Here is a 56,051-nt window from a genome sequence, read left to right as displayed (position 1 = left end):
GGGCCTTGAGGATCTGGCCGTATCCCGAACAACCTTTGACTGGGGCGTTAAGGTAAAAGGTGATGAGAAGCATGTAGTCTACGTATGGATCGATGCGCTTACCAACTACATTACAGCTCTCGGCTATGGCTCGGAAGACCGCAGCCTGTATGATAAGTTCTGGCCTGCGGATGTGCATATCGTCGGTAAGGAAATTGTCCGTTTCCATACGATTTACTGGCCGATCATTCTGATGGCGCTGGGTGAGCCGCTGCCGAAAAAGGTGTTCGCCCATGGCTGGCTGCTGATGAAGGACGGTAAAATGTCCAAGTCCAAAGGCAATGTCGTTGATCCGGTTACCTTAATTGACCGCTATGGTCTGGACGCCCTGCGTTATTATCTGCTGCGCGAGGTTCCCTTCGGATCAGACGGAACCTTCACGCCGGAGAGCTTCGTGGACCGCATCAACTATGATCTGGCCAACGATCTCGGCAATCTGCTGAACCGGACCGGGGCAATGGTTGAGAAATATTTCGGCGGGGAGCTCCCGGCTTATGCAGGCCAGGTGACGGCATTTGACGGAGAACTTGAAGCAGTTGTACAGAGCACCTATGTCAAAGTAGAAGAAGCGATGGAGAAAATGGAATTCTCCGTAGCCCTGACCGCAATTGGCGCGCTGATCAGCCGTACGAACAAATATATTGACGAAACGCAGCCGTGGGTGCTGGCTAAGGATGAGAGCAGAACCGGTGAGCTGGCTTCGGTGATGAGACATCTGGTCGAAGGACTGCGCACCGCGTCCATCCTGCTGCAGCCGTTCCTGACCGGTGCTCCGGCGAAGATCTGGGAGCAGCTGGGCATTCAGCCGGGCGAGCTGACCACTTGGGAGAGCGGCAAATCATTCGGCCTGATTCCAGCGGGAACCCGGCTTGCGAAGGGCGACCCGATCTTCCCGCGCCTGGATGTGGCGCAGGAGGTGGCGTACATCGCCGAAGCGATGGGAGCCGGCAAGCCGGCAGAAGCAGCTGCTGAAGCTGCGCCTGCAGGGGCTGCTGTGACCCCGGATGCGGCTGCTGAGGGTCCGGAGGAAGAGGAGCATAAGGAAGAAATCGGCATCGACGATTTCGCCAAAGCGGAGCTGCGCGTAGCCCAGGTAATCGCCGCCGAGCCGGTGAAGAAGGCGGACAAGCTGCTGAAGCTGCAGCTCGATCTTGGATACGAACAACGCCAGGTCGTATCCGGCATTGCCAAGTTCTACACACCGGAAGAGCTGGTGGGACGCAAGGTGATCTGCATCGTGAACCTGAAGCCGGTGAAGCTGCGCGGTGAGCTGTCGCAGGGGATGATCCTGGCAGCCTCCAAGGGCGACCAGCTGACGATCGCCACCGTGCCGGACAGCATGCCGAACGGAGCTATTGTGAAATAAGACAAGCTGCATAGTTGAATGATCTGAACGATCCCCGTGTGCCTAATGCAGCGGGGATTGTTTTAGTGTAAATATAGGTATACAGAGTAATAGGTATTGACCCTAAGTATAAGCGGGTTCAGTCCAACTATGGCGAGGCTGGCTGGAAGATCAGAGTTGACTTATCGTAACGATTACTATTATAATTCTCATAGTAAATTTTACGATTTAAGGGGTCGATAGAGAAATGTTATATAGAAGCTTGCACAAAGGGTTTTTGCTCGTTGTTACCTTACTGCTGCTAATGATGCTTGCCGCATGCGGACCTAAGAGCAGCGGAAGTATTGTCGAGGGAAAAGTGAATGTCATTACTACTTTTTATCCTATATATGAATTTGCCAGTGAAATCGGCGGGGAAGATATCAATGCGATCAATCTGCTTCCGGTGGGGGTAGAGCCGCATGACTGGACACCGCGCAGCCAGGATATTATTAATACCTCCAAGGCACAGCTGTTCCTCTATAACGGAGCAGGACTGGAGGGCTGGGTGCCCAATTTCCTCAAGAGCCTCGACAGTGACAGTGAAGCCAAGGCTGTAGAAGTCAGCCGTGGGGTTGATCTGATTATGACCGATGAGGAAGACGGTCATGATCATGGTAATGAGGAAGAGGGGGCAGAGCACAACGATAGCCTGCACACGGACCCGCATACCTGGGTAAGTCCGAAATCGGCGCTGGTGATGGCGAAGAATATTAAGGACAGCCTGCAATCTGTAGATCCCGAGCATTCAGCGGGTTATGAGGAGCGTTACCAGAAGCTTACCGATCGTCTGAGTGCCCTCGACAGCAGGTTTACGGAAGAACTGGGCAAGCTGCCTAATAAGGAGATCGTAGTCTCCCATCAGGCTTTTTCGTATCTGGCGCGTGATTATGGTCTGTCACAGCACGCCATTATGGGGCTGTCACCGGATGCCGAGCCGCGGGGACAGGATCTGCTGGATCTGGCGGCGTTGGTCAAAGAAGAGGGTATCCGTTACATTTTCTTCGAAGAGCTCGTATCCGATAAGCTGGCCAAAACACTCGCTAGTGAAACCGGCGTGTCCACTATGGTGCTGAATCCGGTAGAGGGACTGACTGAAGCCCAGGATAAGAATGGCGACAACTATTTCACGCTAATGGAGAAAAATTTGCAAAATCTCATTCTGGCTTTACAATAATAAGGAAAGTATAAGTGAAAGGCGGTGCCTCACATGCAACCGGTATCCCTGGACTGCCATCAGCATATGATCGAAATACAGGATTTGTCCTTCTCCTACGGGGAACAGAAGGTAATCTCTAACTTGAATTATACAGTGAAAGAACGTGATTTCCTCGGCATCATCGGTTCTAACGGAGCCGGCAAGACTACGCTGCTCAAGATGATTGTCGGTCTGCTGCCTGCTACCAGCGGGGAGATCAAATTATTCGGCCAGCCGGTCCGGAAGTTCAAGGACTGGGAACGGATCGGTTATGTTCCGCAGAAGAATGCCTTCAATCCGCTGTTCCCGGCTACTGTGCGCGAGGTAGTATTATCAGGGCTGTACAACAACAAGAATCTGATCCGCCGCGTGTCCAAAGCCCAGCACCGCCAGTGTGAGGATGCGCTTGAAGTGATGCGGATTCAGGATATCGCGGAGAAAAGAGTCGGGCAGCTATCCGGCGGCCAGCAGCAGCGTGTCTTCTTGGCCCGCGCGCTGATCAACCATCCGGATCTGCTGATCCTTGATGAGCCTACCGTCGGTATTGATGCCGAGACGCAGGCCGGATTCTTCGACCTGATCATGCATATGCATGCCCATCACCATATGACTTTCCTGATGGTATCGCATGACATTGACATGATTAAGAACTATCTCGGCAACGAGCCGGTGCAGAAGAACGGCAAGATTAATTTCTATTGCCGCCATTCTCATGATGTTCAGGACTGCGTTGTTGATAATCTGCAGCATACACTCTCTTGAAAAAAGGGGACGCAGAGGTGTTCAGACATTCTGGAAAGTCAGCTTCTCATGCATCCTAAAAATAGCTGTATTTCGTACAGTTATTATTAGGTTGTAGGCGCGGATTTAAGCTATAACTGTATTTCGTACACTTATATTTGCGGAAAACAGGCGAAAAGCCGCTTACCACTCGTTATAATTATATGAAATACACTTATTTTCCTGATTTGGTTCTAAATTCGACAAATAGTTGTACAAAGTACATTTAAACGGTTTGATTACTACGACAAGGTTCTGAAGCCCAGTCTTAGTTGTACCCTGGGTCGTCCATTGTACAACATAGGCCGGCCTTCGCTTTGCTCTTATCTTTTGAACTTGATTTTGACTTTAATGCGTAGTTAAATCCCACCAAATGTTAAGCGTATCCCGCAGGGAGGAAAAGCGGTCCTGCCTCAACGTCCCTAAGAAGCGAAAGTCTGCCGTCCCACGCCAATTGCACTTAAACGGGTGTCCAGAGGGCAGAGCCCTTGGGGCCCTCCCTTGGAAGGGAGGGTTTGGGTGGGATCGAAAAGGTTTTGATCGAAAAGGTTTTGATCGAAAAGGTTTTGATCGAAAAGGTTTTGATCGAAAAGGTCTGGATCCAAAGGTTTTGATCTAAATGTTTCGATCTAAAGTTTCACTCGAAAAGGTTTGATCATAAAAGGAGAAAAAATATCTTGGAAATATTATTTAGTGACTTTTTCCAGCGGGCGCTGGCCGGCGGCCTGATGATTGGGATTACCGCACCGCTGATAGGCGTGTTTCTGGTGCTGCGGCGCCTGTCAATGATCGGAGATACGCTGGCGCATGTTACGATCGCCGGGGTGGCGCTAGGCTTCCTGACCGGCTTTTACCCGCTCGGGGCGGGGCTGATCTTCGCCGTAGTGGCCTCGTTTGCCATTGAGAAGCTGCGCAAGGCTTATAAAAGCTACGCCGAGCTGTCCATTGCCATCATCATGTCGGGCGGGGTGGCGCTGGCTTCGCTTTTTTTCACCCTGGGCAAAGGCTATAATGCGGATGTGATGAGTTACCTGTTCGGCAGCATTTATACGCTGAATAACACCGATCTGATTGTGGTTGGAATCGTAACCATTGCGGTTGTGGTTGTAGTATCGCTGTTCTTCAAAGAGTTCTTCCTGCTCAGCTTTGAGGAGGATGCAGCCAGTGTCAGCGGACTGCCGGTGAAGCTGCTTAATATGCTGATTACCGTATTGACCGCGCTTGTAATCAGTACGGCGATTAAGATTGTCGGCTCGCTGCTGGTATCTGCGCTGCTGACCATTCCTGTGGCGATCAGCCTGCTGCTGTCACGCAGCTTCAAGTCTTCGGTCATTCTGTCCGTGATCATTGCCGAGATCGCCGTAGTCGGCGGACTAGTCATTGCAGGTGTGTGGAATCTGGCTCCGGGAGCCACGATTGTCCTGCTGCTGATTGCACTGCTGACATTAACACTAATCGGCAAAAAAGGTCTGCCGGCCTAGACACTTAAGCTCTAACAGGCCTCCACTACATATGCTTATAAATACAGCCTACGTAAAGTGAACCCGAATAGGGAAGGAGAGAAGCGCCCAGTGTCCAACCTGAATGCAGGAATCGCTTTTGCCGCCGGAGTGGCGTCATTCATTTCGCCTTGCTGTCTGCCGCTCTACCCTTCTTATCTATCGTATATTACCGGATTATCAGTGCAGGAGCTGAAGAGCGGAAGCAACAGCAAAGAGGTCCGTTTCCGGACCCTCTCGCATACGCTGGCCTTTATACTGGGCTTTTCGGCTGTTTTCTATACCCTTGGTTTCGGCGCCGGACTGTTTGGAGAATTCTTCAACGGCCAGCGGGATCTGATCCGCCAGTTGTCGGCTATTCTGATTATTGTGATGGGGCTGTTTCTGCTCGGTATCTTTCAGCCGCAGTTTCTGCTCCGGGAGCGCAAGCTGGAGCTGAAATGGAAGCCTGCCGGGTACTTGGGTTCGTTTATCTTTGGCATTGGCTTCTCAGCGGGCTGGTCACCATGCATCGGTCCCATTTTGACAGCGATTATCGCCCTGTCCGCCAGTGATCCGGGAACCTGGTTTACGATGATTACGGCGTACAGTATCGGGTTTGCGCTGCCGTTCTTCGGACTCGCTTTTTTCCTGGGCGGCGCGCGGAAGATTCTGAAATACTCCAATCTGCTGATGAAGCTGGGCGGCGGACTGATGGTGTTTATGGGGATTCTGCTGTTCACCGACCAGATGTTCCGGATTACGATATGGCTGCAGGGGGTCACGCCGGGCTGGCTGATTTTTTAAGCCTGCTTTTAAGTGAAATAATCAATAGCCGCTTCGGGAAAATGTTCAAAAATCCGCTCTGTGATGAATTCGCGCAGGGCGGTTTGCTGTTCATCGGGATAGACATATTTGTTCTGTCCCCACTTGCCCCATTTCTTTTTGCGCTTCTCGATATCCATCTCCAGCTTTGATTTCGGATAACGTTTCTCGATCACGGTCTTGGCTGTCTTGGTGAAGCGGTGCTGGATCATCTCAAAGGTCAGCCCTTTGCCTATCCCAGGCGGCAGCGTACGGGCCAGCTTCTCCAGCAGCTCCGCATAGCCTTCTTCCCAGCCGTCATGCCAGATAATTGGAGCGATGATGAAGCCCAGCGGATAACCGGCACGGGCAATCTGACCGGCAGCCTCAATCCGCTCCTCGAAACGCGAGGTGGCCGGCTCAAAGTTCTTGATAACATAATCGGCATTCACGCTGAAGCGTACGCGGGTATGCCCGTTATGCTTCAGGCCAAGCAATGGCTCGACATGCTGATACTTCGTCACGAAACGCAGCCTTCCCAGCGGCTCTTCAGCCATGAATTCAATCAGCTCGGTAAGCGATCCGGTGATATGCTCCAGACCCAGGGGGTCTGAGGTACAGGCTGCTTCGAAGGTGGTGATCTCCGGGGCACGTTCGCTGATATATTTCTTGGCCGCGTCGATGATGTCCCCTGTGTTTACGTATACGCGGATGTAAGGCTTAGAACCCAAGGTGGTTTGAAGATAGCAATAATGGCAGTGGCCCATGCAGCCGGTAGCAATCGGAATCGCGTAATCGGCAGACGGCTTCGACTGGTCAAAAGTCAGCGTTTTGCGGAGACCGACGACGAGTGTTCTTTTGGCGATTTTGTACTGCTCGACCTCAGTTTCGCCGGGCAGATTGGTAATCCGGTTATGTGATGTCGTCATTCGGAAGGGGATGTTCCGGGCCTTGACCCATTCCATAATCCGCTCCCCTTTGGGGTAATTTAAAGCATCCGGTTCAAAAAAAACCAGCTCCGGAATGAACAAGCCCGTCGGCTTCCGCGTTCTTTTGGCAGGAGGGCGTTCAGGGGTTACAACGTTCATGAATTCACGCTCCTTATAGATGAGGATACCGTTATTGTGCCGTTAAGCGGGCGATTGAAATCATGGTAAACATCGCTAAGCGGAGAAGCAGCAGACGTGTAGGACTTGCCAAGCAGCGGCAGAAACATGTATCATTGTTAGAGCAAGGCCCGGCCCCATCGCCACGCTCATTATAGAAAAGAGGTAAAGTTAATGCCAACACCCAGCATGGAGGATTATTTGGAGCGCATATACAAGCTCATCGACGAGAAGGGTTATGCGCGGGTCTCGGATATTGCTGAGGGACTGGAAGTACACCCCTCCTCTGTGACCAAGATGATCCAAAAACTGGATAAGGACGAATATCTCATCTATGAGAAATATCGTGGGCTTGTCCTAACAAGCAAAGGGAAAAAAGTGGGAAAACGTCTTGTGGACCGCCATCAGCTGCTGGAGGAATTCCTCGGGATAATTGGGGTTCAGCAAGAACATATTTATAAGGATGTTGAAGGCATTGAGCATCATTTGAGCTGGGATTCCATCACCCGGATCGAAACGCTGGTGGAGTATTTCCGCCGGGATGAAGCACGTCTGCAGACCTTATACGATATTCACCATGAAATGGCCAGCGATTCATAATGTGGCTTTTTTTGTTTGATTAGCGCAACCTTTCCAGTTTTTTTACGTCAAAACGGATACCGTTCCTTTTTCACCTAAGGAAGGACTCCGTTTACCAAAGAAACGGCCTTCTCCCTGTTCCGAGGACGAGAAGGCCGTTTCTTTGTTATATAACTACAACACCTGGGAGGAATTATGAATTACCGTAAATGGATAGTAGGATTGCTGGTGGTTATGCTATGTCTGCCTGTGTGGACAACAGCTGCGCGCGCTGCTTCGGTGCAGATTTCGATTGAATTGGATGGAGAGAGCTTAAGTACGGATGTTCCTCCTTATATTACACGGACGAATGTAACTATGGTCCCTGTCGGGGTTGTCAGTAAGGGACTAGGTGCCGGTGTGGTCTGGGATCAGGCCAGTAAGACTGCTACAATCAGCAAGGGGAATACTGTGCTGAAGCTGACCAGCGGCAGCAAGAGCGCAATCGTTAACGATGCCTCAGTCAGTCTGGATACCTCTGTACAGATTACACAGGGCCGGGTGATGGTGCCGCTGCGGTTCGTCAGCGAGCAGCTCGGGCTGCAGGTGGTCTGGAATCAGGCTACGAAGCATATTGCCTTATATTCAAATATAGAAATTGGCGGGCCGTCTACACCTTCAACACCGTCTGTTCCGGCAGTGTCCACACCATCCGTACCAACGCCCGTAGTGCCAACACCGACAGTGCCTACGCCAACCGTACCTTCAATTCCCGGGGCCAAGACTGGAAAGGCGATGAAGGGAGCGTGGGTGTCTACTGTATTTAATCTGGACTGGCCGTCCACGGCTTCGGCCGGCAATGCCGACAAGCAAAAGAAAGAGTTCGACAGCATGCTGGACAAGCTCCAGGCTGCCGGTTTCAATAGTGTATTCGTTCAGGTCAGACCCTCAGGAGATGCTCTATATCCTTCGCAGATTGTTCCCTGGTCCAAGGTGCTGAGCGGTACCCAGGGGAAAGAACCCGGCTATGATCCGCTTCAGTATATGGTTAGCAGCGCTCATTCACGCGGCATGCAGTTCCATGCCTGGTTCAATCCGTTCCGGGCAACTACAGATGATAAGACCACCGGGCTTGCCGCCAACCATGTCGCCAAGCTGCATCCCGAGTGGATCGTCAAAGCTGACAGTAAGCTGTACATAAATCCGGGCATTCCGGAAGCACGGCAGCATATCATTGACACCGTGATGGAAGTGGTCAGAGGGTATGACATCGACGGTGTGCATCTGGATGATTATTTCTATCCCTCTAACGTAACTTTTGCTGATGACACGGCATTCAAGACTTACAATTCTCAGGCGATCGCCACCAAGGGAGACTGGCGCCGGGATAATATCAATCAGTTCATCCGTCAGCTGGGAGCAGAGATTCATGCAGTGAAGCCGGCGGTTTCGTTCGGCGTCAGCCCGTTTGGCGTATGGCGTAATAAAAAGGCGGACAGCACCGGCTCGGATACTACGGCAGGAGTGTCTGCGTATGATGATATGTATGCGGATGTGCGCACATGGATTAAGAGCGGCTGGGTCGACTATGTGGCTCCGCAGGTATACTGGAGTCTCTCTTTCAGTGCCGCCCGTTATGACAAGCTGGTCGACTGGTGGGTGAACGAGGTCGCTGGCACGGGCGTCAAGCTGTATATCGGCCTGGCTTCGTACAAAGTAGGGGATACCAAACAAACCGCGGAATGGCAGAGCGGAGATCAGATTATCAATCAGCTGAAATATAATGAGAAATACGACGAGGTTTCCGGCAGTATTCTGTTCCGGGCCAATGATATTGTGGTCCGTGATCCGTTTGGCCTGGCCAGCCTGCTCAGCTTTTATTTCAAATCATAGTCAGTCATGAATATTCCCCCGTGCTCATAGATAAGCAATAAGATCTATGGAACGGGGGACTCTTATGTATGGAGATTAACGCAGTTTTTGAAGGCGGAGGAGTGAAAGGGATTGCGCTCGCAGGTGCGGTGGAGGCGACCGAGCGGGCAGGACGGACCTTCAGGAGAGTAGCCGGAACCTCTTCAGGCTCGATTATTGCTTCGCTGCTGGCCGCCGGTTATAACGGAGAGGCGATGAGCCGGATCATCAGGGAGACGCCCTTCACATCCTTTCTGAAGCGCGGAGCGCTGTATAACACGGCGGTAGTAGGGCCGGCAATCCGTGTTCTGATCAAGAAAGGTCTGTACTCGGGCCAGGCCCTCGAATCCTGGATCCGCGGCATTCTGCTGGAGAAGGGGGTAGTGACATTCAGTGATCTGCCGCGCGGCAGGCTGACAGTCATTGCTTCAGATATTACTAACGGGAGGATCGTCGTCCTGCCGGATGATCTGGAGCTCTACGGGATTTCACCAGATTCCTTTGAAGTAGCCAAAGCTGTGAGGATGAGCTGCAGCATTCCCTACTTCTTCGATCCGGTGATGCTGCGGCTGAACGGAGAGGCAGCCCGGAGAAAGTCTTTTGCCGAGCAGTTTGTGTATATGGTGGACGGGGGGATGCTCAGCAATTTTCCGCTGTGGCTGTTTGATGAGAAGAAGGATGGATTCCAGTCCCCAGAGCGCCGTACGCCCACAGTGGGCTACCAGTTGATCGGTAAGACACAGCCGCAGCCACACCGCATCACCGGGCCGTTCAGCATGCTTCAGGCTATGGTAGGGACGATGCTCTCGGCCCATGATGAACGTTATATTGAGACAGATAAATTCGTACGTACCGTCAAAATTCCCACACTGGGCATTTCCACCACCCAATTTCATATCTCCCCGGAGCAGAGTGATGCAATCTATGCTGCAGGACTGGCTGCCGGAGCGGATTTCTTCAAAAATTGGCGGCCACCTCATAGTACACGCCCATATATTCACCCTAATCAGCTTACTGGCCCTAAACTATAACCCAAAAAGGCATCCCGCACGTCGTAATGGCTACGTGGAGATGCCTTTTTGTTACTTGAATTCTTAGCCGGCCGGCCGGGAGTTCAATGATATTTGGGAAGCTGATCGTCGTTTTTGCCCTTGCTGCCTTCAATCACCTGGAAGGGATAGGTTTTACGCTTCCCTGGTGAAGCCTGGGTTTTGCGGATACCGGCAACCTTGGACATCGTCTTGGCAGATGGTTTAACTTTGGTGCGTGACCGTCCGGAACCGCCTGCCACTCTTCCCGGTAGCACCTTGTAGGCGTAATACAGCAGCGCCAGCAGCAGTGCAGGAAGAATGAAAATGGACAAAGCAGAAAGACCGCGTGCCATAAATTGTGTTACCAGACCCAATGCTGCGAGAGCTATTGAAATCCAAAAAATCAAAGCATGTCTGATCATGGGCTAATCATCCTTTCGCAGGATCCAAAATGCCGCCTGACACACTTGCCTCCGAATATCCTCTTGCTTCAATTGCGGCATCCAGCTCCCGCATCCGGTTGAACGAGGCGATGGACACCTCAACCATATCGTCCTTAGGTTCTTTGGTGGTCAGCAGCTGCAGCCACAGACCCGGATATCCCAGATACTTGAGCCCGGGAATATCTCTCACCGCATTGGTTCCCTTGAGAACCTCAAACGAGATGCCGATGACTACAGGCAGCAGAATAATCCGCTGCAGTACCCGTTCCATAAGATTATCCCATGGGACAACGGAGTAGATAATAACGCCGAGGATAATGGTCAGCATCATGAAGCTGCTGCCGCAGCGGTAATGCAGACGGCTGTATTTCTGTACATTTGCGACAGTCAGTTCTTCGCCGGCTTCAAAAGCACTGATTACCTTATGCTCCGCACCGTGATACTGGAACAGCCGTTTGATCACCGGTGTCTGTGAAATGGCAAACAGATAAACGAGCAGGAGAGTCAGCTTAATTGCACCTTCAACAAGGTTGTGCAGAATATAGTTGTCAAATGCATTCTTAAATAAAAAATCTTCTACGAACACCGGCACCAGTGTAAAAATAATCTTGCCGAAAAGGAAAGAAAGAATACCCATGACAGCTACGCCGAAAATCATACCGAGGCTCCAGCCCTCATCCTTCTTCTTGTCTTTATCTTTCTCTTTCTGCTTGGCAAGCTCTTCAGGTTCTGTCTCATCCTCGGCATAGGATTCCGCCGAATAATTCAGATGCTTCGAGCCTTTGGCGCTGGAATCTATAATACTGACAATGCCGCGTAGCAGCGGAATCTTTCGCAGTTTAAGGACCCAGCTCTTATCGCTCTTCGGCACCTCCAAAAATGTGATTTCCTGATTCTTCCTTCTTACGGCTGTTACGTTGATATGCTTGCCGCCGAACATGACGCCTTCAATGACGGCTTGGCCGCCGTAACTGGGAGTTTCCTGGGACAACCAATTCACCTTCCCGTATTTTAATGTGATTTATATAATACATTGTAACTAATTTTTAAGCACATTACTAGTTGGATTGCCGTTTGCTGTACATACTAGTCTATAGAGAGCGGAGTGGAAACCGGATTAACCCTATACTGAAAGAGAGGCTGCTCTATGAGTTCTTCTAACAAGCAAAAGTCAGTCCATACGAATCCGTTTTATTTTGCCATTGAACTGGGTTTTTTCGCCGGTTTAATCTGGGGAGGGGCCCGCTGGCTGATGTATGTCCTGCATTTCACCAAGGTTATTCCGGGTTTTTTGGCGGAGCCTTTTTTCAAGCATGAATTTTTGATGACACCTGCCGGGCATCTGCTCGGATATTTATCCTTTATCGTCTTCTCGGTGATCGTTTCGCTGATCTATGTGCTTATTTTCCGCAGGCTGAAGGGACCCTGGCCGGGTATGATTTACGGTGTACTGTGGTGGTCGGCCGTGTTCCTGGCCGGTTCCTGGCAGTTCCTGATGCAGCCGCCTTTCAGACTGCCCTGGAACTCTGTAATCAGTGAATTTTGCCTCTTTTTGCTCTGGGGATTATTCATCGGATATACGGCAGCGATTGAGTACACTGATGAGCGGAAACGCGAGCAGCAGACAAAGCTGGCCTGAGCGTCCGAAAAAACTTCTCAGGTGGCATGCCACTATGTTAAAATACAATGTGGCTATTTCGAGAGGAGAATGAAAATGGGCAACAAGCGCGTCTCCAAGCTGCGTAAGGTTTTGCAGGAACAGGGACTGGATGCGATGTTAATTACCAGCGGCTATAACCGCCGCTATTTGAGCGGATTCACCGGCTCCTCCGGTTATGTGCTGGTTACCGGTGATGACAGTTATCTGCTGACTGACTTCAGGTATATGACACAGGCTTCGGAACAGGTGACCGGACTGAAGATTGTTCAGCATGCTGCGAAATTCATTGACACTGTACGCGAACTGCTGCCGCAGGGCGGACAAGTCCGTATCGGCTTCGAGCAGGATGACGTAACCTTCAGCGCGTACACTGCATATGCGGCAGCTCTGCAGCCGGCAGTTATGGTTCCGGTATCCAAAGCCGTCGAGAATCTGCGCATGTTCAAGGATGAGGAAGAGCTGGCGATCATGCAGCGGGCTTGCGATCTGGCAGATGCAACGTACAGCCATATCCTGAATGTGATCAAGCCAGGCATGACTGAACGTGATGTCGATCTGGAAATGGAATTCTACATGCGCACCCACGGTGCAACCTCATCCTCGTTCGATACGATTGTTGCTTCCGGCGAACGCTCGGCCATGCCGCATGGCGTAGCCAGCAGCAAGATTATCCAGAACAACGAATTCGTCACCTTCGACTTCGGTGCACTGCTGGACGGCTACTGCTCGGATGTAACACGCACGATCGCCTTGGGATCGCCGGATCCCAAGCTGAAGGAAATCTATGATATTGTGCTTGAAGCGCAGCTGCATACGCTGGCACATATCAAACCAGGCATGACCGGCCGTGAATGCGATGCCCTGGCCCGTGACATCATCACCCGTTACGGGTATGGTGAGTATTTCGGCCACAGCACAGGCCATGGTCTGGGCATGGAGGTTCATGAATTTCCGCGTCTGTCCAAGCTTGCCGATGAAATTATGGAGCCGGGCATGGTAGTTACCGTAGAACCGGGAATTTATCTCTCCGGCCTTGGCGGCGTGCGGATTGAAGATGATATTGTCATTACCGAAAGCGGTATAACGCTGCTGACACATTCATCGAAGGATTATACGGTACTGTAAGGCACACTTATTCAGTTAATTCATCGATTCCAGGAGGGATTTTTTGTGATTTCAGTTAATGATTTCAAGACAGGCTTGACCGTAGAAGTAGAAGGGGATATCTTCACCGTCCTCGATTTCCAGCACGTAAAGCCGGGTAAGGGCGCGGCATTTGTCCGCTCCAAGCTGAAGAACCTGCGTAACGGCAACACCGTTGAGCGCACTTTCCGTGCAGGCGAAACGATCGGCCGCGCTATTATCGAGAACCGTGGAGTACAGTACCTGTATGCCAGCGGTTCAGAGCATGTATTCATGGACAACGAAACTTATGACCAGTTCGAGTTGACTGCGAAGCAGCTGGAATGGGAGCTTAACTTCCTGAGAGAGAATATGACTGTCAATATCGTCAGCTACCAGGGCGAAATCCTCGGGATTAACCTGCCTACAAGCGTTGAGCTGAAGGTTACTGAAACAGAACCGGGCGTAAAAGGCAACACCGCTCAAGGCGCAACCAAAGCGGCTACACTGGAAACCGGACATACTGTACAGGTTCCATTGTTCATTAATGAAGGCGATGTTCTCCTGATCGATACCCGCGAAGGTAAATACATCTCCCGCGCGTAGGAGCTTACTTAGCTCCGGGTTCAACGTGATTCAAACCGGCCTCCCCGCATTGTGCGGCGGAGGCTTTTTGTACAGCTTCAACTGAATATAATTTGCCGTGCCTGGTTATGAGGAATGGGCCATGTTCGGAAAATTGGGCGCTTTTTTTGTGAAACCATTAACGCATGTTATGATTTTCGTATTATACTGTGTTAAAGCGAAAACCAAATAAAAGCTACTACTTACAGCGAAATAGGGAGTGAATGGGACTTTGTCACTTTATGTCATGAAATTCGGAGGCAGCTCCGTCGGCGATATTGAACGTATGAAGCGTGTCGCCAAGCGCATCGCAGATAAGCAGGATGAGGGACATCGCTGCGTTGTGGTTGTATCCGCTATGGGGGATACGACAGATGAACTGATCGATCAGGCGAAACAGCTGAACGGGCAGCCTCCCGCACGGGAAATGGATATGCTGATGACTACGGGGGAACAGATTTCTGTAGCGCTTCTATCCATCGCTCTTCATGGGATCGGGCGGAATGCCGTATCCTATACAGGCTGGCAGGCCGGGTTCCGTACCGATGAAACCCATGGCCGTGCGCGGATTAGTGAAATCGTTCCACGCCGTGTTCTGGAGTCTCTGGAGCGTGAGCAGATTGTTATCGTTGCCGGCTTCCAGGGGATGACACTGGACGGCGAGATTACCACGCTGGGCCGCGGTGGTTCGGATACAACAGCGGTTGCACTGGCTGCAGCCATCAAAGCGGATGTCTGCGAAATCTATACCGATGTGGACGGGATTTACTCTACGGACCCGCGCATCGTGAAGACCGCGCGCAAGCTGAAGGAAATCTCGTATGACGAGATGCTGGAGCTGGCCAATCTGGGTGCGGCAGTTCTGCATCCGCGAGCGGTGGAATATGCCAAGCGATATCAAGTGAAGCTGGTCGTAAGATCCAGCTTTAACCATAATGAAGGAACCGTTGTGAAGGAGGAAGCAAGCATGGAGCAGGGTGTAGTAGTAAGCGGCATTGCATATGACAAGAATGTGGCCCGGATCAGTATTCTGGGAGTTCCGGATGTTCCGGGTGTCCTCGCCCAGGTCTTCGGCAAGCTGGCCGAAGAGGGTGTGGACGTTGATATTATCGTACAGAGCGGCGTGCAGAACCAGACTGCAGACTTTTCCTTTACAGTAGCACTTAGCGATCTGGAGAAGGCCAAACAGGTGATTGAAGGGCTGCACAGTGTGCTGCCATACCGTGAAGTGACTTCCGAGGATAATCTGGTCAAGGTGTCCATTGTAGGCGCCGGCATGGTCAGCCATCCGGGGGTTGCCGCCCAGATGTTCGAGGTGATCTCGAATGAAGGCGTGAGCATCAAGATGGTCAGCACCTCCGAGATTAAGGTCTCCTGTGTCATTGAATCAGGCAATCTGCAGCAGATTATTCAGGCGCTGCATACCGCTTATAATCTCGACACTACGGAGCAAGCCTTCGTTGGCGGCCCTCAGGACCGCCGCTAGGCCGCAGAGTATAATTCAGCAATAGGACTACATCAGGGATGTTTCTTCAGCAGGAAGGCTGGAGGGCATCCCTGTTTGGCGTCTGGCGGCGGGTGATTCATAAACTGATTGGTGGCTTGAGAGAAACGTTAGGCACACGAGCCGAATGTATGCGAAAAACCGAATACATTGCCCCGACGATAGGATAGATGGGCCAAATGTATGAGAAAAACCGAATACATTGTGCGAACGTCAATGTAAAGCGGACAATATATAAGACAAAGACACAAAGACCTATCAGTGACCAACAATCATAAGTAAAAAAGAGTGCTGTTACCCGCATAAGCGGAGAACAGCACTCTTTTTGCATAGTAAATGTGGCTAGTAACGGTATAGGCAATATGCTTAATTGTACTTTGTACAACTAAATCGTCTGATTTATTAGCGATTATCCATATAGTTGTATTTCGTACAATTAAACTGACGTTGTACCTTGGTTCCGGCCCAATTGGGCAAATTTAGTTGTACGGAATACAGTTATAAGATGTTCGCATCCCTTTTTGCTGTTTTTAATTGCACATTATACAACTATCCTCGTTTAACTCAACCGTCTGAACCGGCCCATAATCTCTACCGTCTCCAGCACGTTTACAAAGGATTTCGGATCTGTCTCAAGAATAGTCTTGCGCAGGTCAGCCAGCTCATAACGGGTAGTTACCGTCATCAGCATCGTATTGCCCTCATGGCTGTATCCGCCCTCCGCATTAACAACGGTGACACCGTGCGGCAGACAGGTCAGGCGGTTCAGCATTTTCTCCCGCTCCTTCGTGACAATGAAGCAGGTCAGCTTGACGTGGCGGATGTGGATCATATCAACCACACGGCTTTTGACGAATATACAGAGCATCGCGTACAGCGCCGAATCCCAGCTTTTGAAGAAGCCCAGGCTTAGGATGACGAGACCGTCCATCACGAACAGTACCGTTCCCATAGGAATGTCCCGTTTGCGGGTAATAATGGAGCCGAGAATATCGAATCCGCCGGAAGATCCCCCCGCACGCAGCGAGAAGCCGACACCGCCGGCAATGATAACACCGCCGAAGATACTGGCCAGAATCGGGTCTTTGGTGAGCTTCACCACAGGAATGATGTTCAGGAACCAGGTGGTGGAGATAACAGACAGCATGCTATAGCAGATGTATTTCTTCCCCACAGCTACGAAGCCCCAGATCAGGATCGGCAGGTTGATAGCGAAATAATACAGCGAGATATACTTCGGATTCGTTAAATAACCAATGATGGATGCCGTCCCTGCTACACCGCCGCTGAGCAGCTGATGCGGAATCAGGAACAGCCGGAGCCCGCCCGCCACCAGAAAGGCTGAAAAAATGATAATGGCTACTTCTTTTACCTGTCTGGCTACTGTTCCTGATACGAGCGGTACTACGAAATTACGAACTTGCATGACTGTGATCCCCTCTTTTTCCGATGTCTTTATCTAGATTTCTGCGGCGCTCAGAACCTCTTCAGGAGCAGTTAGGAAGGTATAGTTTCTCCCGCAGCCTGCCCTTCTATTTTTAAGAGCTCCATTTTTTGCACGCGCAAAATTAATTTTATCATACCGATGATATTTTTTTATAGAGGAGAGCACTATGATTTCTTTCACATCTCCTCAAATCTCTGCTAGCTTCCCCCATTTCTTCTTGTCTAAAGTGGGCATCTTCCGCATATCCATGGATAACAGCTTGTTTAATGCGCAGCGGGTTCTTTGATATCCATAGATTTGTAAAAGGGAGTTGAACAGTTTGGACAAGTATGTGAGCTGGATGGCGGGACTGCGGTTGCTGTCGGGCAGTGTGGAGATTGCGGCTGCACTGATTATGCTGAGGCTGAACCAGGTGGATAAGGCGCTTGCAGTTAATTCGGGGCTGGCGCTGGTCGGCCCGACTATCCTGATTCTGACCACAGCGGTTGGCCTGACAGGGATGGCCCAGCAGCTGTCATGGGGCAAGCTCGGCTGGATCGGCTGCGGCGTGGCCTTTCTCTTAATCGGCATTCTGAAGAAATGATAGATGATAGTCATAAAGTACAAGTACAAGCATAAATATGGAATAAAGCTATTAAGTAGAGGACAACTTGGGGGTACTTTGTATGGCAAATGATTGGCTTCTATTATTTCCCGAAAAAGTAAGAGCGCTGCTCGGCGGCCTCCCCGCTGCGCTCCTGGACAAGGTGGAGGAAGTGCGCGTCCGTGAAGGACGGCCGCTTGAGATCAATTACTCCGGCAAATATCATTTTGTCGGCGTTAACTGCAGTCTGACACAGCTTCCCGGTGAAGCGTACAAGCCGGACCGGGAGGATACGCACCGGCTGCTGGACCTCATTAGTAATCATTCGCTGTATACGATGGAAGAGGAGCTGCGCAAGGGCTTCATCACCATTCCCGGCGGGCACCGGATCGGCCTCTCCGGCCGGACGGTTTTAAGCGGCGGGGGGGTTGAGCATCTCCGTGATATTACCGGCTTCAATGTGCGTATAGCCCGCGAAGTGCACGGGCTGGCAGACGGCGTGCTGCCTTATCTGCTGGACCGGGGGCGGCAGCGGATTATGCATACGCTGATCCTCTCGCCGCCGCAGCATGGCAAGACCACCCTGCTGCGCGATCTTGCCAGGCAGATCTCGGCAGGGGGGCAGGGCGGACGCGAAGGCAGCCGTCCCGGTCTCAAGGTCGGAATCGTCGATGAACGCTCGGAGATCGCCGGCAGCCGCCGCGGGATTCCCGCCTTCGACGTCGGCCCGCGCACGGACATCCTCGACGGCTGCCCCAAAGCGGAAGGCATGATGATGATGATCCGCTCATTGTCGCCCGATGTGCTGATCGCCGATGAGATCGGCCGCCTTGAGGATGCGGATGCAGTAACCGAAGCGCTGCACGCCGGCATCTCAGTGGTCGCTTCCGCGCATGGCAAGGAAGTGTCCGAGCTGGCCCGCCGGCCCGGCCTTGGCGGCCTGCTGGAGCACCGGATGTTCGAGCGGTATGTCATTCTGCACCGCTCGGAGTCAGGCTTGTCCTTCCGCATCCTGGACGCGCAGAAGCGCGGGCTGCTGCTGATCTCGCCGGAAGAGCGGATAGGCGGTGACCGGCATGCTTAAGCTGCTCGGGGCAGTGCTCATCGTGCTTGCAGGCACGCTGGCCGGCTTCAAGCGGGCTGCCCAGTATGCTGACAGGCCCCGGCACATCAGAGGCCTGATCGCAGCGCTGCAGCGGCTGGAGACGGAGATCCAGTACGGCTATACGCCGCTGCCGGAGGCGCTGCGCCGGATCGGGATGCAGAGCAAGGACCCGCTGAGAGCGTTCTTCCTCACCGCAGCGGAAGAGATGAGCCCGCCGCATAACTGCAGTGCCGAGGAAGCCGTGCGGCGGTCCATGGAGATTCACTGGAATAGCGCCTCCCTGAAAGGAACAGAGAAGGAAATTTTCCGGCAGCTCAGCTGCACACTCGGAACCAGCGACCGGTCGAATCAGAGCACGCATATTGCACTGGCTTTACAGCAATTGAAGCAGGAAGAGACAGCGGCCAGAGAAGATCAGGGCAAATATGAGAAAGTTAGCAAAAGCCTGGGTCTGCTGCTTGGAGCATTGATCGTCATTTTGATCTTTTAGCGAGGTGCCAGGAATGAATATTGAAGTCAACGCGATCTTTCAGATTGCCGGCATCGGCATCATTATCGCCATGATCCACACGGTGCTTAAGCAGATGGGCAAAGAGGACATCGCCCACTGGGTAACGATTGTCGGCTTTATCATCGTGCTGTTCATGGTAATCCGCATGCTGGACGGACTGCTGCAGGAAATCAAAACGATTTTTCTTTTTCAATAGGCTGGGATTATGGAAATCATTCAAGTAGTGGGAATAGGGATCCTGTCGACCGTCCTCATCCTCGTTCTGAAGGAACAAAAGCCGATGTTCGCTTTTCTGCTGGCTACCGCGACAGGCATATTGATTTTTCTGTTCCTGATCGGCAAGATCGGAACGATTCTCGGCACACTGGAGCGGGTGGCAGAATCCTCCGGGATGGAAATGATCTACATCAAAACTGTGTTTAAAATCATCGGCATTTCGTATATCGCGGAGTTCGGGGCACAGATCGTGCGGGACGCCGGACAGGAATCGATCGCTTCCAAAATCGAGCTGGCCGGGAAGGTGCTGATCATGGTGCTGGCCGTACCGATTATCAGCATCATTATAGAAACAGTGATGAAGCTGCTGCCTGCATGAGATTCGGTAAGAGTACGGGAAAGGCCACAGAAAAGCGGGGTGAGGGTATGCAGGAGCGCAGTGTTTTTCGTCCGCCAAAATTATACAAGCTGCTCGTTCTGCTCCCCTGTCTGCTGCTTCTGCTGTGTGCCGGGACCACTTATGCCGCTCCGGCTCCGCCAACGCAGGCACAGGCACAATCCGGAGGAAGCACCGGAGGAGGCTCCCCATCCGCTGTAGACCAGTGGGTGAAGGGGCAGGTCGAGAACCTTCCGACAGACGGGGTGCAGACTTATTGGGATCAGCTGATGAAGGACTACGGGGGATTCTTCCCGGACGGTAAAACCCCTTCGCTGATGGATATGCTGCTTCCCGGAGATAACGGTCTTAGCTTCAAAAGCGTATTGTCCGGCCTCACCCGCTTCATGTGGCATGAGGTGCTCTATAACGGCAAGCTGCTGGTTACGATTGTGATGATCAGTGTGCTGAGCATGATTCTGGAGACACTGCAGACCGCTTTTGAACGGAAATCCGTCAGTAAAATCGCATATATGCTCTGTTATATGGTGGTGCTGGTCATCGCCGTCAACAGCTTCAACATTGCCATCGGCTATGCCAAGGATGCCATTGACCGGATGATCGACTTCATGATGGCGATGATTCCGCTGCTGTTCGCGCTGCTGGCTTCAATGGGCAACATCGTGACTGTATCGGTGACCCATCCGCTGATCGTGTTCATGATTCATACGGTGGGCACGATGATTCACACCATTGTCTTCCCGCTGCTGTTCTTCTCGGCGGTACTGCATCTGGTGAGTGCCATGTCGGAGAAATACAAGCTGACCCAGCTGGCCAACCTGCTGCGCAATATCGGGGCGGGACTGCTGGGAGTATTGCTTACCGTCTTTCTCGGTGTCATCTCTGTCCGGGGGATCACCAGCTCAGTTACGGACGGGGTCACGATACGCGCCGCCAAATATATCACAGGCAATTTCGTGCCGGTCATCGGGAAAATGTTCGCGGATGCCACAGATACGGTGATCTCGGCATCGCTGCTGGTGAAGAACGCCATCGGGCTCTCGGGAGTCATTATCATCCTCTTCCTCTGCGCGTTCCCGGCCATCAAAATTCTCGTGCTTGCCCTGATCTATAATGTGGCCGCCGCCGTGATGCAGCCGCTTGGAGAAACGCCGATTGTGGTCTGCCTGCAGACGATCGGCAAAAGCATGATCTATGTGTTCGCTGCACTGGCAGCCGTATCGCTGATGTTCTTCCTGGCCGTCACTATTATGCTGACTGCCGGTAATGTCACCGTAATGATGCGGTGAGGCAGATAACATATAAGACAGTTTGTGCGAGGTTGGGTATGCGAACAAAATTTCAGGAGGTGCGCCATGAGCTGGCTCAGCGGATGGCTCCATGAACTGATTCTGGTGGTGCTGATGGCCGCGTTTGTCGAGATGCTGCTGCCCAGCAAATCCATGGAACGCTATGCCAGACTAGTGCTCAGTCTGCTGGTTCTGCTTACGATGCTGAATCCGATTGTCTCCATGTTGAAGGGGGATGCCAGCAAGGAGCTTAGCCTGGCCATGGAGCAGCAGGAGCGTAATGGAGGGCTGCTCTCAGGAGCAGGGGACGGAGCGGACTCGCTGGAGAAGATTCTGGCTGACGGGCGGATGCTGGCAGAGGGGGCGCGTGATCAGAGTCTCAAGCTTGCCGCCGAAGAAATCGCAGGGCAGATGCGGGATCAGATCGCAGGCAGCACCGGAATCCGCGGAGTGAATGTTACGGTGAAGCTGGGCATGGGGCCGAATCCAAGCGCGCCTCTGGGAGAAGATGTGCCGCTGATCTCTTCGGTCACGGTAGATCTGCCGGCGGCAGGAGCGGTTGCGGCGAGCGGATCGCCGGGTTCAGGAACAGGCTCACCGCCTGCTGCGAACCCCGCATCCGGACCGATTCGGATCACCCCTGTAGAGCCGGTCCAGGTCAGTTTGGATAATGACGGTGCGGCAAGTGAAGGCTCGGATGCCAGCGCGGGTGTCTCCCCGTCCTCAGCCGCAGGGAACGGGGCACAGGAGGCGCCGGCGGATGCTGAGGCCGAATCGATTATTAAGCTGCTGGAGCAGAACTGGAATCTGGACCCGGATTTGATTAATGTGCTGAGCGGCGGTGCCAATGCCGTGAAATCATAAGACAGAAGCCGCAGGGATAGGGCAGGATGCCTTATACAGAAGGAGGGAAATCAATGGGCAAATGGCTGAAAAAGCTGGAGCAGTGGGCTGGCGGCGGGAGCGGCAGCCCGAAAAGGAGTCATACTTTCCGCTGGCTGATCATTATCGGCCTGCTGGGCGTTGCAATTATGCTGTTCAACTCCTTCGTGAATGTGAAGAAGCTGGACAACGAGAATACGGGGCGTGAACCGCCGGCCAGCGAGACCTCACAGGCTGTCCTGCAGCAGGAGGCTGTAACCACCAATTCCTTTGACAGCATCGAGCTGGCAATGGAGAACCGGACGAAGGAGATTCTGGAGAAAATCGTCGGGGTCGGCACAGTGGACATTATGGTCACCGTGGATTCCACGGAGGAAATAGTCGTGCAGCGCAATATGAATGATTCGCAGCAGCAGAGTGAGGAAACGGATGCCAGCGGCGGCAAAAGGCATACCACCCAGTATACCAGGGACGGTGAAATCGTCACTTACAGCCAATCAGGCGACGAGACGCCGATTATCACCAAACGGATCAAACCCCAGGTGCGCGGCGTACTGGTTGTCGCCAAAGGGGCGGAGAACAAAGTGGTGCGAAGCCTGATCGAGCAGGCAGTCGAGAAAGGGCTGAACGTGCCGAGCTACCGGATCTCCGTCGTTCCGCGCAAGCAGGAATAGACATTAAGGCAAGCGGCTTTAAGCGTATGCTCCGCTTCCGAAATAATTGTTGTCCGAAGCATGGCCGAGGTAGCATATTCTAACAAAACTCAAGCATATGCTTTGGAAGAGAGGTTGTCCGAAGCAAGTTCGCGAAGCAGATTCACGGAAGCGGCTGCTAACAAACTAAGTGTATGCTTCCGAAGCGAGTTTGTCCGAAACGGATTCACGGAAGCGAATGCTAACAAACTTTTAGGAGGAATAAAAATGAAGGGCAAAAGACAAACGATTTGGCTGGTTTCCATGCTCAGTTTGATGGTGGTGCTCTCGGCATATTACCTGTTCACGGAAGACACCGGTGCGTCCATTCCCAAAGAAACCGCAGGAAGCATCCAGGTGGACACGGTGAAGGACGGTACAGGCGGCGGAACAGCGACTACGCTCGACAGCGGCCTCGTAATCAACGAAGTCAGCACAGACGGCTCCGTGGTTGCGGATGCGGGGACATTGACTGACGACAGCAATACGGCTGCAGTAACTGAAGACAGCAGCAAGGCTGCGGCAGACGAAGCTGCGGCTGCAGCCGTTACGGATGACAGCACTGCTGCAGTGGCGGATAACGGCAGTGCAGACACCGGCGATGCCGCCAAAGATACCGCCGCAGCAGACACCGCGGGCAAAACGGACAAAGCAGCAACAGCTGCAGCCGATCAAGGCAAAGACACCAAGGATACGGTAGCTGCCAGCGACAAAACTCCGGCCAAGGATGATGCGGCTATTCTGGATGAAGTGGCTTCCCAGAGCGTTTCGGCCTCCAGCCTGTTCACCAACTACCTCTACGAACGTGAGCAGCAGAACCTTAAGGACCACAATGATCTGCTGGCACTGATTAATGACATGGATAAGACACCGGCAGAGAACGCGGTTGCCCAGGAACAACTAAGCAAGCTGGAGGAAAAAGAATCCAAAATTACAGGAATTGAAGAGCAGCTCCAGCAGAAGTATGGTGAAGCTATTGTGAAAGAGGAAGCCGGAGATGCGTACACTATCGTAGTGCTCAGTGATAAGCTGGATGTGAAGCAGGCCGTAGGCATCGTAGACCTTGTAATGAAAGAACTGAGTGTGTCACAGGACAAGATCAAGGTCCAGTACGTATCGGAGCAGTAAGCGCCTGAATAAAATGAAAGAAAACAGAATAAAATGCCGAAAGAGCCCGGGCACGTCCCGGGCTCTTTCCATTTCTAGCGTTTGTGATATAATACATAAAGTTATCTTGAAATATAAGAAGAATACGCAGGCAGCGGTTATCCTGAAAGCGATTCTACAGAATCGCAGTAGACCGAATTATAGGCTTCCCGGGAAGAACGGAATATCGTACCCTGCTTATCTGCGTCCAAAATGGCTTCGAGAGAAAGCTGAAGGAGTGAACTACCCAATGTTCAAGTTAAGCGAGATTAAGGAATTAATTAAATTGCTGGACCAGACCTCCTCCGTACATGAGCTGGAGATTGAAAGCGAAGGTATGAAGCTGGCTATTCGCAAACCGGATCGCCCTGAAGCTGATGGAACAGCAATCCAGGCGACTCCTTATGCCTACCCCTTTACGCCCGCACCGCAGCCGCAAAGTCCGCAGCATGTTGCTCCTCCGGTTGTAAGTGAAGTTCCTGCTGCACCGCAGCAGCAAGCACCCTCCGCTGAAGGCGCATTACATAAAATCGTCTCTCCAATGGTAGGGACCTTCTATAGTGCCGCTTCACCGGAAACACCGTCCTTTGTCAATGTGGGAGACCGGGTTCATGAGAAATCAACTGTCTGCATCATTGAAGCCATGAAGCTGATGAATGAGCTGGAAGCGGAAGTGAAAGGCGAAATCGTCTCTGTCCTGGCCGAGAACGGCCAGTTAGTGGAATACGGCCAGCCGCTGTTTCTGGTGAGAGCGGAATAACTGCCGCGAGAATCATGAGGAGCCTGCAAGCTTCGCTAAACTTTGGGAGGAAAAGCATGAACATTCAAAAAGTGTTGATTGCCAACCGCGGCGAAATCGCGGTCCGCATTATCAGGGCCTGCCGTGAACTGGGCATTTCCACCGTAGCAGTCTATTCGGAGCCGGACCGGGATTCACTGCATGTCCGACTGGCTGATGAAGCGTACTGTATTGGCCCGATGCCCGCCAAGGACAGCTATCTGAACTTTACCAATATTATGAGCGTAGCCACGCTCACCGACTGCGACGCTATTCATCCCGGCTATGGTTTCCTGGCCGAGAATGCGGATTTCGCGGAGATTTGTGAATCCTGCAATATTACATTCATAGGCCCTTCTCCGGATGCCATTACACGGATGGGTGACAAGGCTGTAGCCAAAGAAACCATGAAGCTGGCCGGTGTTCCCATTATTCCGGGCTCTGAAGGGCTTGTAGGCGACATAGAGGAAGCTGTTATGCTGGGCCGTGATATCGGTTATCCGATTATCGTCAAGGCTACAGCAGGCGGCGGAGGCAAAGGCATCCGCATCGCCGAAGACGAAGCGTCTCTGGTGAAGCAGATTACGGCTGCCCAGCAGGAAGCGCAGAAGGCTTTTGGCAACGCCGGCGTGTATCTTGAGAAATTCCTGACCGGCATGAAGCATGTGGAGATTCAGATCATTGCCGACAATCACGGCAACGTAGTCCATCTGGGCGAACGGGACTGCTCCGTGCAGCGCCGCCGCCAGAAGCTGATTGAAGAAGCGCCTTGCTCCGTGCTTACTCCGGAGGTCCGTGATGCGATGGGCCAAGCGGCTGTACGGGCTGCGCTGGCGGTTAATTACTCGGGAGCGGGTACCCTGGAGTTCCTGCTGGGACCGGACGGGCAGTTCTACTTCATGGAGATGAACACGCGTATCCAGGTTGAGCATCCGGTAACGGAGATGGTCACCGGGGTGGATCTGATCAAGGAAATGATCTCTGTAGCGGAAGGCAATCCGTTATCCTTCACCCAGGAGGATGTTGTGATCAACGGCTGGTCGATTGAATGCCGCATTAACGCCGAGGACCCTGAGCGCAACTTCATGCCTTCTCCGGGCAAAATCGGCTTCTATCTGCCTCCGGGCGGACTGGGAGTGCGTGTGGACAGCGCGGCTTATCCGGGCTATACCATTTCTCCTTTTTATGACTCCATGATCGCCAAGCTGATTGTCTGGGCGCCGACACGTTATGAAGCCATTGCCAAGATGAAACGGGCTTTATCCGAATTCGCTGTGGAAGGCATACATACAACCATACCTTTCCATCAGAGATTGCTGGAGCATCCGGTATTTTTGGACGGGAATTTCGATATCAAGTTCCTGGAAGAGTATGAAATTTAGGACGACTTCTCATTGTTTGTCATAAAGTTCGTCAAATGATATAGTATGTTTAATAAGAGACGTGCTGCCTCCTTGAAATGCCCGAATAACTTTTTTACCGGAAAGGTGTGAAGTCCAAAATGAGTACATTGCCGACAGAATACGAACGTACGGAAATTGGTGAAATCCAGATCGCTCCTGAAGTGATCGAGGTTATCGCAGGTTTGGCAACCGTAGAGGTTAAAGGCGTGGCCGGAATGAGCGGCGGTTTCGCCGGAGGAATCGTGGAGCTTCTCGGACGCAAGAATTTGTCTAAGGGTGTTAAGGTAGAAGTTGGACAACGCGAAGCTGCAGTGGATGTATCCGTAATCATCGAATACGGCAACCGTCTTCCTGAAGTGGCTGCTGAAATTCAGCGCAACGTGAAGCGTTCCATCGAAACCATGACGGGCCTGACCGTTGTAGAAGTGAATGTGCATATCCATGATGTGCAGTTCAGAAACACCACAAGCGTTGACAAAAGCGAAGATACAGACGCGGTTATCCGCGTGAAGTAAGGGCCTTGTGTTTTCCATAAACCCCCGACAGTACGTCGAGGGTTTACCTTAATTTAGGGAGGTTATGTGACTCGTGGCCAAAATTTTGGACAGGCTTCTGCTGTTCCTTTACAGCTTAAGTATCGGAATACTATCTGTTATTGCCATCCTCCTCTTGAGCGGCGCCATCTCGGATACGATTGAGATTCCTGACGGGCCGGGGGCCTATATCGCTGCGATTACAATCGCTGTGATTCTTTTCCTGCTGAGCATCCGTTTCTTCTACATCTCCCTGCGCCGCGACCGCGCTTCCCTGCCGTCCGTGGATCAGCGTACAGAGTACGGGGACATTCAGATCTCCATGGAAACCATTGAGAACCTGAGCCTGAAGGCTGCCGGCAAAGTGAAGGGCATCCGTGATCTGAAGTCGCGCATCCGCGTCTCCCAGGCCGGACTTGAAATTATGATCCGTGCGGTTGTGGACGGCGAGCATTCCCTGCCTCTGCTTACTACGGAGGTGCAGCGCCAGGTGCATGATTTCGTGCAGGAAACAACCGGGATTCCGGTTGCTGATGTATCTGTATATATTGCTAACCTCACACAGTCACCAAGCTTCAAAAGTCGAGTGGAATAGAGGTGGGTTTCCCTTATGTCTTGGAGAGAAGTATGGGAAAGTCACGGGGGTAGAATTGCCGGAGTTACCTTCGGGGTCGTTCTCGGTCTGATTTATCTGATTAGCGGTTTTTGGGATATGCTGTTCTTTGCACTGGTAGTGTTCATCGGATATACGCTTGGCAAAAGAAAGGATACCGCGCAGGCTCCCCTGTTTCAGTGGCAGGAGCTCGTAAGCCGGTTGTCCGGACGCTGGCGTCCCTTCAAATGAACCGCGATAGTCTTTCTCCCGGAAGCCTGGAACCCGTTACTTTGAGTTGCTGACCTGCGGAAGAATGGCTGCGCGGTTTTTTGTTTTTACACACTACGATTAGGGATTGAAGTTGTAGAGAATAGCTCAGAATAACTGTAACTGCTGCAAAGGCCTTAATAAGATTTAAGAAATACAAATACAAAGTATGATAGTTAAGATTGTAGGAGGAACACATGAAAAGACGTTTAGCGAGAGAAATTATTGTCCAGAGTTTGTACCAGATGGAAATGAATGATGTGGAAGTTACCGAGGCTGTAGAAATGCTGATTGAGGAAGCCGCTGATGAGAACGAAACCGAGCGCGTCATTACTGACGAGATCGAGCTGAAGGCTTATGTGGTTGCGCATGTTAACGGCGTATGGGAACACAAAATGGCCATCGACGATATGCTGGAGCATTACCTCAAAGGCTGGCAGATGAGCCGTCTGTCCCGTGTAGACCGTCAGATTCTGCGTCTGGCCACGTTCGAGATGATCTTTGCCAGCGATGTGCCGGCCAAGGTAGCTGTTAATGAGGCAATTGATCTGGCCAAGCATTTCGGCACAGAGGATTCCGGTAAATTCGTAAACGGTGTACTCGGCAAGATGATTCAGGACGTAGATACGCTTAGAGCAGATCTGTAACAGTTAAATAGACAAAAGGGGAGAGACTTACATGACAGCAGCGATTATCAGCGGTAAACAGGTATCGGACGAAATTCGGATCAGCATTGCCCGGGAGGTTGCGGAACTCGCGGAGCGTGGCGTTAAGCCCGGTCTTGCTGTCGTTCTGGTCGGTGAAGATCCGGCTTCTCAGGTCTATGTGCGCAACAAAGAGAAATCATGCATCGAGCTGGGCTTCCATTCCGAGGTTCACCGGCTGGATGCCGGAACCAGCCAGGAGGAGCTGCTGGCGCTGGTGGCGGATTTGAACAGCCGCGATGACATTGACGGCATTCTCGTGCAATTGCCGCTTCCGAAGCATATTGAAGAGAAGGCAGTCATTGATGCCATCTCCGTGGAGAAGGATGTTGACGGGTTCCATCCTGTCAATGTAGGGAACCTGGTGATCGGGGATGACAGTCTGCTCCCATGTACTCCTGCAGGAGTCATTGAGTTAATCAAACGGACAGGTACTGATATTTCCGGTAAGCATGCTGTAGTTATCGGCCGCAGCAATATTGTCGGCAAGCCGGTGTCCCTGCTGCTGCAGCGCGAGAATGCCACAGTTACCATGTGCCATTCACGTACGGCCAACATGGCTGAACTCAGTCGTCAGGCCGATATTCTGGTAGTGGCCATCGGCCGGGCCAATTTCATCGATGCTTCCTTCGTGAAGCCGGGTGCGATTGTCATCGATGTCGGGATGAACCGCCTGGATACCGGCAAGCTTGCCGGTGATGTCGATTACGAGAGTGCCCGTGAAGTTGCCGGGTTTATTACGCCTGTGCCGGGCGGAGTAGGGCCGATGACGATCACGATGCTGATGAGCAACACGCTGATCGCGGCCAAACGCCGCCACGGCCTGAAGTAGGCTAAGCTTATGGCGGCAGAGCGGCAGGTCTACTCCATTAAGGAACTTAACAAGTATATCCGCATGAAGCTGGATTCGGATGCTGTACTCTCCGATGTATGGATCCGCGGTGAAATCTCGAATTTCACCCATCACGGAAGCGGGCATATGTATTTCACGCTGAAGGATGAGAGCAGCCGGATTAAAGCAATCATGTTCGCTTCACATAACGCGCGGCTGCCCTTTGTACCGAAGGAAGGCACCAAGGTCATTGCCAGAGGCAACGTGACGGTCTATGAACGGGACGGGCAGTATCAATTCTATGCCACCCATATGCAGCCCGACGGAATCGGCAGCCTGTATCTGGCTTACGAGCAGTTGAAGAGCAAGCTGGAGAAGGAAGGGCTGTTCGCAGCGGCGCGCAAGCGTCCGCTGCCGCGGTTCCCGCGCTGCATTGGTGTAGTTACGTCGCCGACAGGAGCGGCAGTGCGGGACATCATCATTACCCTGCAGCGCCGTTATCCGCAGGTTGCGGTTGTGCTCTATCCTGTGCTTGTACAGGGTAAAGGCGCCGGCCCTTCCATTGTGAAGGCCATCGAGAACCTGAACGCCATGGGCGAGGCCGATGTGCTGATCGTAGGGCGCGGAGGCGGCTCCCTGGAGGAGCTCTGGGCCTTCAATGAGGAGGCCGTCGCCCGGGCGATTGCAGCCTCCAGGATCCCGGTCATCTCGGCCGTCGGCCACGAGACCGACTTCACGATCGCCGACTTCGCCGCCGATCTGCGGGCGGCAACCCCTACGGCGGCAGCGGAGCTTGCCGTGCCGAGCGCAGCCGAGCTCGCCGGGCAGCTGCGCACTGCCCAGCAGCGGCTGCGCCAAGGGCTGCTGCGCCGCTCCCAGCGCAGCGGCGAGCGCCTCGCGGCGCTGCAGCGCTCGCTGGCGCTGGCCGGCCCGCGCCGGCAGCTGGCCCAGCACGCGCAGCGGCTGGACATGCTGCGCGCGGCCCTGGTCCGCGCAGCCGAGGCAAGGCACAGCCGCGCGCAGGGGCGCAGCGCGCTGCTGCATCAGAGCCTGCAGCGCTTCCATCCGCGGGACAGCATCAGCGCTGCCCGCCGGCGCACGGATAGCCTTACCCGTGAGCTGACGGGGGCCATGCAGGCGCGCCTCCAGGATAAGCGCGCACGCTATGTGGCTGAGCTGCGCCATCTGGATGCGCTCAGCCCGCTCAAGGTTATGTCACGGGGCTACAGCCTCGTGTACGACGAGAACGAAGAGCATTTAATCAAATCGCTGAAGGAAGTTGAAGTAGGCGATAAGGTGAACATAAAGCTTAATGATGGACAGCTAAACTGCCAGGTATGGGGAATGAAGGAGGATGTTTAAACGAATGGCAAAGGAAGCGGAACTGGATTTTGAGGGAGCCATGGAGCGCCTGGAGGGTATCGTGCGCGAGCTTGAGCATGGCGACGTTCCCCTGGAGAAGGCGATTGATTTATTCCAGCAGGGAATGAAGCTGTCGCAGCTCTGCGGCAGTAAGCTGGAGCAGGTAGAGCGCAAGATCGAGATGATTACGGTAGAGGATGGCGAATTGCGCAAGAAGCCATTCGGGACCCGGCTGGAAGGCGATGGCGATGAGTCGTTCTGAGCTGGAACCGGGCAGCAGCGAAGCGGAAGCACAAGGGCGCGTACCCCTTGAACAGTACATTGCAGAGGTGGGCCATTGGGTCGCTGATGCTCTGACGGCAACCCTGCCTGCACAGTGGACTGTGCCTCAGGTACTCAAAGATGCGATGGACTACTCGCTGCAGGCTGGAGGCAAACGCCTGCGCCCGCTGCTGGTCATCGCCGCCTGTGAGGCCCTGGGCGGCAGCCGTGAGGCTGCGCTGCCCGTAGCGGCTGCGATTGAAATGGTGCATACCTATTCCCTGATTCATGATGATCTGCCGGCCATGGATAATGACGACTACCGGCGCGGCAAGCTTACGAACCATAAGGTCTACGGAGAAGCTGCGGCGATTCTGGCCGGGGATGCCCTGCTGACGCATGCGTTCTATAGCGTGGTACAGGCTTCACGCAAGTTTGGCGTTCCGGCGGAGAATGTGCTGTCGATCGTCGAGGATCTGGCCGAAATGGCCGGTCCGCGCGGCATGGTCGGCGGGCAGGTTGCCGATATGGAAGGCGAGCAGGGCTTAACCGATCTCCATCAGCTTCAGTATATTCATCTTCACAAGACGGGGGATCTGATGATCTTCTCGCTGCTGGCAGGAGGCAGAATTGCCGGGGCAGATGAGAGTCAGCTGGAAGCGCTGCGCCAATTCGGTACTCAGATTGGCCTGGCTTTTCAGATTCAGGATGATATCCTTGATCTGGTCGGCGATGAGAGCAAGCTCGGCAAAAAAACCGGCAGTGATATCAAGCAGCAAAAGGTGACCTATCCTTACTTCATCGGCCTTGAAGCTTCGCGCGAAGAGGTGAAGCGGCTGACGGCTGCAGCACGCAGCGCGGTCCTCGAGGGCGGATTTCAGGATCATACCCGGCTGCTTGAAATTGCGGATTATTTGATGTCACGCGATCATTAGGTAAATTTCGGAAACGGCTGTGTTTCGACAGCCGTTTCGTTTGTGTTATAATGGGGTTTATATTTTACAACATCTAGGAAAGCGGGGAATACTCGTGCTGCTTCCACAAATAAATGATCCTCAGCAACTTAAATCTTTGTCAGTCGAGGAGCTGGCAGCCCTTGCGGAAGAAATCCGCCGGTTTTTAATTGACAAACTTACAGTAACCGGAGGGCATCTCGGATCCAACCTCGGGGTAGTGGAGCTCACGCTGGCCCTGCATTACTGCTATGACAGTCCCCGGGACAAGATGATATATGACGTCGGTCATCAGGCCTATGTGCACAAGATACTGACAGGCCGCCAGGACCGGTTTGACACGCTCCGCAAGCAGGGCGGCCTATGCGGCTTTGTGAAGCGTTCGGAGAGCGAGCATGATGTCTGGGAAGCCGGACACAGCAGTACCTCTTTGTCTGCTGCAATGGGTATGGCCATGGCCCGGGATTTGAAGGGCGAGGACAATAGGGTCATCGCTGTGATCGGCGACGGTGCACTTACCGGGGGGATGGCCTTTGAGGCGCTGAACCACATTGGGCATGAACGCCGCAAGCTGATGGTGATCCTCAATGACAATGAGATGTCCATCGCACCGAATGTAGGAGCCATGCATAATTATTTGAGCAAAATCCGCTCGGACCGCCATTACCTGCGTGCTAAGGATGAAGTTGAAGGCCTGCTCAAGAAAATCCCGGCGATTGGCGGGCGGCTGGCCAAGACGGCACAGAATGTGAAGGACGGCCTGAAGAACATGCTCGTTCCCGGTGTTCTGTTCGAGGAGCTCGGGTTTACGTATCTTGGACCCGTGGATGGTCATGATCTGGAGAAAATGATCGACACCTTCCATCAGGCTGATAATGTGTCTGGTCCTGTGCTGGTACATGTGCTGACGACGAAGGGCAAGGGCTACAAACCGGCCGAAACTGACTTCTATAAATCACATGCAATCTCACCCTATAAGATTGAATCCGGCCAGTCCCTTAAAGCCGTGAAGGCTGTCAGCCACCCGATGTATACCGAAGTGTTCGGGGAGACGCTGATTGAGCTGGGCCGGCAGGATTCCAGACTGATTGCGGTCACACCGGCAATGCCGGGCGGCTCGGGCCTGTTCCCGTTCGCTAAGGAATTCCCAGACCGGATGATCGATGTCGGTATCGCTGAGCAGCATGCGGCGACCCTGTGCGCCGCTCTGGCCATGGAAGGGATGAAGCCGGTCTATGCGGTCTACTCCACTTTTATGCAGCGCGCGTATGACCAGATTGTCCATGATATCTGCAGACATAACGCTAATGTGATGTTCGCCATCGACCGCGCCGGATTCGTCGGTGCGGACGGGGAGACTCATCAAGGGGTATATGATATAGCCTTCATGCGCCATATCCCGAATATAGTGCTTATGATGCCGAAGGATGAGAATGAGCTGCGCCATATGATGAAGACGGCACTGGAATACAATGACGGACCTATTGCTTACCGTTATCCCCGGATTGAGGGCACCGGCGTGACTGCTGATGCAGAACTGCGTTGTCTGCCTATCGGCTCCTGGGAGCGTCTGCGTCCGGGTGATGATTACGCAGTGCTGGCCTGCGGCCCTATGGTCCAGTTAGCCGAGGAGGCAGCTGAGCTGCTGAAGCGTGAAGGCATCCAGCTTAGCGTAGTGAACGCCCGGTTCCTGAAGCCGCTGGATAATACCATGCTGCTTGAACTGGCGCATGCGGGAACCAGCATGGTTGTGCTTGAAGAAGCCAGCCAGGCAGGCAGTCTTGGCAGCGCAGTGCTCGAATTCTATGCGGAACATGAGATTTACGATGCACGTGTCCATTTGATGGGCGTGCCGGATATCTTCGTTGAGCATGGTTCGATCAAGGAGCAGCGCCAGGAAACCGGCCTTACCGTTGAAGCCTTGTGCGCGCGGATTAAGGCGATGAAGGCGCTAAGCACTTATACTTACAAGTCGACTTCCAATTCCTGAGTACAGGGTGGAAGCCGGACCCAAGTGACCAGGAGATGACCATGGAACACCCTAAAGAACGTATAGATGTACTGTTAGTAGAACAAGCCTTTTACGACAGCCGGGAGAAGGCCAAGGCTGCCATAATGGCTGGTCTGGTGCTGGCGAATGAAGAACGGATTGAGAAGCCGGGAATGAAGGTGCTGCGCAGCGCTGTCCTGAGAGTCAAAGGAGCTGTGCACCCTTATGTCAGCAGGGGCGGCTTGAAGCTGGAGAAGGCGCTGCGGCAGTTCGGCATTGTCCTGGATGGGCGGATTATGCTGGATATCGGCTCCTCTACAGGAGGCTTCACTGATTGTGCGCTCCAGAACGGAGCGAGCCATGTGTATGCTATTGATGTTGGCCATAACCAGCTGGACTGGAGCCTGCGCAATGACGGGCGGGTAACGGTTATGGAGCAGACCAACTTCCGCTATATGACCCCGCCTGACCTCAAAGGGCCGGTACCTGATTTTGCCAGTATTGATGTATCCTTTATCTCGCTTAAGATCATTCTTCCGCCGCTTATGGCGCTCCTGAACCGCCCGGCTGATATCGCTGCGCTGATCAAGCCGCAGTTCGAGGCCGGACGGGAAAAGGTGGGGAAATCCGGCGTAGTCCGCGAATCGGCTGTCCATAAAGAGGTGCTTGTTAATGTGCTGTCTATGGCGGCTGAGCTGGGCTACAAGCTGGAAGGGCTGACCTTCTCACCAATTACCGGAGGGGAAGGGAATATTGAATTCCTGGCTCACTGGAAGCTGCTATCTGAGGGAGTGGAGAACGCTCCGGACGGACAACAGCTTTCCCCGGCTGAAGCACAGCCGAATAATTTCGCCGCGCTTGCCGACTCCGTGATTAAGGAAGCGAATGCAACCTTTAGCGCTGCGAACAATGGAAACTCATCGAAGCGATGAGTTTCTTTTGCTGCAAATAGAAGAAGCTTTCTGCTGCTGAACCATGTTTGTTGTTACCCCGAAGCAGGATTTCGCTTGCCCGCACGCGAATAGATTCACCGAGGTGATGGGAGTGGCGAGCTCTGACAAGGCCGTTGTGGCACTCATTGGACTGGCGGCAGCAATCTTTATCATTTACCGGATTTACATCTGGCTCCAAGGTTCTCCAAGATCCTTCATGAAGGACCGGGTGCCGATCAATACCATTATTCAACCTCATCCGTCCATAGGATTATTAGAGGATGCCGGTTACGAGGTCATTGGCGGCAAGCTGAAGATTCCACTGTCCTTTCAAGTGAACGGGGCGCCGATGTACAGCAGGCTGTTCATTGATTATGTTGCCAGCAAAGATGAGGAGCATTTCTATCTGGTCATTCTGTCACGGCCGCGCAAAGCTCTTGAGTTCACCGGCAGCGGGCTCCGCGACACCTTGCTTCCGTATCTGCTGATCTACCCGGATTGCAGCGGTGTGCTCTACGTAGATACGGTGAATTCAGCCATTCATGTGATTAAGTTAGGTAAAGACGATGGTGAATCCAATTGAGAACAACTTATAAATACGGGAGGCAACAATGAAGGGACACAGGCACATCAAAATAAGAGAAATTATTACGCAGAGGGAGATCGAAACCCAGGATGATCTGGTGGAGGCTCTGCGTGAATCCGGATTTCAGGTAACCCAGGCTACAGTATCCCGTGACATCAAGGAATTGCTGCTGATTAAGGTGCCGATGGATGACGGGCGGTACAAGTACTCCCTGCCGACAGATCAGCGCTACAATCCGACCCAGAAGCTTAAGCGGGTGCTGGTGGATAATTTTGTGCAGATCGATTTCTCCGCCAATCTTGTGGTCATGAAATGTCTGCCGGGTACAGCCAATTCTGTGGCGGCACTGATTGATAATATTGACTGGCCGCAAATTATGGGCACCATCTCGGGCGATGACACCATTCTGATCATTTGCCGCCAGCCTGAGGACAGCAAGGGCGTTATTGCACAAATAATGGGCTATATCTCGTAAGTTCATCATACTTAAGCAAGCGATCATCTTTTCGGAGGTGCTGTATTCGTGTTAGAAACGTTATCAATCCGCAATCTGGCCGTCGTAGAGGCGGTGGATGTGCATTTTTATCCCGGTTTTCATGTCCTTACAGGGGAGACCGGTGCAGGGAAATCAATTATTATCGATGCGCTAGCACTCATTGCCGGGGGCCGCGGTTCTGCGGACTCTATCCGGTATGGGTGTGAAAAGGCAGAAATGGAAGCGCTTTTCAGCTTGCCGGGAACCCACCCGGTCTGGGATACGCTGGAACGGCTTGGCATTGCAGCAGAACGTGAAGAGCATCTGGTGATCCGCCGGGAGATTACCTCTCAGGGCAAAAGCACCTCGCGGGTAAACGGTCAGATGGTAAACCTCAGCATGCTGCGGGAAATCGGTGAGCAGCTGGTAAATATCCACGGGCAGCATGAGCATCAGAACCTGCTTAAGGCAGAACGTCATCTGGGGCTGCTGGATACTTACGGCGAAGCTGTGATCGGTCCGCTGAAGGCTGATTACCAGGAGAAATATACGGCCTTTGCCAAAGTGGAAAAAGAACTCCGGGAACTTCAGGAATCCAGTCAAAAAGCGTATCAAATGCTTGATTTGTACCGTTTTCAGCTGGAGGAAATTTCTGCCGCAGGATTAAAACCGGGAGAAGATGAATTACTTAACGAAGAAAGGGTCAAACTATCCCACAGTGAGAAAATGATGGATTCAGTATCCGGCGCATACGAGCTGCTGTATGACAGGCAAGGGCTGGAATCCATTGGAAGTGTAATCTCCAAGCTGGAGGATGCGATCCGCTATGACGAGAAGGGCCTGAGGGCTGTGTTCGAGCAGCTGCAGTCGTCGTATTACCAGCTGGAGGATGCGGCATTCCAATTACGCGATTACCGTGAAGAGATTGAATTCAATCCGGCGCGGCTGGAGGAAATTGAGAACCGGCTGGATCTGATCACAGGGCTGCGGCGCAAATACGGAGACAGTGTAGAGCAAATTCTGGCGTACTATGAGCAGATTCACCGGGAGACCGATCTCCTGGAGAATAAGGACGAGTACATTGAGAAATTGACGGCCAAACGCGATGGTCTGCTCGGCACTTTAATGAAAGCTGCCGGAGCGCTTAGCACGGCACGCCGCCAGTGTGCTACAGATCTTGCTTCCCAAGTGGAAGGTGAACTAAAGGATCTGCAGATGGAGCGGACTTCGCTTCAGGTCAAAATGGATACGCTCGAAGACCCACGCGGTATTGAATATCAGGACCGGCGTTACCGTCTGACCCGGCAGGGGATCGACAGCGCTGAGTTTATGATCTCTCCGAACCCTGGCGAACCGCTGCGGCCGCTGGGCAAAATCGCCTCCGGCGGTGAGCTGTCACGCATCATGCTGGCGATGAAGAGTATTTTTGCCCGGCATGACGCCATCCCTGTCCTGATCTTCGATGAAGTGGATACCGGTGTCAGCGGGCGGGCGGCACAGTCCATTGCAGATAAATTATACAAGCTGTCCTCCACCTGTCAGGTGTTCTCCATTACCCACTTGCCGCAGGTGGCCTGTATGGCGGATCATCAATATCTGATTGTCAAAAAAGTCGAAGACGGACGCACGATGACCGAAGTGGACTCCCTCTCGGCGGAAGGCCGGGTGCTGGAGCTGGCCCGTATGCTGGGTGGTGTGGAAATTACCGAAAAAACATTGCATCACGCACAGGAAATGCTCGGTTTGGCCGAGGCCAGCAAAGCTGCTGCTGGGTAAGCGGGACAATGATTGACAGTAATAAAAGCCTGGGGGCAAGGTTATCTTATAGGTACGCAATTGGCGACCACCTTTTTCGTCAAGCGAAAGAAGCAAAAGGGAGCGTGACAGCCATTGAAGCCGAACCTCAGGAAGTTAATGCCCGGCCTTTTATTTGCCTTCTTTCTCAGCTTATCAGGCATAACGGGACCTCAACAAAGCTTTGCAGCACCGCTGGAACATCAGCCGCATAAAGCGGTTCAGGGGAATGACAATGAGCTTAAGGTCATCCCGGGAGGTCAGACGATTGGCGTGAAAGTGAAATCTGCAGGCGTGCTGGTTGTGGGTCATCATCTGATTGAAGTATCGGAGCAGTCCAAGATTTCACCAGGCGAGAACAGCGGACTGATGCCCGGTGATCTGATGATCTCCATTAACGGGGTCAAGCTGGACGAGGTATCCAAGGTAGCAAAGCTTGTGGAACGTGCCGGTAAAAGCAATGATTCCTTAAGTATTGTGTACAAACGCAGCGGCAAAGAGCACAAAGCCCAGCTTAAGCCCGCATATGACCGCAATGACAAGGTATGGAGACTGGGGCTCTACATCCGCGATTCCGCAGCTGGTGTGGGTACCCTGACTTTCTATGCCCCGAAACAAGGGGTATACGGTGCTCTGGGGCATGTCATTACCGACATGAACACCGGCACACCGATCGTTGTCGGCAGCGGCCATATCGTGCAGTCCAGTGTCACCTCCATTTCCAAAAGCCAGGATGGCGATCCTGGGGAGAAACGGGCCCATTTTCTGAAGGAAAGCCAGGTTCTCGGCAATGTGGAGAGCAATACGGATTTCGGAATCTTCGGCAAAATGACCCGCAATCCGGAGCATAGTCTGTACCAGGAGCCGATTCCCGTTGCCATGAGCGCTGAAGTGAAGGAAGGCCCGGCACAGATTCTTACAGTAGTCGACGGTCAACAGGTGGAGCGTTTCAATGTGGAGATCATCCATGTGGCCCGGCAGCAGAGTCCGGCAACCAAGGGGATGGTGCTGCGTATTACCGATTCCCGTCTGATTGATAAGACCGGCGGGATTGTCCAGGGGATGAGCGGCAGCCCGATTGTCCAGGATGGCCGTCTGATCGGCGCAGTAACCCATGTATTCGTCAACGATCCCAAGTCGGGGTATGGCTGTTTCATCGAATGGATGCTTAGAGACTCCGGTGTCGTGCAACAAGAACATCTGCTTCCCTCCAATCTTAAGGCGGTTTAGCCTTAAGATTTTTTTGTCGAAGGGCAGCGAGAAACATCGAATCGTGAAACAAAATATTTAATTATAAATCAACGCCGAAAAAAAATAAAGAAAAATAATTTTCGACAGAAGGATATTAAATCTTCATGTCGAAAACTTAAGGGAGAGAAGATAATAAGGAGGAAGCAGCCAGTGCAGAATATTGAAGTGTTGTTGGCCGATGATAACAGGGAGTTCACTAACTTGCTTGCCGAGTACATTACCGAACAGGAAGATATGACCGTGACAGGCATTGCCTATAATGGTGAAGAAGTGCTTCAAATGCTGAGCGGAGCACGCAAAATTCCCGATGTCCTTATTCTTGATATCATTATGCCGCATCTTGACGGCCTCGGCGTTCTTGAACGCCTGCGCGATATGGATCTGAACCCGCAGCCGAAGATCATCATGCTGACGGCTTTCGGCCAGGAGAACATCACACAAAGAGCTGTTCAGCTAGGAGCATCTTATTATATTTTGAAACCGTTCGATATGGAGGTTCTGGCGAACCGCGTGCGTCAGCTTGTGGGCGCTCAAGGCAGTATGAGCACTTCCGCCAGCATGTCCGGCTACTCAAGTTCCAGATCTTCCAGTAATGTGGTCCCTCTGTCCAAGGGCAAGAATCTGGATGCGAATATTACTTCGATCATTCATGAAATCGGCGTTCCTGCGCATATCAAAGGCTATCAGTACCTGCGTGAAGCCATCACCATGGTCTACAACAATATCGAGATCCTGGGCGCCATTACTAAGACGCTCTACCCTGCCATTGCCGAGAAATTCAAGACAACGCCTTCACGCGTGGAGCGCGCCATCCGCCATGCGATCGAAGTCGCCTGGACCCGCGGCAACATTGACAGCATCAGCCATCTGTTCGGCTATACGATTAATATCTCCAAATCCAAGCCAACTAACTCGGAATTTATTGCCATGGTAGCCGACAAGCTGCGGATTGAGCATAAGGTTTCTTGAAGGGGTAAGGATCAGGATACGTGAAAGGTTTGCGTTTTAGCGTTTAGAAATGCCACACTGTTATTGGGGAAGAGTGATCCCATAACGGTGTGGCATTTTTTTGATATATATAAATTACTAAAAATCAAACATTGCCCTTCATCATTTACTCTTCTTCTGATTTTCGTATTCTACACCCAAATATCCAACGACGCAGAAGCTGGGGCTGAACCAGTTACCGGGCCTGCTCCCCCTGAACCTGCTGCTTCAACGGTGCTGCTTTTATCCCCACTTTTGGTGGATTTATTAGTCTCATTTGTTTCTTCCGTATCCTCCGTACGGGAGGGCGAGCTTGGAATAATACTGTCTTTTGCCGCCGCTTTGCTGTTGTCCTTCAGTTCAGTGACTAAATCGCCAATCTTGCTGTCGATCCTGCGGATGGTGGACTTCATATCCAGAATCTCCTCCCGTTTAGCCTGGAAAATAATACGCTCTGCATTCTCGAGCATCAACGGCCGGCCGATATCATTGGTAGGGTTGTTGGCTAACCTGTCTCTTTCCATCTTTATTTCACTTTGAATGGGCTTGATTTCGCCTTCCAGCTGCTTGCTGAGGTTCACAAGCTTACCCATCCGGTCATATGTCGTGCTGTTTTTGATGAGCGCATGCATCGATTCAGCATTTATATCTGTGTATGTATCGGATTCAGCTTTTTTGGCTTCAGTCTGTTTGGGCTTGCTGCTCTCCAATTTTTCCTGCATTTGCTCAGCTTTGATCTGTGCGATCTGCGCATCCACTTCCTGAATAGAGGCTTTGAGGGCTTGTACACGTTCTTGCTTCAGTTTCTTATCCAAGTTCTCATTGGATCTGACAGCTTCAATCTGTTCGTTCAGGTTGGACTTTTGTTTGATCAGGCTTTGAATTTCTTTGTCCCGGGAATTGGATTTAACCTGATGGCTTGTGCTGGAAACAGGCATAGAGCTCTGTGAAGAAGTTGAAGTGACGGATGACAAGAAAATTCCTCCCAACGAATGAATTAAATACCATATGGAATCTATATCGGAAATTCTAAGCGTTGAAATAAGCTTTCGGGTTCTTTTCCGTGAATAATCCGCATATAAAAAAAGGTGATCCCAAGCCATTTCTGGTCCGGATCACCTTGTGCTGTGTTTTTAGTTAACCGACTGGTTAGACAAGCCGTTCAGGTAAGCATCCGCTTCTTCATAGGTCGGGTAATGAACAGCGAATTTACCGAACAATCGTTTCATCTGCATTTTCCATACCGGGGAATCTGCAACGTAGACCCAGCCGCCGACACCGGCAGCAATAGCCAAGTCGCCAGTCGGAGCAAGCAAAGCTGCTACTTCCGGAGACAGTACAGTCGGGGAACCCGTTACATCGGTTACACCGGTGAATCCCGGTTTCAGTTTCTTCAGAGCATTCTCGAAATCAGCTATGTATGAAGGCACGTCACCTTCGGTGAGGCCATAGGCTCTAACAATCACCTGATTTTTTGCTACATTTACTTCCATGGTGTAAGACATGATAATTCCTCCAGTAGTGATTTTGATTTTACATTAGACTTTATCGGATAATATTGCGCTGCATTTGAGAGAATAAGGAAATCAATCCGGATCCGTTCTCAATTATGGGAATTACCTACATTTGGAGAAGGTTTAACCTGAAGAATAGCCGCTCAGAAGCGTTAATAATGCAAATTTTAACGATTCTGCCTAAAGAATTTACACAAACAATTGTTATAATGAAACACAAATTGTTATCTTGTGTTATGATATAGGTAGAGGTGGCTCCTATGAACGATTTCGATAACTATCCCGATGAGCTGGGGAATTTCATCCGGCACTTCCGCAAAGCCCGGGGTTTGACCTTACGAGGGCTTGAAGAGAAGAGCGGCATCAGCTATTCACAGCTTAGCAAGATTGAACGGGGAGAGAGTATTCCGCTTAAAGATAACCTGGACAAGATCATTGAGGCGCTCGGAGGAGATCTTAAGAACCGGATGTATCATTTGGCGGATTACATGCCTGACATTGAATACATTAAGACGCTCAAGCAGGGCTACAAGCTGCCGCAGCATAATCAGTCCCAGGATTACATCTATGAAACGGCGTTTAACAAGCTGAAGGAGTTCCGGGCCAAGGAAGACAAAGAAACGTCATATGTTTCGTTTGATTCTGACGAAGTTATCGTTTATGAAACGGAATATGGGGCAGGAATGGTAATAGAGAAGATCGAGAAATACAACCTGACCGACGTCCTGAACGATAAATTCGAGGGAAGTCTGGACAGCCTCCGTAAACAGCCCCGCAAAGGCCGTCAGGCCTATTTGTTCGGAGAGTGGCTGCGCGAATGTATTTATGAGCTGAAGGAAGAAGAGCAGGACCAGGTTATCCAGTCATTGAAGGAATTCACCCAGTTCAAAGTGCAACAGATCAAGGGTGTGTATAAGTGAAGAAGGGCCCGGCTCAGCTTGTTGTCAAAAATGAATAATGTTGCCCTTTCTTGCAGCCATCTATTCATCTTGATCCATAAACAATTACAAATGGTTAGACAGAAAAGGGGATACGAATCATGAGAATCAATATGAAGTTTACCAGCAAAGGTAAAGCTGCAATCGAGAATTTCAATAACGATGAGCTGCTGGAGATCTTTGCAAGATACATCAAAACACTTACTAAGAAATACGATATTGAAGTGGATGTGCCTCTTGAAGTGAACCAGAACATCGTGGGCGACGGTACGATCATTGCACTGGCGCAGAATGTGAAATGCGATGTGGATACGTTCTTCAAAGAGCTGGGACGTGATATCAAGGTTCCGCTTAAGAAGAGACTCGGCGGCAAGCTGGAGAATGTCTTCAAAACAGAATTTATCGAGTAGATCCTTGCGTATTAACACAAAAGCCATCCCCGCACTTTATGTGGAGGATGGCTTTTGTGCGTCTGTGTAGGCTGGTCTGTGAAGCCTTTCAGCGCTTGCAGCTGATGGCTACTCTACAGAAGCAAACAACAGGCTGGAGATTACTTTGGCGGCTTCAGCACGGGTGGCAGTAGCCTTAGGGGCGAAGCTGCCATCTGTGCGTCCGGCGATGATTTTCTTATCGACAGTAACTGCTACAGCAGATGTCGCCCAGGCGCTGATGGAAGCCGAATCGCTGAAGCTGACAGCTGTGATGGCGGTCAAGATTTTACCGGCACGGAGATCAAGCCCCTGCTTCACCATTACCGCCATCTGTTCACGGGTGATGGAGGCATTAGGTGCGAAGGTATCGGCGGTTACACCGCTAACCAGCTTGTTCTCATGAGCTGCTGCAACGGCACCTGCATACCAGGCGGCTGCGGGTACATCTTTGAAGGCTGGAGATACGCTGACTTGCAGCTTCAAGGCTTTGGTCAGCAAGCTGGCGAATTCAGCACGGGTTACCAGGCCGTTTGGATCAAAAGTATCGGCTGTTTTGCCGGAGATGATCTTATCCGCAGCGAGACTGTTGATGTAACCTGCAGCCCAGTGTGACACGGGAACATCCTTGAATACCGCAACGGCAGGCTGTTCCGTAACCGGATCGGCAGCCGGCAGGGAAGGAGTTACAGCTTTACTCACGTCAAGAGTGAAGACGCCGAAGCCTTTTTCATCCACTTGACCTGTATAAGCAATGTTGTCCGTCGTTTTGGCATAGGTCTCTGCTTTTGGCGAGGAGGTGAAGGTTACCTTCACATTCCCGGAGATGGGTGCGATCGACCAGTTGTTGTCGGCAGACGGATTAATGGTTTTGCTGGCGGTGATATAATCCATCAGGATCTGGCGGTTCTCATCCGGTGAGTCGATGATGTATTTGCTGCCTTTGACTCCAGGGAAGTTGCCGCCGCCGCTTGCGCGGTAGTTATTGGTTGCCATGATGAAATCCTGATTCGGATCAATCGCTTTGCCGTTATATTGCAAATTGATAATCCGGCTGGAGGAGGCATCATTCACAGTGCCATCCGGTTTGTATTTGGCTGGTTTCGTAACATCTACCTGATAAGTTACACCATCGATTACATCGAAGTTGTAGACCGCGAAGGAGGAATTGAGCAGCTCCTGCGCTTCTGTTGAGGACGGATCGATCTGATTGAATTTGCCGGCGGACATTTCCAGCCATTCTTTGACGACAGAGCCCTTCACCAGAATCGCTTTCAGCGTATTGTCATACAGGTACAGATCCCCTGCGCTCTTAATGGCCAGTGGTCCCTGGGCGATGTCTGTATATTCTTCCGGGCCGTTACGTCCGGCCTTGAATGGAGCGCCGACGGACAGGACCGGGATGTCTGCATATTGCGGAAGATTAGCTTTGATGTAATTCTCCACATACTGCTTCTGCGCAGTGGTAACGATCTGTACGGATGGATCATCCTGAACCAGGCCGAAGTAGCTGTAGATCGGTGCAGTAGTTGTACCAATTGGACTGTTCGCATAGGCAATCGTTGCTTCATGATCGGCCTGCACGGCATCCACAATGGCCTGATCCACGTCTACCGTAGATTTTTTGGCAACGGCATCATAGATGGCTTTGGTGGAGGATTGCGAGGAAGCGACCTTCCACTTGCCGTCTGTTTTTTCCAGAGTCAGATCGATCAGACCCAGGTTGCTGCCGCCGTAGCCGGCCTGTACCGCAGGGACACCGTTGATGGTTCCTTTGGCATTGTCGACGCCAGGCAATACTTTGCCGGAAGCATCCTTGAAGAGGGCATCCAGCGACTTCTCATCTGCTGCAGGGAATACTTTATGCGTATGAGAGAAGGTAATTGCATCAATACCGGCAACCTTGCTCAGCGGGAAAATAGCATCCTCTGCCTTCACGTAAGCTTCGGCGCTGCCGTTAAATCCGGAGTGGGTCATGGCGATAATCAGATCCGCACCGGCTGCGCGCATCTGCGGGATGAATTTCTCGGCAGTGGTTACGATATCCTTAGTGATAACTTTGCCTTCCAGATTGCTCTTGTCCCATTCGGTAATTTGCGGAGTTACAAGCCCGAGCACACCAATCTTCAGTGTCTGCACGTTGCCGGCTTCATCTTTATACGATTTAGTAATAATCTGATAAGGGCTGTATTTGTTAACATCGTTATCCGGATTGCTGTCTTTGTCATCTACATATACATTGGCGTTAATATAAGGGAAATTGGCACCCTTGATCGCCTGATCCAGATAATCCAGACCATAGTTGAATTCATGATTACCGAAGGTGGCCACATCGTACCCCATCAGGTTCATCGCTTTATAGACAGGGTGAATTTCAGTGCCCTTAATAGGGTTCACAAGCGCTTTGTAAGTTCCTAGAGGTGTACCCTGGATAAGGTCCCCGTTATCTACCAGCAGCGTATTGCCAGCCTCTTGGCGGGCTTCCTTCACCAGGTTCGCGGTACGGGCCAGTCCGACGGTAAGGGATGTGGCACTCTTGTAATAGTCATACGGGAGCAGGTTGGTGTGGATATCTGTAGTCTCCATGATGCGCAGCTTCATTGTGGAGTCAGCCGGCGCAGCTGCCGCGAACATTCCACTGAATGGCAATGCGGTCATAGAAATTACGAGTGAAGATAGAACGGTTTTGTGCAATAAGTGCTGAAAATTATGCCTCATGCAATCTTTCATCCCTTCTGTTGTTAAGTTAGGTAACAAACACAAAGAATATTATATAGGAAAGATATTGAAATTGAAATTAAAAAATTAAAATTTAATTATAATAAAATGACAAAAAAGTATATTGCCCGGCAGGCCGGGTCAATATACCAATGATCAGGATGGCTGTATAGGAGGGCTTATTAATAGGGATTAGGCATCATAATGATCTGAGCCTAACAGATTTCGGCCAGAGAGGACATTTCTGATGATGTCGACAAAATCAGCTGAAGCTTTGGCTTCCAGCGCCAATTCATAGATGTTAATTAATTGTTCGTCAGACAATAGCTCAAGTGATGAGGGGCGCGGAGAAGGATGAAAATAATATTCCATTAGTTTCCTCCATCTGTAGTTGAGAGTGCGAGCGAATAAGTAAAATGTTTCATATATTTGCGAATCTATTAAAATGGTACCATTTGGAAGCTAATCCGTCTGCTGTCATTCGCCCTCTGAATTCACCTTTACAAAAGATGGGTAATATGGGATAATGATTGACTTTGGTTCGAATGAGAATTTGAATTGAATTTATCGGAGGGAAAAAAATCCCGGTAGCCATTGGGCACCGGGAAGTGGGGATGTTTCTATTCTTCTGTGTTTAAGGTGTATCATTCTTCCGAGAGGCTAAAAATCTTCTAATGCGTGCTTCATTGGATTCTGATACGGTAGCAAATTGTTCTCCTTGATTGAACAGAACGATCTTCCGTTCCGGATCATAACCGTCAATATTGCCGATGTTGACTACATTACTGCGGTCAAGACGTTCAAAGCCGGTACTCCCGTATGCTGCGTATAAATCGGAAAGAGTGGTGGGGAGAACAAATTCGCCTTCTTTCGTATGGACGAATATTGTATTCTTATGGTTTGAGAAATACAATATATCCTCCTCCCGGATACTCCGGGAGGAGCCGTCGTTTAGTAAGACACGCATGTTTTCCCCATCCTTGTTTGATTACTTGCGCAATTCTTTGGGTGCTTCTGGGCTATGGAAGGCTGGCTTCATAATTGAAACAAAGAAACGTGCAGATCCGGCAAGAGCGGCTGAAACTTGTTTAGCGATAGCTTTTTTCAATGTATTCTCCTCCTTGTCCAAGGAATTACTGTTAATGATTGGACTGTAAATGCCAATCCGATTACAGCTGATTGAAGGAAGAAATTAGAGGAAATCATTAATATAGAAACCAACTTCAATAAAGGATATATAGAAGTGGGAATTCTAGCGTTTTTGTCCGGGTTTGGAGCAAATATAATAATAATGATCAAACTGATTATGTTAGCAATCCAAAGGGTTGAATCTGAAAAGGTAATTAAAGAGGGCAGTAAGGTGCTTAATAAAATAGTAACAATATTACAAGCCATAGCTGTTTTTAAATGAAAACCGCCAGAAGTGAGGCGTAATATCGAGAAACACAGTAGAAAAGTCATGCATTCAGCAAATGATCCTGAAATAAAACCTATTACAGCTGTGCCAACTATGATTAACAGTGTGTTTATAATAATGCCTAGTGAATACTGCATGACTTCGACAGAATGGGTTTCCTCAGGATTTGCATTCTTTATTGCCCTTGCAATTCTATAGGCTAATAAATTCATCGTCGGTTCGATCCTTTTTATATGAAAGATATAGGTAGGCATAAAGCAAAATGCCATAAAGCATAGGCATCAGGAAGAAATACTGTGAATATCTTTGTGTTAGGATTAACATTAATATAACGATGAATATAGCAGGCGCACTTAGGATGAAAATTTTGATTTCACGAAGGGCTATTTTTACTTTGACGTTTTGTTTGTCAGGTACAAAATCGAATCCTTTTCTATGTTTACCGATATTAAAACCAATAATGATTGTAAGTACGACAGAGATCATTTGAAGAATATAAACACCAACGGTCAAAAAGGGAAATTCAATAGAGTATAAACCTGTTAATCTCATAAGAAAATAGCATGTGGATTGAATGAGCATATATGATAAATATGTTAATCCTGTCATAATAGCAGCATAAAAAATATGAATTCGAAACAAAAGCCATAAAAAGCAGAAAGTTAACAGATATTGAATAGCTACATCGGTAAGTATCAGCCCATAATCATTACGGAGAACATACGACACAAATGCCATAAGGGCGCCAGCAAATAACATTTCTTTGGGATACAAGTCAATCTTAAAAACCTTGAAGGCTAAATAAAACATTGCAGATGTCTCAAGTATGGAAAATACCATATATAGCACAAAATCCAGCATGCCTACACTCCCAAAGATAGATTAACTATTCATCCTGGTGATATTATACATAATAGGATAAAATGCAACAACAGGTTTTGACACTTTCCGGCAAATATTTCTTAAAAAATGTATTTTGAGAGGAGTTTTACCATGATTGAGCGTCCAGAGCAGGGAGAATACACCGAATTCCAGTCCAGATATATTACTTTGGTGCCGCCGGAAGGAGATTTGAGGGTCATTCTAAGAGAGCAGACGCAGCAAGTATTGGCTCTGCTTGACGGACTTACGGAGGAGCAAGGCGCATACCGGTATGCACCAGGGAAGTGGAGCATCAAAGAAATGATAGGGCATCTGACGGATAACGACCGGATTATGTCCTACCGTCTGCTTTGTTTTGCCAGAGGAGAGCAGGCGCCGCTGCCCGGCTATGAAGAGAATGATTATGCTGCTGCTGGCGGATTCGACCGCTTCTCGCTGGAGGAGATGATCACGCATTACCGGATCGTCCGGGAGTCCACCCTGGCGCTGCTGGATAGTCTGCCGGAGGATTCCTATACACGCACTGGCAGCTTCGGTGGCGTAGCCATGTCGGTTAGAGCGCAGACCTGCCTCATTATCGGACATGAGCTGCATCATCTGCGGATCCTTCATGAACGTTACTTGAACTAAAGTGCTGTAATTAGACAGGAGGGGAGCGCTTATGAGCTTGCTAAAAGGCATCTGGCATTTCTTCATTCCGAGAGAACGCACATTAGTGTATACCACTTTTGATCAGGGACAATATTTTAAGATTAAGGGTCTTTTGACGGCGGCAGGAGTACGGCACCGCTCGAGAATTAACGGCGGAATGAAAGCAACCGCCCAGCGTGCTAATTATGGAGGGAGTGCTACGGTTCAGCATGATCTGTATGTCCGTAAGGAAGATGAGCACAGAGCACTGAAGGCTATTCATTAATTAGCGAATCCGGCAAAAAAAAGCATTCCGGCCTGAGAGGGCTGGGATGCTTTTTGGTTTAAATACTAATTATGGTCTTATCACAATGGAGGATTCTTGTGGCATTTACGGCAGACCGGGTAATAGGCTTCATTGCCGCCAATCTGAATCTGTTTGCCGCTGTATACAGGTTTGCCGTTCTCAACCCGCAGGGCCATGGTGGCTTTCCGCTCGCAGAACCAGCAGATGGTCTTCATTTCTTCAATCTTGTCGGCGTAGATCAGCATATATTTGCTGCCTTCGAACAGATTGTTCTGGAAATCATTTTTGAGGCCGAAGGCCATGACCGGAATGCCGAGCTCATCAACAATGCGCACGAGCTGGAGAATGCAGTCTTTAGTCAGGAACTGGCACTCGTCTATCAGCACACAGTGAGGCTTAGGCAGATTACTGCTGACAATGCTGTAGATATCTGTATTCTCGTCGATAGGGATGGCCTGCTTGCGCAGTCCGATCCGGGAGGAGATATAACCGACTTCGTCCCGGTCGTCAAGGGATGGAGTGAAGATGAGTACCGACTTGCCCTGCTCCTCGTAATTATGCGCAACCTTGAGAATCTCAATGGATTTGCCGCTATTCATTGCCCCATACTTGAAAAACAACTGTGCCACGTCCATCTATCCTTTCGCTGTTCAGCTTGGTTAATATTCATCCGAAAAATGCGACCTTATTAGAGTATCATATTCGGGGCCGGGGTAGCCAGTGAAAAGATTGCTCCAGCCAGGGATGTGATATAATGAACGCAATTATGTCTTCAGCAGGAGAATCTTGCAAACAGAAAGGAAGTTGCCCTAGTGACAGAGAAATTGGAGCAATATAAGGAACGGCTGAACCTACTTCAGGAGAAGGGGGGGCTAAGCCCAGAGTCAGAGGAGTTACTGGCCGAAATGCTGGCAGAATTGACAGAGCTTAACCGCAGCAATAAGGCATTGCGCCGGGTGATCCTGAAGTCAGGACAGGGCTCAGCGATGTCAACCCGTCTGCGGGATGCGCTCTACGAATAAATAAATGGGGTATAACCGATGAATCTAACCTTCTCTTATCTTAAAAAATACCGTGTTGCAGCCATTGCCGCGCTGGTAATGATGCTGATCGAACTGGCAGTAGAGCTGTCGCAGCCTTTGCTGATCTCCAAAATCATTGATGAAGGTATCCGGGAAAAAGATACAGCTGTAGTCTGGCTGTGGGGCGGTGTGCTTGTGGGAAGCGCGGCAGTGGCGTTTCTTGCCGGTGTACTCAGCTCCTTTTTTGCATCGCATACCAGCCAGGGGTTCGCTTTCGACCTGCGGGACAAGCTGTATGAGAAGGTGCAATCCTTCTCTTATGAAATCTTCAGCCGCTTTCCTACCTCGTCGCTGATTACACGGCTTACCGGTGATGTGTCTCAGCTGCAGGATACGATATTCATGGGTCTGCGGTTCATGACCCGCATCCCGCTGGTCGTGGTGGGCAGCGTAATTATGGCGCTCGTGGTGCATGTCAAGCTGGGACTGCTGCTGACGGTGACGCTGCCGTTTTTGGTGATTTTCCTCCTATGGCTGATGCGGAGGGCCTCTGTCCTGTTCCGCAATGTGCAGAACCGGCTGGATGATGTCAATGGTGTTATTCAGGAGAATCTTACCGGCATCCGCCTGATTCGTGTCTTTGTGCGCATGGGTCACGAGATTGGCCGCTTTGCCTCGTTCAGCGGGAATCTGATGAAATCTACAGTCGCCGCGCTGCGGCTGACGGAGACCTCGACACCATTTATTATGATCATCGTGAATGCAGGGATTCTGGCTGTATTATGGTTTGGACGGATTGAGATTTCCGCAGGTGATGCGACGCTCGGGCAGACCGTTGCGGTTATTAACTACTCCCTGCGCACCATGGGAGCGCTGTCTGCGCTGTCTTGGATAATGGTAAGCTTCTCGCGCGCCCGGGCTTCCTCCGTGCGTATTGCTGAAGTGATGTCGGCCAGTGAAGGCCAGGGGGAATTGGGGATGGCACCAGCGCAAACGGGTACTCCGAATCAGAAGCAGGTGCCAGCCATTAAAGGGAAGGTTGAGTTCCAGCAGGTCGGCTTCAGTTATCCCGGCAGTGAGATTAAAGTGCTGGAGGACATTTCCTTCACAGTGCAGCCTGGAGAACGTGTGGCGATAATGGGTGCAACGGGCTCCGGTAAATCCTCTCTGGTAACATTGATCCCCCGTCTGTACGAATGTGGCAGCGGTGTCATCAGGATTGACGGGATGAAGCATACGGAGATGGGCATACAGGGTCTGCGGGGATCTATTGGATATGTACCGCAGGAGGTCCTGCTGTTCACTGGCTCGATCCGTGAGAATATTGCCTGGGGGAACGGTAAGGCGGATCAGGCGGACATTGAGCAGGCAGCCGCAGCGGCACAGATTCATGAGACAGTTGCAGGACTGCCGGACGGATACGATACCCGGCTGGGGCAACGCGGAGTCAATCTGTCCGGCGGACAGAAGCAGCGTCTGACCATCGCGCGGGCGCTGGTACGCAAACCGGCGATTCTGATTCTGGATGACAGCACCAGTGCGCTTGATGCGGTGACGGAGGGGCTTTTACTGGCGGAGCTGAAGACAATGTCCTGCACAACGTTCCTTATCACCCAGAAGATCAGTTCCACCGTGTCGGCAGATCTGATTCTGCTGCTGGACGAAGGACGGCTGATTGCACAGGGTACGCATACAGAACTGATGGATGAGTCCGCGCTGTACCGCAAAATCTATCAGTCACAGACAGGGGAGGCGCAGCATGTTCAAAGCACTCATTGAGCCGTTCCGCCATCCGAAGCTGGAAGTCGGACTGGGGGAAGGGAAGATCTTCGGGGCCATGGGCGCCCGGAAACCGAAGGCCAAGGCCAAGAACTGGTCCGGTACGCTTGGACGCATATGGAGTTATCTTGCGGAGCGCAGGGCTAAGCTGATACTGGTACTGTTTATGGTTCTGCTCAGCTCCGGCCTGTCCCTGCTCGGACCTTACCTGATCAGCCGGGCGGTGGACCATTACCTTGAAGGGAGCGGGGGCAGAACCTGGGTGATTTTTCTGATCACGCTGGCCCTTGTCTACCTGCTTAATTCTCTGATCTCCTGGCTGCAGAATATCTGGATGATCGAGATTGCCCAGGAGACCGTGTACCGGATGCGTACGGATTTGTTCTCTCATCTGCACCGTCTGCCCATTTCCTTCTTCAACCGCAGGCAGCAGGGGGAGATTATGAGCCGGCTTACCAATGATATAGAGAATATCAGCTCGACGCTGAACAGCTCGGCGATTCAGATTTTCTCCAGTATCCTGACGCTGGTGGGTACGGTGGGCGTAATGCTGTGGCTCAGTCCGCTGCTGACCCTGCTGACCTTCGTTGTTGTGCCGCTGATGATGCTGGGCATGCGCTGGATTACCAAGCGGACCGGCCCGCTGTTCAAGGAGCGGCAGCGCAATATGGGGGAGCTGAACGGATATATAGAAGAAACCTTGTCCGGGCAGCGGATTATCAAAGCGTTCTCGCAGGAGGAGCGGGTCATTACCGGCTTCAGGGAGCGCAATACACGGATCATGCTGTCAGGGTATTGGGCCCAGGCGATTTCCGGCTTTATTCCCAAGCTGATGAATGGTTTGAACAACCTGAGCTTTGCAATCGTTGCCGGAGTCGGGGGGCTGCTCGCCATCCGCGGACTCGTAACGGTCGGGGTGATTATCGCTTTTGCCGAATATGCACGCCAATTCACACGCCCGCTGAATGATCTGGCGAATCAGTGGAACACCCTGCTATCGGCAATTGCCGGTGCGGAGCGGGTATTCGAAGTACTAGATGAAGAAACCGAAGCCAGGGATGAGGGGGCAGCGGTAAAGCTGCAGCATGTGGAAGGCGCGGTGAAGTTCTCAGGCGTGTCCTTCTCCTATGATGGAGGCGCGGATACGCTGCAGGATATTTCTTTTGAAGCTAAGCCGGGAGAGATGATTGCGCTGGTTGGACCTACAGGAGCCGGCAAAACCACCCTGATCGGCCTGCTATCCCGCTTCTACGATCCGAGTAAAGGAAGTATTACGCTGGACGGAAGAGAGCTCTCCACGATCACCAGGGAAAGTCTGCGCAGCCATATGGCCTTCGTACTGCAGGATTCCTTCCTGTTCAAAGGTACGATCCGCGACAATATCCGCTACGGCAGACTGGATGCATCCGATGAAGAGGTGGAGGAAGCCGCTAAGCTTGCCAACGCTCACGCCTTCATTATGAGACTGCAAGGGGGCTATGACCGGATGCTGTCCGTAGACGGCAGCGGCATCAGCCAGGGGCAGAAGCAGCTGCTTGCTATTGCCCGGGCAATTCTTGCGAATCCGTCTATGCTGGTGCTGGATGAAGCTACGAGCAGTATCGATACGGTGACCGAGATCAAGATTCAGGAAGGCCTTCAGGCGCTGATGCGGGGCCGGACCAGCTTCGTCATCGCCCACAGACTGGGTACCATCCGGGCTGCTGACCGCATACTGGTGCTGCAAGGTGGCCGACTGATTCAGCAGGGTTCCCATGAGGAGCTGCTGCGGCAGGGCGGTCTCTACAGCGAGCTGGTGCAGGGGAGCAAGGGGGCTGCTGCGCAGTAAGTGCTGCGCAGTAAATGCTTCCGGTAAGGATGAGAATGCGAAGATACGGTGCTGAAACAGGCAGTGCAGAACGCGCGCCGGATTAATATAATCCCGTTGTTATAAGCCGGCGAATAGCCGGAGAGCGGAATAACTGCTTATAGCACAATAGAGCACATGTGAGCTGAATTTAAGATTGTAATATGAAATCAATCCTTCACTTGTGGACAGTTGGATTTCTGGGCGACTGCTGATGCTGTGGCCGCAAGAATCGCCCGATTATATCCGCTTTCCGGGGCAGAAATCGGGCGAATTTAATGAAACCCTGCACCAAATACAACATTTTCCTCATCCTACCGGCCTAAATCCTAAATTGTTGTAGAAAATGCAGGATTTCACCTTATTTAACCGGCTTAGCCGGATGATTGTTGTATTTCATACAACAATCCACCTGAACACCTGGCTGTCCGGGTACAAAGTTGCAAAACGTACAACATTGTTGTCTACAGCGGCCTAATTGACAGTGCTTCCTAGCCGGCAGCGAAACAACTATAAGAGATTGACGTATTCCGGCAGATTGTAGGTATAAGAGAGAGTGGGGAATTAAAGCTCTCCCGCCGCAATGCTGGCTCAATTTGGAACTTGAGCGGGAGTCTCTTGGCGCATAGCCTGTAAATTGCAAACAAGTGAGGGGACCGGTGCGGATCGGGATTTTCTCCAGCTCAGGCTGCTATGCGGTTAATTTCTGGACATCCGGACATACAAAAGGGGATGCCCCGGCAGCCAGTTCATTCCTGGCCTGGGACATCCCCTGCTTATTTAAGTTATTGACTGGTGTTAGGGAGTTGCCTCGGTGGACGGGGGCTGCTGCGCGTTCTGCTTCTCTCTGAAGCGTGGTCCTACATAGTTCTTCTTGCGGTCCCGGGTCAGAATCCAGCCGCCGAGGAAGCTCATTCCGGCCAGAAATAGCAGCAATCCGCCGCCAAAATGCAGCCAGGCGAAATCCGGTGTAACGGAGTCGTCACCATGCATGGAGATGTAGTTGAATATATCATCTTTCATCATCAGGAAGCCCTTCATGGCCAAGAGGCCGGGGAACACCAGAATAAGGATGGCAATGAAGCGTGAAATAAGCAGTTTCATAACAGTCCCTCCTCTTCGCAGCCGTTTGAATTCACCCATATGATAACGCTTCAATTGGCAAAAGTCCATGGATACATGATGTTTATCAGTTTTGTAATAGAATCAAAAGAGAGTACAATATAATAGGTTAAGCTGAATTTTAGAGGAATGACTGGAGGATACATATCATGACAATTACCTGTGACGTGGCGATACTTGGTGGAGGTACCGGTGGTTATGTGGCGGCGATCCGCGCCGCGCAGCTCGGCAAATCCGTCGTCGTCATCGAAATGGACAAGCTGGGCGGAACCTGCCTGCACCGCGGCTGCATTCCCAGCAAATCACTGCTGCGCAGTGCCGAGGTATTTGCTGAAATCAAGGAGAGCGAAAGCTACGGCATAGAGACGACTGGTGTAGAGCTGGTGTTTCCCAAAGTGCAGCTGCGCAAGGAAGCGGTTGTGGAGCAGCTCCATCAGGGCGTACAGTATTTGATGCGCAAGAATAAAATTCAGATTCTGAAAGGCAAAGGCCGGATTATCGGCCCGTCTATTTTCTCTCCGCGAAGCGGTTCCGTTGCCGTGGAGCTGGAGGATGGCGAGATGGAGACTGTAGTCTCTACCAATCTCATCATTGCAACCGGATCACGCCCGCGTATTCTGCCTGGCCTTGCGCCTGACGGTAAGGTGATTCTGAGCAGTGAAGAAGCGTTGACGCTTGAAGAGCTTCCGGCTTCGATTATTATTGTCGGCGGCGGGGTTATCGGCGTGGAATGGGCTTCGATGCTGGCCGATTTCGGTGTGCAGGTAACTGTAGTTGAGGCTGCAGGCCAGCTGCTGCCCCAGGAAGACGAAGAGGTTGCCCGTGAACTGCTGCGTCTGCTGAAGAAACGCGGAGTCAAAGTGTTGACCGGTACTACCGTGGATGCAGAGACCTGTAGCATATCGGAAGCCGGAATTACAATTGAAGCCCGCAAGAGTGAGCAGAGTCAGAGCCTGTCGGCAGAGAAGCTGCTGGTATCCGTTGGACGCGTAGCGAATATCGAGAATATCGGCCTGGAAAATACAGATATCCGCTTCGACAAAGGTGTCATCGGAGTGAATGCCAATATGCAGACAGGAGAGCCGCATATTTATGCCATCGGCGACTGCATCGGCGGACTGCAGCTGGCCCATGCCGCCAGCCATGAAGGCATCCGTGCCGTGAATCACCTGGCGGGCGAAACGCTTCATCCTTATGAAGCCCATCTGGTTCCCCGCTGCGTCTATACGCGGCCGGAAGTGGCAAGTGTCGGTTATACCGAGAAGGAAGCGAAAGCGCTGGGACATGAGACTGTAACCGGCAAGTTCCCGTTCTCGGCGATCGGCAAAGCGATTGTCTACGGAATGAAGGATGGCTTCGTGAAGGTGGTCGCAGATGCGAAGAGCGGGGATATTCTCGGGGTGCAGATGATTGGCCCGCATGTGACGGATCTGATCGGTGAAGCAGCATTGGCACAGATCCTGGATGCAACACCTTGGGAGGTTGGCGAGGCTATTCATGCCCACCCGACACTCTCGGAGATCATCGGGGAAGCTATGCTTGCGGTGGATGGAAGAGCAATCGGATTCTAGCAAACGATGAAGGGGCTAAAGTGAATGCCGGACGGAGCTGAAGGCGCTTGATGCGCTTAAACAGCTCCATAGCGGCATTTCTTGGCTTTTCTTTTTGTATGGAAAGAGATTATAATGAACTTAGAATGAATTTAGTACCTGGTTTTAAGATCAGGGCATATACTTTGTTAAACATGCTGAATAAAGTTAGCAAATGCTTATGAAACTTGTTTTTACGAAGTAAATTCAGAAAGCTATGCTTACAAAACTTTTAGGAGGTACCTC

General features: G+C 51.5%; 60 protein-coding genes (1 of these 60 cut by a window edge). 46 read left to right on the top strand and 14 right to left on the bottom strand.

The window, feature by feature from the left end:
* The 5 genes from metG to PBOR_RS23735 all read left to right on the top strand — a co-directional run.
* On the top strand, positions 1-1,405 hold the 3' portion of the coding sequence (gene metG / locus PBOR_RS23755; protein ID WP_042215985.1) for a methionine--tRNA ligase. Its footprint begins 629 nt before the window's first position; the window shows 1,405 of its 2,034 coding nt (coding positions 630-2,034); the start codon falls outside the window, past its left edge; it ends in the stop codon at positions 1,403-1,405.
* Between the two features lie 226 nt (positions 1,406-1,631).
* Positions 1,632-2,600, top strand: coding sequence for a metal ABC transporter solute-binding protein, Zn/Mn family (locus tag PBOR_RS23750; protein ID WP_042215983.1), 969 nt, complete (start codon positions 1,632-1,634; stop codon positions 2,598-2,600).
* Positions 2,601-2,633: 33 nt separating this feature from the next.
* Positions 2,634-3,383 (top strand): metal ABC transporter ATP-binding protein, encoded by a 750-nt coding sequence (locus PBOR_RS23745; RefSeq protein WP_042215981.1) that lies wholly within the window; start codon positions 2,634-2,636, stop codon positions 3,381-3,383.
* A 695-nt stretch (positions 3,384-4,078) separates the two neighbouring features.
* Positions 4,079-4,882 carry a metal ABC transporter permease gene (locus tag PBOR_RS23740; protein WP_042138749.1) on the top strand — a complete coding sequence of 268 codons (804 nt, stop codon included), beginning with the start codon at positions 4,079-4,081 and terminating at the stop codon, positions 4,880-4,882.
* Positions 4,883-4,972: 90 nt separating this feature from the next.
* Positions 4,973-5,686 (top strand): cytochrome c biogenesis CcdA family protein, encoded by a 714-nt coding sequence (locus PBOR_RS23735; RefSeq protein ID WP_042215979.1) that lies wholly within the window; start codon positions 4,973-4,975, stop codon positions 5,684-5,686.
* Between the two features lie 8 nt (positions 5,687-5,694).
* Here the strand turns inward: PBOR_RS23735 and splB are convergent, their stop codons facing one another.
* Complete coding sequence (gene splB / locus PBOR_RS23730) at positions 5,695-6,771, bottom strand: spore photoproduct lyase (protein ID WP_042215977.1); 1,077 nt, start codon at positions 6,769-6,771, stop codon at positions 5,695-5,697.
* Positions 6,772-6,963: 192 nt separating this feature from the next.
* On the opposite strand from splB, the gene mntR reads away from it, so the two are divergent.
* From mntR to PBOR_RS23715, 3 genes are all read left to right on the top strand, one after another.
* Complete coding sequence (gene mntR / locus PBOR_RS23725; protein ID WP_042215975.1) at positions 6,964-7,389, top strand: transcriptional regulator MntR; 426 nt, start codon at positions 6,964-6,966, stop codon at positions 7,387-7,389.
* A 174-nt stretch (positions 7,390-7,563) separates the two neighbouring features.
* Positions 7,564-9,240: a family 10 glycosylhydrolase gene (locus tag PBOR_RS23720; protein WP_042215973.1), complete on the top strand. Its 1,677-nt coding sequence runs from the start codon at positions 7,564-7,566 to the stop codon at positions 9,238-9,240.
* Positions 9,241-9,308: 68 nt separating this feature from the next.
* Positions 9,309-10,289, top strand: coding sequence for a patatin-like phospholipase family protein (locus PBOR_RS23715; protein ID WP_042215971.1), 981 nt, complete (start codon positions 9,309-9,311; stop codon positions 10,287-10,289).
* An 83-nt stretch (positions 10,290-10,372) separates the two neighbouring features.
* Here PBOR_RS23715 and PBOR_RS23710 read toward each other — a convergent pair whose 3' ends face one another.
* Together PBOR_RS23710 and PBOR_RS23705 are read right to left on the bottom strand one after the other, a co-directional pair.
* Complete coding sequence (locus PBOR_RS23710) at positions 10,373-10,711, bottom strand: hypothetical protein (RefSeq protein WP_042215970.1); 339 nt, start codon at positions 10,709-10,711, stop codon at positions 10,373-10,375.
* A 7-nt stretch (positions 10,712-10,718) separates the two neighbouring features.
* Positions 10,719-11,672: a DUF1385 domain-containing protein gene (locus tag PBOR_RS23705; protein WP_099052556.1), complete on the bottom strand. Its 954-nt coding sequence runs from the start codon at positions 11,670-11,672 to the stop codon at positions 10,719-10,721.
* A 207-nt stretch (positions 11,673-11,879) separates the two neighbouring features.
* Here PBOR_RS23705 and PBOR_RS23700 point away from each other — a divergent pair, with 207 nt between their 5' ends.
* From PBOR_RS23700 to PBOR_RS23685, 4 genes are all read left to right on the top strand, one after another.
* The gene (locus PBOR_RS23700; RefSeq protein WP_042215966.1) at positions 11,880-12,371 is read left to right on the top strand and encodes a YqhR family membrane protein; all 492 of its coding nucleotides are present in this window, start codon (positions 11,880-11,882) and stop codon (positions 12,369-12,371) included.
* A gap of 75 nt (positions 12,372-12,446) precedes the next feature.
* Complete coding sequence (locus PBOR_RS23695) at positions 12,447-13,517, top strand: M24 family metallopeptidase (RefSeq protein ID WP_042215964.1); 1,071 nt, start codon at positions 12,447-12,449, stop codon at positions 13,515-13,517.
* A gap of 45 nt (positions 13,518-13,562) precedes the next feature.
* Complete coding sequence (gene efp, locus PBOR_RS23690; protein ID WP_042215962.1) at positions 13,563-14,120, top strand: elongation factor P; 558 nt, start codon at positions 13,563-13,565, stop codon at positions 14,118-14,120.
* Between the two features lie 250 nt (positions 14,121-14,370).
* Positions 14,371-15,624, top strand: a complete 1,254-nt coding sequence (locus PBOR_RS23685) for an aspartate kinase (RefSeq protein WP_042215960.1) — start codon at positions 14,371-14,373, stop codon at positions 15,622-15,624.
* Between the two features lie 577 nt (positions 15,625-16,201).
* Here PBOR_RS23685 and PBOR_RS23680 read toward each other — a convergent pair.
* Complete coding sequence (locus PBOR_RS23680) at positions 16,202-17,068, bottom strand: YitT family protein (protein ID WP_042138739.1); 867 nt, start codon at positions 17,066-17,068, stop codon at positions 16,202-16,204.
* 33 nt (positions 17,069-17,101) lie between these two features.
* On the bottom strand, positions 17,102-17,269 hold the full coding sequence (locus PBOR_RS37765) for a hypothetical protein (protein ID WP_157764111.1): 168 nt from the start codon (positions 17,267-17,269) through the stop codon (positions 17,102-17,104).
* Between the two features lie 139 nt (positions 17,270-17,408).
* Between PBOR_RS37765 and PBOR_RS23675 the strand changes: the two genes are divergently transcribed.
* The 26 genes from PBOR_RS23675 to spo0A all read left to right on the top strand — a co-directional run bounded on the left by PBOR_RS23675 (position 17,409) and on the right by spo0A (position 39,595).
* Positions 17,409-17,672 (top strand): YqhV family protein, encoded by a 264-nt coding sequence (locus PBOR_RS23675; protein WP_042138738.1) that lies wholly within the window; start codon positions 17,409-17,411, stop codon positions 17,670-17,672.
* A gap of 82 nt (positions 17,673-17,754) precedes the next feature.
* On the top strand, positions 17,755-18,756 hold the full coding sequence (gene spoIIIAA / locus PBOR_RS23670) for a stage III sporulation protein AA (RefSeq protein ID WP_042215957.1): 1,002 nt from the start codon (positions 17,755-17,757) through the stop codon (positions 18,754-18,756).
* Positions 18,749-19,267 carry a stage III sporulation protein SpoIIIAB gene (spoIIIAB, locus tag PBOR_RS23665; protein ID WP_042215955.1) on the top strand — a complete coding sequence of 173 codons (519 nt, stop codon included), beginning with the start codon at positions 18,749-18,751 and terminating at the stop codon, positions 19,265-19,267. The genes spoIIIAA and spoIIIAB overlap by 8 nt, the downstream gene beginning before the upstream one ends.
* A 13-nt stretch (positions 19,268-19,280) precedes the next feature.
* On the top strand, positions 19,281-19,484 hold the full coding sequence (gene spoIIIAC, locus PBOR_RS23660) for a stage III sporulation protein AC (RefSeq protein ID WP_020426549.1): 204 nt from the start codon (positions 19,281-19,283) through the stop codon (positions 19,482-19,484).
* A 9-nt stretch (positions 19,485-19,493) separates the two neighbouring features.
* Positions 19,494-19,883, top strand: coding sequence for a stage III sporulation protein AD (spoIIIAD, locus tag PBOR_RS23655; RefSeq protein WP_042215952.1), 390 nt, complete (start codon positions 19,494-19,496; stop codon positions 19,881-19,883).
* A 47-nt stretch (positions 19,884-19,930) separates the two neighbouring features.
* Positions 19,931-21,190 (top strand): stage III sporulation protein AE, encoded by a 1,260-nt coding sequence (gene spoIIIAE, locus PBOR_RS23650; protein ID WP_042219837.1) that lies wholly within the window; start codon positions 19,931-19,933, stop codon positions 21,188-21,190.
* A gap of 66 nt (positions 21,191-21,256) precedes the next feature.
* Positions 21,257-22,054, top strand: a complete 798-nt coding sequence (gene spoIIIAF / locus PBOR_RS35670) for a stage III sporulation protein AF (RefSeq protein ID WP_052429617.1) — start codon at positions 21,257-21,259, stop codon at positions 22,052-22,054.
* Positions 22,055-22,107: 53 nt separating this feature from the next.
* Positions 22,108-22,746: a stage III sporulation protein AG gene (gene spoIIIAG / locus PBOR_RS23640; RefSeq protein WP_042215950.1), complete on the top strand. Its 639-nt coding sequence runs from the start codon at positions 22,108-22,110 to the stop codon at positions 22,744-22,746.
* A 246-nt stretch (positions 22,747-22,992) separates the two neighbouring features.
* Positions 22,993-23,892, top strand: coding sequence for a SpoIIIAH-like family protein (locus PBOR_RS23635; RefSeq protein ID WP_042215948.1), 900 nt, complete (start codon positions 22,993-22,995; stop codon positions 23,890-23,892).
* 268 nt (positions 23,893-24,160) lie between these two features.
* Positions 24,161-24,670, top strand: coding sequence for an acetyl-CoA carboxylase biotin carboxyl carrier protein (gene accB, locus PBOR_RS23630; RefSeq protein ID WP_042215946.1), 510 nt, complete (start codon positions 24,161-24,163; stop codon positions 24,668-24,670).
* A gap of 56 nt (positions 24,671-24,726) precedes the next feature.
* Positions 24,727-26,070, top strand: coding sequence for an acetyl-CoA carboxylase biotin carboxylase subunit (accC, locus tag PBOR_RS23625; RefSeq protein ID WP_042215943.1), 1,344 nt, complete (start codon positions 24,727-24,729; stop codon positions 26,068-26,070).
* A 119-nt stretch (positions 26,071-26,189) separates the two neighbouring features.
* Positions 26,190-26,606 carry an Asp23/Gls24 family envelope stress response protein gene (locus tag PBOR_RS23620; RefSeq protein ID WP_042215941.1) on the top strand — a complete coding sequence of 139 codons (417 nt, stop codon included), beginning with the start codon at positions 26,190-26,192 and terminating at the stop codon, positions 26,604-26,606.
* Between the two features lie 73 nt (positions 26,607-26,679).
* Entirely contained in the window at positions 26,680-27,219 is a 540-nt protein-coding gene (amaP, locus tag PBOR_RS23615) for an alkaline shock response membrane anchor protein AmaP (RefSeq protein WP_042215938.1), read from the top strand.
* A 15-nt stretch (positions 27,220-27,234) separates the two neighbouring features.
* The gene (locus PBOR_RS23610; protein WP_042138734.1) at positions 27,235-27,468 is read left to right on the top strand and encodes a DUF2273 domain-containing protein; all 234 of its coding nucleotides are present in this window, start codon (positions 27,235-27,237) and stop codon (positions 27,466-27,468) included.
* 215 nt (positions 27,469-27,683) lie between these two features.
* Positions 27,684-28,133 (top strand): transcription antitermination factor NusB, encoded by a 450-nt coding sequence (gene nusB, locus PBOR_RS23605; protein ID WP_042215936.1) that lies wholly within the window; start codon positions 27,684-27,686, stop codon positions 28,131-28,133.
* Positions 28,134-28,164: 31 nt separating this feature from the next.
* Positions 28,165-29,022 carry a bifunctional methylenetetrahydrofolate dehydrogenase/methenyltetrahydrofolate cyclohydrolase FolD gene (gene folD / locus PBOR_RS23600; protein WP_042215934.1) on the top strand — a complete coding sequence of 286 codons (858 nt, stop codon included), beginning with the start codon at positions 28,165-28,167 and terminating at the stop codon, positions 29,020-29,022.
* A gap of 9 nt (positions 29,023-29,031) precedes the next feature.
* Complete coding sequence (gene xseA, locus PBOR_RS23595) at positions 29,032-30,384, top strand: exodeoxyribonuclease VII large subunit (RefSeq protein ID WP_042215932.1); 1,353 nt, start codon at positions 29,032-29,034, stop codon at positions 30,382-30,384.
* A gap of 4 nt (positions 30,385-30,388) precedes the next feature.
* Positions 30,389-30,646: an exodeoxyribonuclease VII small subunit gene (xseB, locus tag PBOR_RS23590; protein ID WP_042215930.1), complete on the top strand. Its 258-nt coding sequence runs from the start codon at positions 30,389-30,391 to the stop codon at positions 30,644-30,646.
* Positions 30,633-31,580, top strand: coding sequence for a polyprenyl synthetase family protein (locus PBOR_RS23585; RefSeq protein WP_042215928.1), 948 nt, complete (start codon positions 30,633-30,635; stop codon positions 31,578-31,580). Before xseB ends, PBOR_RS23585 begins: the two co-directional genes overlap by 14 nt.
* A gap of 94 nt (positions 31,581-31,674) precedes the next feature.
* Positions 31,675-33,588: a 1-deoxy-D-xylulose-5-phosphate synthase gene (dxs, locus tag PBOR_RS23580; protein WP_042215926.1), complete on the top strand. Its 1,914-nt coding sequence runs from the start codon at positions 31,675-31,677 to the stop codon at positions 33,586-33,588.
* A 41-nt stretch (positions 33,589-33,629) separates the two neighbouring features.
* Entirely contained in the window at positions 33,630-34,520 is an 891-nt protein-coding gene (locus PBOR_RS23575; protein ID WP_042215924.1) for a TlyA family RNA methyltransferase, read from the top strand.
* A 43-nt stretch (positions 34,521-34,563) separates the two neighbouring features.
* Entirely contained in the window at positions 34,564-35,103 is a 540-nt protein-coding gene (locus PBOR_RS23570) for a hypothetical protein (RefSeq protein WP_052429616.1), read from the top strand.
* Between the two features lie 28 nt (positions 35,104-35,131).
* A complete protein-coding gene (ahrC, locus tag PBOR_RS23565; RefSeq protein ID WP_039300423.1) occupies positions 35,132-35,581 on the top strand; it encodes a transcriptional regulator AhrC/ArgR in 450 nt (149 codons plus the stop codon).
* Positions 35,582-35,629: 48 nt separating this feature from the next.
* Positions 35,630-37,357 (top strand): DNA repair protein RecN, encoded by a 1,728-nt coding sequence (recN, locus tag PBOR_RS23560; protein ID WP_042215922.1) that lies wholly within the window; start codon positions 35,630-35,632, stop codon positions 37,355-37,357.
* 138 nt (positions 37,358-37,495) lie between these two features.
* Positions 37,496-38,605, top strand: a complete 1,110-nt coding sequence (gene spoIVB / locus PBOR_RS23555) for a SpoIVB peptidase (RefSeq protein ID WP_245647882.1) — start codon at positions 37,496-37,498, stop codon at positions 38,603-38,605.
* A gap of 171 nt (positions 38,606-38,776) precedes the next feature.
* Positions 38,777-39,595, top strand: a complete 819-nt coding sequence (gene spo0A, locus PBOR_RS23550; protein ID WP_039300417.1) for a sporulation transcription factor Spo0A — start codon at positions 38,777-38,779, stop codon at positions 39,593-39,595.
* A gap of 170 nt (positions 39,596-39,765) precedes the next feature.
* On the opposite strand, the gene PBOR_RS23545 is transcribed toward spo0A, so the two are convergent.
* Positions 39,766-40,587, bottom strand: a complete 822-nt coding sequence (locus tag PBOR_RS23545) for a FlxA-like family protein (RefSeq protein WP_042215918.1) — start codon at positions 40,585-40,587, stop codon at positions 39,766-39,768.
* Between the two features lie 159 nt (positions 40,588-40,746).
* Complete coding sequence (locus PBOR_RS23540; protein ID WP_042215917.1) at positions 40,747-41,118, bottom strand: hypothetical protein; 372 nt, start codon at positions 41,116-41,118, stop codon at positions 40,747-40,749.
* 269 nt (positions 41,119-41,387) lie between these two features.
* Between PBOR_RS23540 and PBOR_RS23535 the strand changes: the two genes are divergently transcribed.
* Together PBOR_RS23535 and PBOR_RS23530 are read left to right on the top strand one after the other, a co-directional pair.
* Positions 41,388-42,047, top strand: a complete 660-nt coding sequence (locus PBOR_RS23535; RefSeq protein WP_039300411.1) for a helix-turn-helix domain-containing protein — start codon at positions 41,388-41,390, stop codon at positions 42,045-42,047.
* Between the two features lie 119 nt (positions 42,048-42,166).
* Positions 42,167-42,475, top strand: a complete 309-nt coding sequence (locus PBOR_RS23530) for a hypothetical protein (protein ID WP_039300408.1) — start codon at positions 42,167-42,169, stop codon at positions 42,473-42,475.
* 108 nt (positions 42,476-42,583) lie between these two features.
* Here PBOR_RS23530 and PBOR_RS35095 read toward each other — a convergent pair whose 3' ends face one another.
* From PBOR_RS35095 to PBOR_RS23510, 5 genes are all read right to left on the bottom strand, one after another.
* Positions 42,584-45,151, bottom strand: coding sequence for a bifunctional 2',3'-cyclic-nucleotide 2'-phosphodiesterase/3'-nucleotidase (locus PBOR_RS35095; protein ID WP_047171621.1), 2,568 nt, complete (start codon positions 45,149-45,151; stop codon positions 42,584-42,586).
* Between the two features lie 252 nt (positions 45,152-45,403).
* Positions 45,404-45,583, bottom strand: coding sequence for a sporulation histidine kinase inhibitor Sda (gene sda, locus PBOR_RS23520; protein ID WP_042215915.1), 180 nt, complete (start codon positions 45,581-45,583; stop codon positions 45,404-45,406).
* Positions 45,584-45,845: 262 nt separating this feature from the next.
* A complete protein-coding gene (locus PBOR_RS23515; RefSeq protein WP_042215913.1) occupies positions 45,846-46,178 on the bottom strand; it encodes a LytTR family DNA-binding domain-containing protein in 333 nt (110 codons plus the stop codon).
* A 137-nt stretch (positions 46,179-46,315) separates the two neighbouring features.
* Positions 46,316-46,840: an accessory gene regulator ArgB-like protein gene (locus PBOR_RS36390; RefSeq protein ID WP_157764109.1), complete on the bottom strand. Its 525-nt coding sequence runs from the start codon at positions 46,838-46,840 to the stop codon at positions 46,316-46,318.
* Positions 46,821-47,489, bottom strand: a complete 669-nt coding sequence (locus PBOR_RS23510; RefSeq protein ID WP_042215910.1) for a hypothetical protein — start codon at positions 47,487-47,489, stop codon at positions 46,821-46,823. Before PBOR_RS23510 ends, PBOR_RS36390 begins: the two co-directional genes overlap by 20 nt.
* Positions 47,490-47,621: 132 nt before the next feature.
* On the opposite strand from PBOR_RS23510, the gene PBOR_RS23505 reads away from it, so the two are divergent.
* Both PBOR_RS23505 and PBOR_RS23500 read left to right on the top strand, forming a co-directional pair.
* The gene (locus tag PBOR_RS23505) at positions 47,622-48,140 is read left to right on the top strand and encodes a DinB family protein (protein WP_042215908.1); all 519 of its coding nucleotides are present in this window, start codon (positions 47,622-47,624) and stop codon (positions 48,138-48,140) included.
* Positions 48,141-48,171: 31 nt separating this feature from the next.
* Positions 48,172-48,426, top strand: coding sequence for a hypothetical protein (locus PBOR_RS23500; protein ID WP_042215905.1), 255 nt, complete (start codon positions 48,172-48,174; stop codon positions 48,424-48,426).
* A gap of 80 nt (positions 48,427-48,506) precedes the next feature.
* Here PBOR_RS23500 and PBOR_RS23495 read toward each other — a convergent pair whose 3' ends face one another.
* The gene (locus tag PBOR_RS23495; protein ID WP_042215903.1) at positions 48,507-49,076 is read right to left on the bottom strand and encodes a thymidine kinase; all 570 of its coding nucleotides are present in this window, start codon (positions 49,074-49,076) and stop codon (positions 48,507-48,509) included.
* A gap of 183 nt (positions 49,077-49,259) precedes the next feature.
* Here PBOR_RS23495 and PBOR_RS23490 point away from each other — a divergent pair, with 183 nt between their 5' ends.
* From PBOR_RS23490 to PBOR_RS23480, 3 genes are read left to right on the top strand one after another with little or no spacing between them, the layout of a single operon-like run.
* Positions 49,260-49,469 (top strand): hypothetical protein, encoded by a 210-nt coding sequence (locus tag PBOR_RS23490; protein WP_042215901.1) that lies wholly within the window; start codon positions 49,260-49,262, stop codon positions 49,467-49,469.
* Positions 49,470-49,487: 18 nt separating this feature from the next.
* Positions 49,488-51,248, top strand: a complete 1,761-nt coding sequence (locus PBOR_RS23485; RefSeq protein WP_042215900.1) for an ABC transporter ATP-binding protein — start codon at positions 49,488-49,490, stop codon at positions 51,246-51,248.
* Complete coding sequence (locus PBOR_RS23480) at positions 51,229-53,076, top strand: ABC transporter ATP-binding protein (RefSeq protein WP_042215898.1); 1,848 nt, start codon at positions 51,229-51,231, stop codon at positions 53,074-53,076. Before PBOR_RS23485 ends, PBOR_RS23480 begins: the two co-directional genes overlap by 20 nt.
* An 816-nt stretch (positions 53,077-53,892) precedes the next feature.
* On the opposite strand, the gene PBOR_RS23475 is transcribed toward PBOR_RS23480, so the two are convergent.
* Positions 53,893-54,198: a DUF2627 domain-containing protein gene (locus PBOR_RS23475; protein WP_042215896.1), complete on the bottom strand. Its 306-nt coding sequence runs from the start codon at positions 54,196-54,198 to the stop codon at positions 53,893-53,895.
* A gap of 167 nt (positions 54,199-54,365) precedes the next feature.
* Between PBOR_RS23475 and lpdA the strand changes: the two genes are divergently transcribed.
* Complete coding sequence (lpdA, locus tag PBOR_RS23470) at positions 54,366-55,787, top strand: dihydrolipoyl dehydrogenase (protein WP_042215894.1); 1,422 nt, start codon at positions 54,366-54,368, stop codon at positions 55,785-55,787.
* Positions 55,788-56,051 lie beyond the last annotated feature (264 nt).

The organism is Paenibacillus borealis, assembly GCF_000758665.1.
In the GTDB taxonomy this organism is placed as follows: Bacteria; Bacillota; Bacilli; order Paenibacillales; family Paenibacillaceae; genus Paenibacillus_AQ; species Paenibacillus_AQ borealis.
Note: the sequence above shows the minus strand (reverse complement) of the source record. Positions and strands in the feature narration are given on the sequence as shown.

What these genes read in the sequence shown, in the direction of transcription:
- PBOR_RS23750 (WP_042215983.1), top strand. Translation starts at nt 1,632, where the DNA reads ATGTTATATAGAAGCTTGCACAAAGGGTTTTTGCTCGTTGTTACCTTA.
- PBOR_RS23745 (WP_042215981.1), top strand. Translation starts at nt 2,634, where the DNA reads ATGCAACCGGTATCCCTGGACTGCCATCAGCATATGATCGAAATACAG.
- splB (WP_042215977.1), bottom strand. Translation starts at nt 6,771, where the DNA reads ATGAACGTTGTAACCCCTGAACGCCCTCCTGCCAAAAGAACGCGGAAG.
- mntR (WP_042215975.1), top strand. Translation starts at nt 6,964, where the DNA reads ATGCCAACACCCAGCATGGAGGATTATTTGGAGCGCATATACAAGCTC.
- PBOR_RS23720 (WP_042215973.1), top strand. Translation starts at nt 7,564, where the DNA reads ATGAATTACCGTAAATGGATAGTAGGATTGCTGGTGGTTATGCTATGT.
- PBOR_RS23715 (WP_042215971.1), top strand. Translation starts at nt 9,309, where the DNA reads ATGGAGATTAACGCAGTTTTTGAAGGCGGAGGAGTGAAAGGGATTGCG.
- PBOR_RS23710 (WP_042215970.1), bottom strand. Translation starts at nt 10,711, where the DNA reads ATGATCAGACATGCTTTGATTTTTTGGATTTCAATAGCTCTCGCAGCA.
- PBOR_RS23705 (WP_099052556.1), bottom strand. Translation starts at nt 11,672, where the DNA reads ATGTTCGGCGGCAAGCATATCAACGTAACAGCCGTAAGAAGGAAGAAT.
- PBOR_RS23700 (WP_042215966.1), top strand. Translation starts at nt 11,880, where the DNA reads ATGAGTTCTTCTAACAAGCAAAAGTCAGTCCATACGAATCCGTTTTAT.
- PBOR_RS23695 (WP_042215964.1), top strand. Translation starts at nt 12,447, where the DNA reads ATGGGCAACAAGCGCGTCTCCAAGCTGCGTAAGGTTTTGCAGGAACAG.
- PBOR_RS23680 (WP_042138739.1), bottom strand. Translation starts at nt 17,068, where the DNA reads ATGCAAGTTCGTAATTTCGTAGTACCGCTCGTATCAGGAACAGTAGCC.
- spoIIIAA (WP_042215957.1), top strand. Translation starts at nt 17,755, where the DNA reads ATGGCAAATGATTGGCTTCTATTATTTCCCGAAAAAGTAAGAGCGCTG.
- spoIIIAB (WP_042215955.1), top strand. Translation starts at nt 18,749, where the DNA reads ATGCTTAAGCTGCTCGGGGCAGTGCTCATCGTGCTTGCAGGCACGCTG.
- spoIIIAC (WP_020426549.1), top strand. Translation starts at nt 19,281, where the DNA reads ATGAATATTGAAGTCAACGCGATCTTTCAGATTGCCGGCATCGGCATC.
- spoIIIAD (WP_042215952.1), top strand. Translation starts at nt 19,494, where the DNA reads ATGGAAATCATTCAAGTAGTGGGAATAGGGATCCTGTCGACCGTCCTC.
- spoIIIAE (WP_042219837.1), top strand. Translation starts at nt 19,931, where the DNA reads ATGCAGGAGCGCAGTGTTTTTCGTCCGCCAAAATTATACAAGCTGCTC.
- spoIIIAF (WP_052429617.1), top strand. Translation starts at nt 21,257, where the DNA reads ATGAGCTGGCTCAGCGGATGGCTCCATGAACTGATTCTGGTGGTGCTG.
- spoIIIAG (WP_042215950.1), top strand. Translation starts at nt 22,108, where the DNA reads ATGGGCAAATGGCTGAAAAAGCTGGAGCAGTGGGCTGGCGGCGGGAGC.
- PBOR_RS23635 (WP_042215948.1), top strand. Translation starts at nt 22,993, where the DNA reads ATGAAGGGCAAAAGACAAACGATTTGGCTGGTTTCCATGCTCAGTTTG.
- accB (WP_042215946.1), top strand. Translation starts at nt 24,161, where the DNA reads ATGTTCAAGTTAAGCGAGATTAAGGAATTAATTAAATTGCTGGACCAG.
- accC (WP_042215943.1), top strand. Translation starts at nt 24,727, where the DNA reads ATGAACATTCAAAAAGTGTTGATTGCCAACCGCGGCGAAATCGCGGTC.
- PBOR_RS23620 (WP_042215941.1), top strand. Translation starts at nt 26,190, where the DNA reads ATGAGTACATTGCCGACAGAATACGAACGTACGGAAATTGGTGAAATC.
- PBOR_RS23610 (WP_042138734.1), top strand. Translation starts at nt 27,235, where the DNA reads ATGTCTTGGAGAGAAGTATGGGAAAGTCACGGGGGTAGAATTGCCGGA.
- nusB (WP_042215936.1), top strand. Translation starts at nt 27,684, where the DNA reads ATGAAAAGACGTTTAGCGAGAGAAATTATTGTCCAGAGTTTGTACCAG.
- folD (WP_042215934.1), top strand. Translation starts at nt 28,165, where the DNA reads ATGACAGCAGCGATTATCAGCGGTAAACAGGTATCGGACGAAATTCGG.
- xseA (WP_042215932.1), top strand. Translation starts at nt 29,032, where the DNA reads ATGGCGGCAGAGCGGCAGGTCTACTCCATTAAGGAACTTAACAAGTAT.
- xseB (WP_042215930.1), top strand. Translation starts at nt 30,389, where the DNA reads ATGGCAAAGGAAGCGGAACTGGATTTTGAGGGAGCCATGGAGCGCCTG.
- PBOR_RS23585 (WP_042215928.1), top strand. Translation starts at nt 30,633, where the DNA reads ATGAGTCGTTCTGAGCTGGAACCGGGCAGCAGCGAAGCGGAAGCACAA.
- PBOR_RS23575 (WP_042215924.1), top strand. Translation starts at nt 33,630, where the DNA reads ATGGAACACCCTAAAGAACGTATAGATGTACTGTTAGTAGAACAAGCC.
- PBOR_RS23570 (WP_052429616.1), top strand. Translation starts at nt 34,564, where the DNA reads ATGTTTGTTGTTACCCCGAAGCAGGATTTCGCTTGCCCGCACGCGAAT.
- ahrC (WP_039300423.1), top strand. Translation starts at nt 35,132, where the DNA reads ATGAAGGGACACAGGCACATCAAAATAAGAGAAATTATTACGCAGAGG.
- spoIVB (WP_245647882.1), top strand. Translation starts at nt 37,496, where the DNA reads ATGCCCGGCCTTTTATTTGCCTTCTTTCTCAGCTTATCAGGCATAACG.
- PBOR_RS23540 (WP_042215917.1), bottom strand. Translation starts at nt 41,118, where the DNA reads ATGTCTTACACCATGGAAGTAAATGTAGCAAAAAATCAGGTGATTGTT.
- PBOR_RS23535 (WP_039300411.1), top strand. Translation starts at nt 41,388, where the DNA reads ATGAACGATTTCGATAACTATCCCGATGAGCTGGGGAATTTCATCCGG.
- PBOR_RS23530 (WP_039300408.1), top strand. Translation starts at nt 42,167, where the DNA reads ATGAGAATCAATATGAAGTTTACCAGCAAAGGTAAAGCTGCAATCGAG.
- PBOR_RS35095 (WP_047171621.1), bottom strand. Translation starts at nt 45,151, where the DNA reads ATGACCGCATTGCCATTCAGTGGAATGTTCGCGGCAGCTGCGCCGGCT.
- sda (WP_042215915.1), bottom strand. Translation starts at nt 45,583, where the DNA reads ATGGAATATTATTTTCATCCTTCTCCGCGCCCCTCATCACTTGAGCTA.
- PBOR_RS23515 (WP_042215913.1), bottom strand. Translation starts at nt 46,178, where the DNA reads ATGCGTGTCTTACTAAACGACGGCTCCTCCCGGAGTATCCGGGAGGAG.
- PBOR_RS36390 (WP_157764109.1), bottom strand. Translation starts at nt 46,840, where the DNA reads ATGAATTTATTAGCCTATAGAATTGCAAGGGCAATAAAGAATGCAAAT.
- PBOR_RS23510 (WP_042215910.1), bottom strand. Translation starts at nt 47,489, where the DNA reads ATGCTGGATTTTGTGCTATATATGGTATTTTCCATACTTGAGACATCT.
- PBOR_RS23505 (WP_042215908.1), top strand. Translation starts at nt 47,622, where the DNA reads ATGATTGAGCGTCCAGAGCAGGGAGAATACACCGAATTCCAGTCCAGA.
- PBOR_RS23500 (WP_042215905.1), top strand. Translation starts at nt 48,172, where the DNA reads ATGAGCTTGCTAAAAGGCATCTGGCATTTCTTCATTCCGAGAGAACGC.
- PBOR_RS23485 (WP_042215900.1), top strand. Translation starts at nt 49,488, where the DNA reads ATGAATCTAACCTTCTCTTATCTTAAAAAATACCGTGTTGCAGCCATT.
- PBOR_RS23480 (WP_042215898.1), top strand. Translation starts at nt 51,229, where the DNA reads ATGTTCAAAGCACTCATTGAGCCGTTCCGCCATCCGAAGCTGGAAGTC.
- PBOR_RS23475 (WP_042215896.1), bottom strand. Translation starts at nt 54,198, where the DNA reads ATGAAACTGCTTATTTCACGCTTCATTGCCATCCTTATTCTGGTGTTC.
- lpdA (WP_042215894.1), top strand. Translation starts at nt 54,366, where the DNA reads ATGACAATTACCTGTGACGTGGCGATACTTGGTGGAGGTACCGGTGGT.